At 42.1% G+C, this 57671-nt stretch carries 47 protein-coding genes and 1 tRNA gene (1 of these 48 running past the window's edge); 16 read left to right on the top strand and 32 right to left on the bottom strand.

Features of this window, described 5'->3' with window-relative positions; translation table 11 throughout:
• Both LPH68_RS06725 and LPH68_RS06720 read right to left on the bottom strand, forming a co-directional pair.
• A protein-coding gene (locus tag LPH68_RS06725; protein ID WP_074708216.1) for an efflux RND transporter periplasmic adaptor subunit crosses the window boundary here: on the bottom strand, positions 1-407 show its 5' end (the start). The gene continues 814 nt to the left of window position 1, outside the view; only the first 407 of its 1221 coding nucleotides appear in the window; its start codon is at positions 405-407; its stop codon lies off the left edge, out of view.
• 46 nt (positions 408-453) lie between these two features.
• Positions 454-1851 (bottom strand): TolC family protein, encoded by a 1398-nt coding sequence (locus LPH68_RS06720; RefSeq protein WP_009039447.1) that lies wholly within the window; start codon positions 1849-1851, stop codon positions 454-456.
• A 218-nt stretch (positions 1852-2069) separates the two neighbouring features.
• Here LPH68_RS06720 and LPH68_RS06715 point away from each other — a divergent pair, with 218 nt between their 5' ends.
• Genes LPH68_RS06715 through cydB form a run of 3 tightly spaced genes read left to right on the top strand, consistent with a single transcriptional unit; the run spans position 2070 to position 5050 of the window.
• Positions 2070-2306: a DUF4492 domain-containing protein gene (locus LPH68_RS06715; RefSeq protein WP_004313359.1), complete on the top strand. Its 237-nt coding sequence runs from the start codon at positions 2070-2072 to the stop codon at positions 2304-2306.
• Positions 2307-2326: 20 nt separating this feature from the next.
• On the top strand, positions 2327-3874 hold the full coding sequence (locus LPH68_RS06710) for a cytochrome ubiquinol oxidase subunit I (protein ID WP_004313358.1): 1548 nt from the start codon (positions 2327-2329) through the stop codon (positions 3872-3874).
• A gap of 33 nt (positions 3875-3907) precedes the next feature.
• Entirely contained in the window at positions 3908-5050 is a 1143-nt protein-coding gene (cydB, locus tag LPH68_RS06705; RefSeq protein WP_008022090.1) for a cytochrome d ubiquinol oxidase subunit II, read from the top strand.
• A gap of 248 nt (positions 5051-5298) precedes the next feature.
• Here the strand turns inward: cydB and LPH68_RS06700 are convergent, their stop codons facing one another.
• From LPH68_RS06700 to wecB, 4 genes are all read right to left on the bottom strand, one after another.
• Positions 5299-6255 carry a D-2-hydroxyacid dehydrogenase gene (locus tag LPH68_RS06700; protein ID WP_008022092.1) on the bottom strand — a complete coding sequence of 319 codons (957 nt, stop codon included), beginning with the start codon at positions 6253-6255 and terminating at the stop codon, positions 5299-5301.
• Positions 6256-6384: 129 nt separating this feature from the next.
• Entirely contained in the window at positions 6385-7656 is a 1272-nt protein-coding gene (locus tag LPH68_RS06695) for a replication-associated recombination protein A (RefSeq protein WP_008022094.1), read from the bottom strand.
• A 6-nt stretch (positions 7657-7662) separates the two neighbouring features.
• Positions 7663-10239 carry a DUF5686 and carboxypeptidase-like regulatory domain-containing protein gene (locus LPH68_RS06690; protein ID WP_049702954.1) on the bottom strand — a complete coding sequence of 859 codons (2577 nt, stop codon included), beginning with the start codon at positions 10237-10239 and terminating at the stop codon, positions 7663-7665.
• A gap of 366 nt (positions 10240-10605) precedes the next feature.
• Positions 10606-11691 (bottom strand): non-hydrolyzing UDP-N-acetylglucosamine 2-epimerase, encoded by a 1086-nt coding sequence (gene wecB / locus LPH68_RS06685; protein WP_004311581.1) that lies wholly within the window; start codon positions 11689-11691, stop codon positions 10606-10608.
• 92 nt (positions 11692-11783) lie between these two features.
• On the opposite strand from wecB, the gene LPH68_RS06680 reads away from it, so the two are divergent.
• Entirely contained in the window at positions 11784-12407 is a 624-nt protein-coding gene (locus LPH68_RS06680; protein ID WP_004311582.1) for a trimeric intracellular cation channel family protein, read from the top strand.
• A 198-nt stretch (positions 12408-12605) separates the two neighbouring features.
• On the opposite strand, the gene LPH68_RS06675 is transcribed toward LPH68_RS06680, so the two are convergent.
• From LPH68_RS06675 to LPH68_RS06665, 3 genes are all read right to left on the bottom strand, one after another.
• On the bottom strand, positions 12606-13103 hold the full coding sequence (locus LPH68_RS06675; RefSeq protein WP_008022096.1) for a DUF4251 domain-containing protein: 498 nt from the start codon (positions 13101-13103) through the stop codon (positions 12606-12608).
• 182 nt (positions 13104-13285) lie between these two features.
• Positions 13286-14248 (bottom strand): M48 family metallopeptidase, encoded by a 963-nt coding sequence (locus LPH68_RS06670; protein ID WP_087323884.1) that lies wholly within the window; start codon positions 14246-14248, stop codon positions 13286-13288.
• Positions 14249-14293: 45 nt separating this feature from the next.
• The gene (locus LPH68_RS06665) at positions 14294-14854 is read right to left on the bottom strand and encodes a LemA family protein (RefSeq protein ID WP_004313396.1); all 561 of its coding nucleotides are present in this window, start codon (positions 14852-14854) and stop codon (positions 14294-14296) included.
• 239 nt (positions 14855-15093) lie between these two features.
• Between LPH68_RS06665 and LPH68_RS06660 the strand changes: the two genes are divergently transcribed.
• Positions 15094-15597, top strand: a complete 504-nt coding sequence (locus LPH68_RS06660) for an RNA polymerase sigma factor (protein WP_004300346.1) — start codon at positions 15094-15096, stop codon at positions 15595-15597.
• Positions 15598-15867: 270 nt separating this feature from the next.
• Here the strand turns inward: LPH68_RS06660 and mtgA are convergent, their stop codons facing one another.
• The 3 genes from mtgA to LPH68_RS06645 form a co-directional block, all read right to left on the bottom strand.
• Positions 15868-16611, bottom strand: coding sequence for a monofunctional biosynthetic peptidoglycan transglycosylase (gene mtgA / locus LPH68_RS06655; protein WP_120080457.1), 744 nt, complete (start codon positions 16609-16611; stop codon positions 15868-15870).
• Positions 16589-17305 carry an OmpA family protein gene (locus LPH68_RS06650; RefSeq protein WP_008017353.1) on the bottom strand — a complete coding sequence of 239 codons (717 nt, stop codon included), beginning with the start codon at positions 17303-17305 and terminating at the stop codon, positions 16589-16591. The genes mtgA and LPH68_RS06650 overlap by 23 nt, the downstream gene beginning before the upstream one ends.
• 162 nt (positions 17306-17467) lie before the next feature.
• The gene (locus tag LPH68_RS06645; RefSeq protein ID WP_004311589.1) at positions 17468-18820 is read right to left on the bottom strand and encodes an MATE family efflux transporter; all 1353 of its coding nucleotides are present in this window, start codon (positions 18818-18820) and stop codon (positions 17468-17470) included.
• Positions 18821-18911: 91 nt separating this feature from the next.
• On the opposite strand from LPH68_RS06645, the gene LPH68_RS06640 reads away from it, so the two are divergent.
• Both LPH68_RS06640 and LPH68_RS06635 read left to right on the top strand, forming a co-directional pair.
• Positions 18912-20297 carry a GDSL-type esterase/lipase family protein gene (locus tag LPH68_RS06640; protein WP_004311590.1) on the top strand — a complete coding sequence of 462 codons (1386 nt, stop codon included), beginning with the start codon at positions 18912-18914 and terminating at the stop codon, positions 20295-20297.
• 193 nt (positions 20298-20490) lie between these two features.
• Positions 20491-22362 carry a PAS domain-containing sensor histidine kinase gene (locus LPH68_RS06635; RefSeq protein WP_149943817.1) on the top strand — a complete coding sequence of 624 codons (1872 nt, stop codon included), beginning with the start codon at positions 20491-20493 and terminating at the stop codon, positions 22360-22362.
• 72 nt (positions 22363-22434) lie between these two features.
• On the opposite strand, the gene LPH68_RS06630 is transcribed toward LPH68_RS06635, so the two are convergent.
• Positions 22435-22507, bottom strand: a tRNA-Lys gene (locus LPH68_RS06630).
• A 121-nt stretch (positions 22508-22628) separates the two neighbouring features.
• Between LPH68_RS06630 and ettA the strand changes: the two genes are divergently transcribed.
• Positions 22629-24320 carry an energy-dependent translational throttle protein EttA gene (gene ettA / locus LPH68_RS06625; RefSeq protein WP_004311592.1) on the top strand — a complete coding sequence of 564 codons (1692 nt, stop codon included), beginning with the start codon at positions 22629-22631 and terminating at the stop codon, positions 24318-24320.
• Between the two features lie 216 nt (positions 24321-24536).
• Positions 24537-27782 (top strand): TonB-dependent receptor domain-containing protein, encoded by a 3246-nt coding sequence (locus LPH68_RS06620; RefSeq protein ID WP_004311593.1) that lies wholly within the window; start codon positions 24537-24539, stop codon positions 27780-27782.
• 47 nt (positions 27783-27829) lie between these two features.
• Here LPH68_RS06620 and LPH68_RS06615 read toward each other — a convergent pair whose 3' ends face one another.
• The 12 genes from LPH68_RS06615 to LPH68_RS06560 form a co-directional block, all read right to left on the bottom strand.
• Positions 27830-28927: an endonuclease/exonuclease/phosphatase family protein gene (locus tag LPH68_RS06615; RefSeq protein ID WP_009039452.1), complete on the bottom strand. Its 1098-nt coding sequence runs from the start codon at positions 28925-28927 to the stop codon at positions 27830-27832.
• A 45-nt stretch (positions 28928-28972) separates the two neighbouring features.
• Positions 28973-31630 carry an ATP-binding protein gene (locus LPH68_RS06610; protein ID WP_118219706.1) on the bottom strand — a complete coding sequence of 886 codons (2658 nt, stop codon included), beginning with the start codon at positions 31628-31630 and terminating at the stop codon, positions 28973-28975.
• 70 nt (positions 31631-31700) lie between these two features.
• On the bottom strand, positions 31701-32915 hold the full coding sequence (locus LPH68_RS06605) for a glycosyltransferase family 2 protein (RefSeq protein WP_118219704.1): 1215 nt from the start codon (positions 32913-32915) through the stop codon (positions 31701-31703).
• A gap of 8 nt (positions 32916-32923) precedes the next feature.
• The gene (locus LPH68_RS06600; RefSeq protein ID WP_230296885.1) at positions 32924-34564 is read right to left on the bottom strand and encodes an LTA synthase family protein; all 1641 of its coding nucleotides are present in this window, start codon (positions 34562-34564) and stop codon (positions 32924-32926) included.
• 166 nt (positions 34565-34730) lie between these two features.
• On the bottom strand, positions 34731-35822 hold the full coding sequence (locus tag LPH68_RS06595) for a hypothetical protein (protein ID WP_004315926.1): 1092 nt from the start codon (positions 35820-35822) through the stop codon (positions 34731-34733).
• Between the two features lie 4 nt (positions 35823-35826).
• On the bottom strand, positions 35827-36678 hold the full coding sequence (locus LPH68_RS06590) for a glycosyltransferase family 2 protein (protein ID WP_004315925.1): 852 nt from the start codon (positions 36676-36678) through the stop codon (positions 35827-35829).
• A complete protein-coding gene (locus LPH68_RS06585) occupies positions 36675-37841 on the bottom strand; it encodes a glycosyltransferase family 4 protein (protein ID WP_008770970.1) in 1167 nt (388 codons plus the stop codon). The genes LPH68_RS06590 and LPH68_RS06585 overlap by 4 nt, the downstream gene beginning before the upstream one ends.
• A gap of 4 nt (positions 37842-37845) precedes the next feature.
• A complete protein-coding gene (locus tag LPH68_RS06580) occupies positions 37846-38991 on the bottom strand; it encodes a hypothetical protein (protein ID WP_004315923.1) in 1146 nt (381 codons plus the stop codon).
• A 43-nt stretch (positions 38992-39034) separates the two neighbouring features.
• Complete coding sequence (locus LPH68_RS06575; RefSeq protein ID WP_004315922.1) at positions 39035-40486, bottom strand: lipopolysaccharide biosynthesis protein; 1452 nt, start codon at positions 40484-40486, stop codon at positions 39035-39037.
• The gene (locus tag LPH68_RS06570) at positions 40479-41447 is read right to left on the bottom strand and encodes a glycosyltransferase (protein ID WP_004315921.1); all 969 of its coding nucleotides are present in this window, start codon (positions 41445-41447) and stop codon (positions 40479-40481) included. Before LPH68_RS06570 ends, LPH68_RS06575 begins: the two co-directional genes overlap by 8 nt.
• Before the next feature lie 41 nt (positions 41448-41488).
• Positions 41489-42604, bottom strand: a complete 1116-nt coding sequence (locus LPH68_RS06565) for a hypothetical protein (protein WP_008643869.1) — start codon at positions 42602-42604, stop codon at positions 41489-41491.
• A gap of 74 nt (positions 42605-42678) precedes the next feature.
• Positions 42679-43017: a hypothetical protein gene (locus LPH68_RS06560; RefSeq protein ID WP_008017359.1), complete on the bottom strand. Its 339-nt coding sequence runs from the start codon at positions 43015-43017 to the stop codon at positions 42679-42681.
• Positions 43018-43165: 148 nt separating this feature from the next.
• On the opposite strand from LPH68_RS06560, the gene LPH68_RS06555 reads away from it, so the two are divergent.
• Genes LPH68_RS06555 through LPH68_RS06545 form a run of 3 tightly spaced genes read left to right on the top strand, consistent with a single transcriptional unit; the run spans position 43166 to position 46090 of the window.
• Complete coding sequence (locus tag LPH68_RS06555) at positions 43166-44137, top strand: DUF4373 domain-containing protein (protein ID WP_192918801.1); 972 nt, start codon at positions 43166-43168, stop codon at positions 44135-44137.
• Positions 44125-44280, top strand: a complete 156-nt coding sequence (locus LPH68_RS06550) for a hypothetical protein (RefSeq protein ID WP_192918800.1) — start codon at positions 44125-44127, stop codon at positions 44278-44280. Before LPH68_RS06555 ends, LPH68_RS06550 begins: the two co-directional genes overlap by 13 nt.
• Positions 44281-44296: 16 nt before the next feature.
• Entirely contained in the window at positions 44297-46090 is a 1794-nt protein-coding gene (locus tag LPH68_RS06545; protein WP_004318594.1) for a bifunctional DNA primase/helicase, read from the top strand.
• 96 nt (positions 46091-46186) lie between these two features.
• Here LPH68_RS06545 and LPH68_RS06540 read toward each other — a convergent pair whose 3' ends face one another.
• Positions 46187-46444 carry a DUF4248 domain-containing protein gene (locus tag LPH68_RS06540; protein ID WP_004315917.1) on the bottom strand — a complete coding sequence of 86 codons (258 nt, stop codon included), beginning with the start codon at positions 46442-46444 and terminating at the stop codon, positions 46187-46189.
• Between the two features lie 180 nt (positions 46445-46624).
• Here LPH68_RS06540 and LPH68_RS06535 point away from each other — a divergent pair, with 180 nt between their 5' ends.
• From LPH68_RS06535 to LPH68_RS06520, 4 genes are all read left to right on the top strand, one after another.
• Positions 46625-48184 (top strand): ATP-binding protein, encoded by a 1560-nt coding sequence (locus LPH68_RS06535; protein ID WP_230296884.1) that lies wholly within the window; start codon positions 46625-46627, stop codon positions 48182-48184.
• A 185-nt stretch (positions 48185-48369) separates the two neighbouring features.
• Positions 48370-48912 (top strand): HU family DNA-binding protein, encoded by a 543-nt coding sequence (locus LPH68_RS06530; RefSeq protein ID WP_004300374.1) that lies wholly within the window; start codon positions 48370-48372, stop codon positions 48910-48912.
• Positions 48913-48968: 56 nt separating this feature from the next.
• Entirely contained in the window at positions 48969-49274 is a 306-nt protein-coding gene (locus tag LPH68_RS06525; RefSeq protein WP_004300375.1) for a hypothetical protein, read from the top strand.
• 4 nt (positions 49275-49278) lie between these two features.
• Entirely contained in the window at positions 49279-49728 is a 450-nt protein-coding gene (locus LPH68_RS06520) for an N-acetylmuramoyl-L-alanine amidase (RefSeq protein WP_008643849.1), read from the top strand.
• A gap of 94 nt (positions 49729-49822) precedes the next feature.
• On the opposite strand, the gene LPH68_RS06515 is transcribed toward LPH68_RS06520, so the two are convergent.
• From LPH68_RS06515 to LPH68_RS06490, 6 genes are all read right to left on the bottom strand, one after another.
• Complete coding sequence (locus tag LPH68_RS06515; protein WP_004315914.1) at positions 49823-50965, bottom strand: glycosyltransferase family 1 protein; 1143 nt, start codon at positions 50963-50965, stop codon at positions 49823-49825.
• A 109-nt stretch (positions 50966-51074) separates the two neighbouring features.
• Entirely contained in the window at positions 51075-52268 is a 1194-nt protein-coding gene (locus LPH68_RS06510; protein ID WP_004315913.1) for a glycosyltransferase family 2 protein, read from the bottom strand.
• Positions 52269-52295: 27 nt separating this feature from the next.
• On the bottom strand, positions 52296-53222 hold the full coding sequence (locus LPH68_RS06505) for a glycosyltransferase family 2 protein (protein WP_004315912.1): 927 nt from the start codon (positions 53220-53222) through the stop codon (positions 52296-52298).
• 9 nt (positions 53223-53231) lie between these two features.
• The gene (locus LPH68_RS06500) at positions 53232-54530 is read right to left on the bottom strand and encodes an O-antigen ligase (protein WP_004315911.1); all 1299 of its coding nucleotides are present in this window, start codon (positions 54528-54530) and stop codon (positions 53232-53234) included.
• Complete coding sequence (locus LPH68_RS06495; RefSeq protein ID WP_004315910.1) at positions 54520-56745, bottom strand: membrane protein; 2226 nt, start codon at positions 56743-56745, stop codon at positions 54520-54522. The genes LPH68_RS06500 and LPH68_RS06495 overlap by 11 nt, the downstream gene beginning before the upstream one ends.
• Positions 56746-56756: 11 nt before the next feature.
• On the bottom strand, positions 56757-57503 hold the full coding sequence (locus LPH68_RS06490) for a TolC family protein (protein WP_008017377.1): 747 nt from the start codon (positions 57501-57503) through the stop codon (positions 56757-56759).
• Between the last annotated feature and the right edge of the window lie 168 nt (positions 57504-57671).

The raw sequence follows: 57671 nt of genomic DNA, 5'->3' as shown, positions 1-57671 counted from the left end.
GTATCACTAATCAATGACTTTTCGTGCAAGCCTTTGCTGCGTTCATAATTTTTCTTCTGATATTCATATTCGGCTTTCGCACCATCGTAAGTTGCCTGCTGTGAGGCCAGTTCACTTTGCAATGTGATGCGGTCCATTTCAGCAATCAGCTGTCCTTTGGTTACTACCGAGTTGTAATCTACGTGAATCTTGTCGATGATACCGGACACCTGCGTACCGACTTCTACTTCCGTCACCGGTTCGATGGTCCCTGTAGCAGTCACCGAATTTGAAATATCGCCTTTACTGACAGTAGCGGTGGCGTACGTCACTTTGTGTTTGGCCGGTGAACCGGCAAAGAGCCATATTCCTGCTCCTACAACCACAACGACTACTACGGCGATTAGAATAATCTTTTTCGTTTTCATTCGTTTATTATGCTTTTACTTATTTATAATGCTGATTTTATACTCTTTATAAAGCTAATTGATCTCCCTGATAGAACTTCAGCAACTGCGTATTCAGTATAGCCATATATTTAGCCTGAAGCTGTTCCTGCTGTGCTTGCAGCAAATTATTCTTTTCAGTAAGGAGTTCTACGGTATTCTTCATTCCCAGATTAAACTGTTCGCTAATCAACTCATAGCTGATTTGTGTACTTTTCAGCTTTTCGTTTGCGGCAGCATAACGCTGTTGCGCGCTGTTGGCATCCAGCCAAAGGCTTTCAATGGTTTTGTACAGTGCCTTTTGTTCGTCAAGCAAGGATAACATGCTCGTTTCGTACTGCAATTTAGCTTTTTGTACGGCACTTTTCGTTTGACGGTTATTGAAGATAGGCACACTGACAGACAGTCCGATAGAGTTGTTCCATCCGTTCTTCACTTGTTCTCCGAAGGTGAAGTCGCTGCCGCTGGTATGGTTGGTTCCGATTCCTGCGCTAAGGCTGATGGTAGGGAAATAGCTCGATTTAGCGATATTGATACCCAGTTCAGAAGCCTCTACATTCAGTTTGCTCGCTTCAATCTCCGGACGAAGGCTCAATGCGCTGATGTACACATCTCTTTTGGTAGGCAGCGGAGCCAGTACATTTTCGTCGGACAGGGCAGGGAGGTAGATGTTCATTTCATTCTCCCCATCCAGTTCGAGCAGTTGTTTCAGTTGCAATTTGTAATCTTCAAGAGTGGCTTGCGCTGTGACAAGTTGGTATCGGTCGGTGCTCACCTGTGCTTCCAGTTGCGCGAGGTCGCTTTTGGCAATACTTCCGGCATTCAGAAGTTCCTGTCCTCGGTCGCGCTGCGCAATGGAAACTTGCAGGGTGTTTTCGTTTACTTTCACAGATTCGGCTGCATAAAGAATCTGGATATATACTTGGGCGATAGACTCCTGAATATTATTTTCGGAAGTCGCCACATCCAGCTCGGCCATCTGATTATTCAACTTTTCCTGTTGGATGGTTTTCAACCGTTTATTACCATTATATAGAGTCCACGAAGCATTCAGTCCATAATTACCGTTGTAGCTCGTTTTGCTGTTGCTACTGATAATCTCGCTACCGCTCACCCGGCTACTTGTCTCCTGATACGGACGATTCACCACCTGATGGCCGGTAGAAAACGAAAGGCTGGGAAACAAGGCAGCTTTAGCTGTCTTCACATCAATCTGCGTGCTGACCGCAGTGATCCGGTTCTTACGAATTGTAATGTTCTGTTCCTTTGCATAGTCGATGCATGACTGCAAGTCCCATTGATCCGGGATTTTCGTTTCTTTCAGCGTATCGACTTGCAGCGGAGAAACCTGGGCAGATATGCCGGACAGCATACCTGCTCCAAGAAATGTCATCACTGTCAATCTTCTTACATTTATCATATTCATACTTCTATTGATTTACTGTTAGCGAAGGTACGTACATATTATATATGCCGCAAAAACGATAGACGGATGACGTTATTTCGCCGTTAAATGATTTTTTTCTGTCGATAGGTAGGTTTTTGAAGAAAAACACGACAAATCTTGCAACTTTTTTGACTACTTGTTTGTTTTAATTATAAAAAATGTATATTTGTACTCATTACAAATTATAACGTCAACATATGAAGAATACACTGCTTACGATCTGGAACTTCTATTTGGAGGGTTTCCGTAGTATGACCTTAGGACGTACCCTATGGGTTATTATTTTGCTGAAATTATTCGTCATGTTCTTCATCCTCAAAATGTTCTTTTTCCCTGATTTCCTCGGCGACCACCCAACGGATGCCGACAAAGGTACATACGTGGGAAATGAACTGATAGAACGTGCCATCCCCGATAAATCTACTGATTTTTAACTCTTAAACTACATAGGATTATGATTGAAAGTATTGACACCTCGCTGATCGATTGGTCGAGAGCCCAATTTGCGATGACAGCCATGTACCACTGGATTTTTGTTCCCCTCACACTCGGACTGGCAGTGGTGATGGGAATCATGGAGACGCTGTATTATAAAACAGGCAACGAATTTTGGAAAAAGACTGCCCAGTTTTGGATGAAACTTTTCGGTATTAACTTTGCCATCGGTGTGGCAACGGGTTTGATTCTGGAGTTTGAATTCGGTACGAACTGGAGCAATTATTCGTGGTTTGTAGGGGATATCTTCGGTGCTCCGTTGGCTATTGAAGGTATTCTGGCATTCTTTATGGAAGCTACGTTTATCGCGGTTATGTTCTTCGGATGGGGAAAAGTAAGTAAACGTTTCCACTTGGCTTCCACCTGGCTGACGGGATTGGGAGCTACGATTTCTGCCTGGTGGATTCTCGTTGCCAACGCATGGATGCAGCATCCGGTAGGCATGGAATTCAATCCTGACACTGTCCGTAATGAGATGGTCGATTTTTGGGCGGTGGCTACCTCGCCTGTAGCAGTCAATAAGTTCTTTCACACGGTATTGTCCGGCTGGGTGTTGGGTGCTATTTTTGTAGTCGGTATCAGTTGTTGGTACTTGTTGAAGAAACGTAATCGTGAGTTTGCACTGGCCAGCATCAAGATTGGTGCAATCTTCGGATTGGTAGCATCGTTGCTTTCTGTTTGGACGGGTGACGGTTCCGGTTATCAGATTGCCCAGACACAACCGATGAAACTGGCTGCTGTGGAAGGTCTGTATGAAGGCGGAACGAATGTCGGTCTGGTCGGAATAGGAGTATTGAACCCTGAAAAGAAGACTTACAACGATGGAAAAGATCCTTTCCTCTTCCGTTTTGAAATCCCAAGTATGCTTTCTTTCCTTGCCGAGCGTAATGTGGACGGTTACGTTCCGGGCATTACGAATATCATCGAAGGTGGGTATCAGTTGAAAGACGGATCGAAGGCTCTCTCTGCTGCCGAGAAGATAGAACGTGGTAAAACGGCTATCGGCGCATTAGCTGCCTATCGTGCTGCAAAGAGTGCCGGACACGAGGAAGATGCGAAGATTGCATATAATGTATTGCAGGAAAATATTCCCTATTTTGGCTACGGATATATCAAAGACGTGAACCAACTGGTTCCGAATGTTCCTCTCAACTTCTACGCATTCCGTATAATGGTAATCTTGGGCGGATATTTCATCCTGTTCTTTATAGTCGTTCTTTTCTTTATCTATAAAAAGGATTTGAGTAAGATGCGCTGGATGCACTGGATTGCTCTGCTGACAATTCCTTTGGGTTACATCGCCGGACAAGCCGGATGGGTGGTTGCCGAATGTGGTCGTCAGCCGTGGGCTATCCGCGATATGTTGCCTACGATGGCTGCTATCTCCAAACTGGATGTAAGCTCCGTGCAAACTACGTTCTTTATCTTCCTGCTCCTGTTTACAGTGATGCTGATTGCAGGTGTCGGAATTATGGTGAAAGCTATCAAGAAAGGACCGGACGCATAATACTTAATACTTATTACTTAATACTTGAAACTTATGTATATATTTTTGCAGCAATATTGGTGGCTTGTCGTTTCCTTGCTGGGAGCCATACTCGTGTTCTTATTGTTTGTGCAGGGAGGTAATTCATTATTGTTCTGTCTGGGTAAAACCGAAGAGCATCGTAAGATGATGGTGAATTCTACCGGGCGTAAGTGGGAGTTTACGTTTACTACGTTGGTGACGTTTGGAGGAGCTTTCTTTGCTTCTTTCCCGTTGTTCTACAGTACCAGTTTCGGTGGTGCTTATTGGCTTTGGATGATTATACTTTTCAGTTTTGTATTGCAGGCTGTCAGTTATGAGTTTCAGAGTAAGGCAGGAAATCTGTTAGGTAAAAAGACATATCAGACTTTCTTGGTGATTAATGGGGTAGTGGGTCCTGTGTTACTTGGCGGGGCGGTGGCTACTTTCTTCACCGGTTCTGATTTCTATATTAATAAGGCCAATATGACAGACACTATTATGCCGGTAATCAGTCATTGGGGAAATGGCTGGCACGGGTTGGATGCGTTGACGAATATCTGGAATGTAATTCTCGGATTGGCTGTCTTCTTCCTTGCTCGTGTATTGGGAGCACTCTATTTCATTAATAATATTGATGACAAAGAACTGACCGACAAATGTCGTCGTGCAGTACGCAATAACACAGTCTTGTTCCTTGTATTCTTTTTGTCGTTTGTCATTCGTACACTGGTGTCCGAAGGCTTTGCCGTTAACCCGGAAACACAGGAGATTTATATGCAGCCATACAAGTATCTCACAAACTTTATCGAAATGCCGGTAGTGCTGGTTTTATTCCTGATTGGGGTGGTACTGGTTCTTTTCGGTATCGGAAAGACATTGCTTAAAAAGACTTTTGATAAAGGTATCTGGTTTGTAGGAATCGGTACGGTACTGACTGTTTTGTCTTTGCTACTGGTAGCAGGGTACAACAACACTGCCTATTATCCGTCATATACCGACCTGCAAAGCTCATTGACATTAGCCAATAGCTGCTCCAGTGAATTTACACTGAAGACAATGGCTTATGTTTCTATTCTTGTTCCGTTCGTGATTGCTTATATTTTCTACGCTTGGCGTAGTATCGACCGACATAAGATTACCGAGAAAGAAATGGATGAAGGAGGACACTCATACTAATATATTATTTGTATATTAGTCTTGTGTCTGTGTACTAATAACTTTGTCCATACACTCATACATTGTCCATATAGAATTTCGAAATAGAGATTCTAGTCGGAATAAATAAACTCCCCTTATTTAACATCACTCTAAGTCATGGTAGAGAGATAAAATAAGGGGAGCTTTTTATATATTTTATACTTAACGTGTGTGCCTAAACACTTCGGGCATTATGACACCCTCGTTATGAATTACACTAATGCTAATTATTTATTGACTACATTCTCCGGTTTGCCAGAAATGTAAGCCTGAAGATTGCTGATTGCAATATTCATCAGACGTTCGCGAGCCTCTATGGTTGCCCAGGCAATGTGCGGAGTGATGTAGCAGTTCTTTGCTGTCAGCAATGGATTATCGGCACAAGGCGGTTCGGTAGAAAGCACGTCTACGCCGGCTGCATAAATCTTACCGCTGTTCAAAGCATCTGCAAGATCTTGTTCGTTGATAAGCGGTCCGCGACCGGTATTGATTAAGATGGCTGTCGGCTTCATCATGGCAAGACGGCGTGCATTCACCATTTCGCGTGTATCCGGTGTAAGCGGGCAGTGCAAACTGATAATATCGCATTCGCTGAACAATTGATCCAAATCCATCTTCTTGATTTCCGGTGGCAATTGGAAGTGAGATTTAGAAGTCAATGCGTACACTTGCATACCGAAACCGATAGCAACACGCGCTGTGGTATATCCGGTGTTTCCCAGTCCTACCAGACCGATTTTCTTCTCGCGCAGTTCCATCAACGGAGTGTCCCAAAAACAGAAATCCTTGTTGTTTGTCCAACGGCCTTTGTGCACTTCTTCGGAGTGGTGTTGCACTTGTTGAGTGATGTTCAGGATATGCGAAAATACCATTTGAGCAACGGAAGCGGTGCTGTATGAAGGAATATTAGTAACGATGATTCCCCGTTCTTTGGCAGCAGCTGTGTCTACCACGTTGTATCCGGTGGCCAATACACCGATATATTTCAGTTCGGGCAGTGCAGCCATGTGGTCTGCATTGATGATTACCTTGTTAGTCAGAATTGCTTCTGCACCGGCTGCACGTTCTAATACCTCTTCCGGAGCTGTACGATCATAAATTGTACATTCTCCAAGAACTTTCATACCTTCCCAGGATAAATCTCCGGGATTGGCGGCATAGCCGTCTAAAACTACAATCTTCATTTCAATTTCAATATTAATAATAAGTTATACGTGTTTTCTTAACAACATATTGATATTATAGGCACGGATTATACGGATTTCACGTTTTCTAAAAAATAAAGCATCTGCGTAATCCGTGTCTGAAAAATATCATTTTTTGAATTTGTCTCCCCACAACTGTATCATCCGTTCGGCATGCTTCTGCTCTGCCGGATTGTTTTGCGGTTGCCATATCCGTTTGTCTTTCAGTTCGTCCGGGAGGAATTGCTGTTTGACAAAGTTACCTTCATAGCTGTGTGCATATTTATATTCCTGTCCGTAGCCCAGTTGCTTCATCAGTTTGGTCGGAGCATTGCGCAGATGCAAGGGGACAGGCAGATTGCCGGTTGAACGGACTAACTCCAGTGCGTCATTGATTGCGCTGTATGCCGAATTACTCTTCGGACTGGTAGCCAGATAAATCGTTGTTTCAGCTAAAGGAATCCGTCCTTCGGGCCAGCCGATTTTCATCAATGTTTCAAAGCAGGCGTTAGCGAGAAGCAGTGCGTTCGGGTTTGCCAAACCAATGTCCTCGGCAGCCGAAATCACCAGTCGGCGGGCAATGAAAGCAGGATCTTCGCCTCCTTCCACCATACGGGCCAGCCAGTAGATCGCTCCATCGGGATCACTGCCACGAATAGACTTGATGAAAGCGGAGATAATGTCATAATGCATCTCTCCATCCTTGTCGTATGCCAGCGGATTTTGTTGCAACCGTTCGGTCACCATTTCATCGGTGATGACAACAGTCTCTTCCGTTTCCGATTGCACAACGAGTTCCAATATATTAAGCAGCTTGCGGGCGTCTCCACCGGAGAAGCGCAATATGGCCGTTGTTTCTTTCAATTCAATTTTGCGTTCTTTCAATACGGCATCCGTGGTGATGGCACGTTGCAGAAGTTCCAATAAATCTTCTTTCTCCAAAGATTTGAGCACATAAAGCTGGCAGCGGGACAGGAGAGGGCGGATGACCTCAAACGACGGATTCTCCGTTGTTGCGCCAATCAGCGTGACTGTTCCGTTCTCTACCGCTCCCAACAGAGAATCCTGCTGCGACTTGCTGAACCGATGGATTTCATCGATAAACAGAATCGGGCTGGACTGTGAAAAGAAGCGGTTGCTCTTGGCACGTTCTATTACTTCGCGCACATCCTTCACACCGGAAGTCACGGCACTTAACGTATAGAAAGGTGTTTCCAGTTTGTTGGCAATGATTTGCGCAAGGGTTGTTTTGCCCACTCCGGGAGGTCCCCAGAGAATAAATGAAGAGATGCGTCCTGCGTCAATCATTTTCCGCAAGATAGCCCCCGGTCCAACTAAATGTTTCTGACCGATATAATCATCCAAAGTCTTTGGCCGTAACCGTTCTGCTAGTGGTTGCATAATTTTTTAGAATACCATTAATACCATGAAGCGGATACCGTTTTTGTTGATACCCGGATTATCACGATAAGTGAAACGATGTACATACTCAACGTGCAGCAACTTGAAAATGTTGTAGATACCTACACTTGCTTCGACATACGGCACTTTCGGGTCCATCACGAAACTGGTGAATTTACCGTCGCGTGTCGGGAAACGGAACAAATCGGGATTGTTGCTCTTGAACGGATTGTTCTTGTCCGTCAATGTTCCCCACAAAGCACGTACACGGAACATTTCCCTCCATTTCAGGTTCTTGATAAGAGGAATACGGTTGAAGAGTTTTCCATTCATGTCGTAGGATAATGACATGGAAGCGTAACGGTCGTTCAGGAATTCCATGTTATTAATCAAGTTGAACGTTTCGCGCTGGGTGATGTAGGACAAGTTGGCTTCCGGCAGGATTAACAACGGGAAAGGAACCGTGTTCCATTCTGCACCTGCTTTCACGCTGCAATCAATCTTTCCCCAGGAAGCCGGGAGCCAGAAACGTTTCCACACACTTGCTTCCGTACGGTTAAAGTTGTAATCCCCACCCAATACTCCTTTGAAACCCATAGCATGAGTGAGCGTAAAAATAGGAGCGTCCAGCGACACAGGCACGCGGCGTTGCTTGGAGTTGACAAATGATTCGCCCGGCGCATAGCGCAGCGTCAGACTTGCTTCGGAAGTTGTGACATCGTGCACACGGGTTTGTGCGGCATCATTGCGCAGGTATTCCAGTTTGCCGGTAGGCTCGTCGTTACGGTGGCGCAACATGGCTTTCACTCCGAATCCGGTCAGCGTTTCGAGTTCATAATTAATGGTGGCGTCGCGCATATACGACATTTGGTCTACTGTCGTTGTCTTGACTGACAAGAAGATATTATCTTTATCCGTAAACAGGAATTTGTCCATCGGAGACATTACGTCATAACTGTACGTTGCCGAAAGATAATGTTTCGGGAATTCCCAAACCACATAATCGCGTTTGTTGAACGAATAAGTCACCGTTCCGCTATATTTCCAGCGTTCGTCTTTCAGACCGTACGCTCCGTATCCGCTCAAGAACCAGTGCTTGTCGAAATGAGCCGTAGTCATACCGCTCAACCGGAAACGGGTACCGTCAATGTAATTGCTCGAAATCATGGTGTTGATAGGGCCGATGTCCACTTTGCTCGGATGCTCTTTGCTTCCTGTCTCTACAAAGTTCTCAATCAGTGCTTTCGCTCCGAAGATGATGTATTTGAATCCCGGAATCTGTTCGAGACGGTTGACGAATACGTCCATCGAACTTTCTTTCTTTGTCAATGGTACTTGACGGACACTCGCCCAGTACTCATCGCTTTTCGAGAGCATATCCGCTTCTTTTATTACGCTGCCTTTCAACCGGAACAGTCGTTGTTCAATAGGATCGAATTTATAATTACTATATTTCGTGGTTCGTTCCACCTGCAATCCACCTGCTGTTTTGTTGGAATTCCAGGAAAGGTCTACGGTCATGTCATCATCCGCCAACACCCAGTTGCCGTTGGGCAGTTGCTCATACTGTTGCGTGATGTCCATGCGGTTGACAAAGTTGACTCCGGTCTTTTTAGGCAGGTTCATTGTACATTTCTGAACGGCGTATGTAGAATCATTCAATACATACAGATGTCCGGTGAATCCGAAGTCTTGCGAGTTTTGCGGAACAAAAGTGAGGTGGACACATTCGCGTTTGTTTACCATCAATGTGTCCATCAGATAATATTTATAAAATGAGATGGCATTGTTACCGATCGGACTGACGAAACGCTGCTGAAGCAACCGGATATCATCATCGTAGATATTGATGTCGGCAAATACGTCTTTCAGTACGGTGCCAAGCATATCTCCCGTAGAGAAAAATTCTTCTATACCATTGGAGTTCTTTCCTTTGATAATCGTTTTCTTGTTTTCGGGATTTTTGCGGTAGATGGTTTGCGAGGACGTTTCTTGTACGGAAATAGGGAGAATCAACTTATTGGTTGTTTCCGACACTTCCACTTGGTCTCTTAAGAATGAATATTTTTTGTAGATACCTTTTTCGAGCTTTTCCGGTGTGAGGTCGTTGATAGACATTTTCATCTTCTCGTACTTGTCGTACTGATAGTACTCGTTCACTTCGAGGACTTGTGCCTTTTTGTGTTCGATTACCTTCTTCATGAATTCCACTGCCGGATTGTTTTTGCGGGAATATTTCTCCTTTTGAGGTTTCACGACAACCTCGTTCAGGAGCACATTATCCGGAGCTAACTTAACGTTCACTGTCTGATTGTTGGAACCAACCCGAACCGTTTTACTGATATAACCTACAGCGGAGAATACCAGTGTTCCTCCGTTTCTGCGGGCTTCAAGACTGTATTCTCCGTTAATATTGGTGATGGTACCCATATCTCTCTTTTCCTGGTAGTAAACAGAGATATACATCAATGGCTCGTGGGTAACCGAATCAGTGACTACCCCTTTAATTTGCTGCGCAAAAGCATTGGAAGCTACCAATACGAGTAAGAACAGTATAAGTATTTTGTTATATCGTTGTATCATAACGTTTGTAGTAGGGCTGCAAAGTTAACAAATAACTCTAAGGATAACAGAATATATAACTTTTTTTACCCATCGTTTTTTGTTGTTTACAAGCATATATCGTACGATAATTCAAAGAACATCCCGCTGTTAATCCTTTTGATAAGACCGTTTCCGCATTTCGTTCTCCCGGTTTCGGTATTTGAAACCTTTGCTCCCGTTGTAGGACACTTTTTGTTTCGACCCTTGAAACTTTTTGTTTCCCGGCATGAAACTGTTGGTTTCTCGGTGTGAAACACTTTGTTTCCCGGTGTGAAACTATTAGTTTCAAGGCGTGAAACTAACAGTCCCATGCCGGGAAACGGAATGGAACATGCCGGGTAAATGTTATTTGCTCGTAAGTATCTGTACAATACGCTCTGCGGTACGTCCGTCCCAACGTTCGGGAAGTTCGCCACGTTTCCATTCACCGTGCATCAGTGTATCCATGGTTTTGGCAAGCAGGGCAGGATCTTCTCCGACAAGTTCGTTGGTTCCCATGCGCCACGTTTCCGGATGTTCGGCATACGTGTTGAGCGTGATACAAGGAATACCCAGGAAGGTCGCTTCTTCGGCTACGTTTCCTGAATCTGTTATGATTCCTTTCGCCTTGTTTATCAGATAACCGAAGAACAGGTAGTTTTGCGGCGGCATGATATGGAGATTCGGAGCTTCGATGTCCAACTCTTTAATGGCATTACGTACGTAGGTATGTAGCGGTGCAACGATAGGCATACCGGCGGACTTGTCGATGATTGTTTTCATCAACTGACGCAGATTCTCCTTATTGCCGAGTAATACACGACGGTTGAGAGTAAATAGGAGATAATTTCCTTCTTGCAGTCCCAGGACGGAGAACCATATCGGTTTGAGCAAGCGGTTCCGGTTATAGCGGATGGCATCAATCAGAATGTTGCCTACATAATATACGTTTTCGCTTTCCGTTCCCGTCTGGTTCAGGTTGCGGTTGGCAACCATGCCGGCTGTGAACAGATAGTCGGATAGTCCGTCTGTAATCATACGGTTGACTTCTTTCGGCATTTTCATATCGAAAGAACGGGTTCCGGCTACGAGATGTGCTACCTTGATACCTTGTTTCTTGGCAACGATGGCACAACTCATGGTTGCGGTCAAGTCGTCTACCACAAGGACTACGTGTGCCGGATTCTCCGTCAGTTCTTGTTCAAAGGCTACCATGATTCCGGCTGTCAAACTCGTTGGATTACTGCTTTCCACTCCCAGATATACATCAGGAGCTTTCATGTCGAGATCCGAAAAGAGAGAAGCATCCAGACTCGTATCGTCTTTCCTCCCGGTATAAACCAGTCGGTAAGAGATACTTTTACCCAGCGCCCGTGCGGCTTCAATAGCGCGTGTAATGGGGGCTATCTTCATAAAATTGGGGCGTGCCCCCGCAACAATTGTTATTTTCATATTGTTTCTACCTAATTCGGTTTAATTCGTGAAGCAAAAGTACATTTTCTTACGGAATTTATTCGTTACTTTGCATACAAAATAACAAATATATGCCCACATTCGTTCAAATTCTTGATTTTATAGGCACATTTGCCTTTGCTATTAGTGGTATCCGGCTAGCTTCGGCGAAACGTTTCGACTGGTTCGGCGCTTATGTGGTAGGACTTGCTACGGCTATCGGCGGCGGTACCATCCGTGATGTACTGCTCGACGTGACACCGGGATGGATGACTGACCCTATCTATCTGATTTGTACAGGACTGGCTTTGTTATGGGTCATCTGTTTCGGACGCTGGCTCATCCGGCTCAATAATACTTTCTTCATTTTTGATACCATCGGTCTGGCACTGTTTACCGTGGTAGGTGTAGGCAAGAGCATTGCTCTGGGGTATCCTTTTTGGGTGGCGATTATCATGGGTAGCATTACGGGAGCAGCCGGTGGGGTGATTCGTGACGTATTTATCAATGAAATACCTCTTATCTTCCGAAAGGAGATTTACGCAATGGCTTGCGTGGTAGGCGGTATTGCATATTGGATTTGCGATCTTGCAGGTATGGAGTCCTACGCTTGTCAGTTGATTGGCGGATCAGCCGTATTTCTGACTCGCATCTTAGCTGTGAAATATCACATTTGCCTGCCTATATTAAAAGGTGGGGAAGAGCCGGAAGAATAAAAAAGATATTGCCCGAGTGAATGTGTTCATATTGTTTCTATCGGATAGCTAAGAATTAATAGTTTATATTATAAAATTAGGCACGGATTACACGGTTGCTGTATGGTAATCATCATTCTAACAACCGTGTAATCCGTGCAATCCACGCCTAATAATACAAAATTATTCAGTCCGTTCTTCTTACTTGTTTTTTGTTTCTTACTTTTCTTCCTTTATATACAGCTCCCCCTGAAAACTAATGGACTGACGGTTTTGCATATTGACATCAATGCTTGCCGAACCATTGGGGAATACTTTGACTCTGTATTCATACCTGTCTTCGGGATTGCGTGCGATAAACTCGATGACGGCATTTCCTTTCTTATCCATTTCCATACTGTATTCTTTGAGCACAGCTTTAAAATTTAGCCCGTCGCCTCCGCCATAGGGGATGCTGTAAGCCCGTCCATAATAAGGCAGATAAGAAATGACTGAATCGTTTCTGATTTCCAGTGAGTAGGAAGATGTCAAAGGGATGGAGCGTCCGCGCATCGGCATGGCGGTGTTGACATCTATCTTGTAGTTTTCAGATTCAATCAGCTTCTTTACGGCTTCTTTCTTCTGTTCTTTCTTTTCCTTTTTACTTTGAGCCGAAAGGGTAGGGATGCCCACTAGCAAGGCTAGTAACAGCATAAAGATTTGTTTCTTCGTTCTCATATCAGTTGTATTTAGGTTGATGTATATATGTATAACAACCAAATATAAGAAAAAGACAGGGATAGTTCTGTTTCCTTTAATGAAAATTAAACAGAAATCCCTGTTATTTATAAGTTTAGACCAATTAAGGGCATAATCAACTTTTGAATAAAAACGCTTGGGAAGAAAATTAGAACAGGCTTTTAGAACTGTTCCAGTATTTCAATTCGTTTTTCAATGGGAGGATGAGTGGCAAACAATCCGTTGATTCCGCTGAATATACTTTTCGATTTCTTTTTAGGATTCTGTATAAATAATTGCGCCACGTCTTTCCTTTCTACTGCCTCGATGGCAGGATCTGCCGATATTTTGCGGAGAGCACTGGCCAGTGCCAACGGATTCTTCGTCATTTCTGCCGATCCCGCGTCTGCCATGTATTCGCGTTTGCGTGAAATGGCAAAACGCATCAGGCTTGAGAAAAGATAACCGATGACAGCTATCACTAAAGCGAGTAGAATGAAAAGAAAAATGCCGCCACTACCTTTGCTGTTGCTGCGTACACGTATGTGCGTGATGGTATATAATGTGATTTCTGTCAGCATGGAGAAGATACCAACAAAGACGATGGATATTATCAGCAAGCGCACGTCACGGTTGCGGATATGACTTAGCTCATGCGCAATCACTGCTTCCAGTTCTTCATCATTCAGTTTTTTGATGATACCTTCCGAGAGGGTAACAGTGTATGTACGTTCATTGATGCCGCTTGCAAATGCATTCAGAGAACTGTCATAGATGATATTGATTTTCGGCATCTTCATGCCTTGCGACATACATAGGTTTTCCACCAGGTTGTAAACGCGCTTATTCTCTATACGATCCAGCGGTTTGGAACCGGTGGCAGAATTGATAATGCTTGTGTTGGCCCAATAGGCAATCAGAAACCAGATGATTACGATTCCCATGGTGTATGGCAATGAAGAGAGGAAGAAATGATTGACCATTGGCATTATTTCTATTTCCATACTCTTTCCGTATCCAAAAAGAACCAACAGATAGCAGGATAAATAGAGGAGTGCTGCCACGAGACAGGGAAACAGGAACAGTAGAAACGCAGAGCGCAGATTATTCCGGCTCTGCTGTGTTTGGATTCCGATGTATTGCATGCGTGTTCAACTTTTGTAATTGAGTGGATGGTGTGAATAAAGAGTTTAGAAACTTATTTTAGGTGCCTGATCCAGATTCGCACGTTCATTCTTCCCCAGGTCGAACATGATTTCTCTTTGGAATCCGGTCATTCCTGCCACTATATTCGATGGGAATGTCTGTACGGCGTTATTATATTCTTTAGTTGCCGAGTTGAAGTAACGGCGGACAGCAGCCAGTTTATTCTCTACATCAGCAATTTCTTCCTGTAATTGCAGGAAATTCTGATTAGCTTTCAAATCGGGATAAGCCTCGAGAGTGATTTTCAATCCTGCAAGAGCAGAGCTTAACTGGTTTTCGGCAGCTATCTTATCATCAATCGTTTTTGCGCCCACTGCACCGTTACGTGCCTGAATCACCCGGTCGAGCGTTTCCTTTTCATGTGCGGCATATCCTTTCACGGTGTCTACCAGTTGGGGAATGAGATCATGGCGTTGTTTCAACTGTACATCGATGTCGGCGAACGCATTTTCACGATTGTTTCTCAATTTCACTAATGAGTTGTACATGGAAGCAAAGATGATGCCCAGTAATACAATAATCCCTACAATAATAAGTATGGTCATAGCTTTTTGTTTTATTTAATAATATAAAATCAAAAGTAATCTATTTGGTTCTTTTAACCAAGCAGTAGGGGATAAATTTCGCAAATACCACCTAAAAACTATCAGAAAGCACCTAAAATCTGTCATTTGATAGAATGTCCCCCTAAAAAATAACGGATTCTACCCTGCTTGATAAGCAAAATACCTTTAAACTTGCAAACATCGAGAAAAACGAATATTAACCATAAAACCATTAAAGTATGAAAAGTTTAAGTTTCAGAAAAGATTTAATTGGAGTACAGGAAGAGTTGCTTCGTTTTGCTTATAAATTGACGGCCAACCGTGAAGAAGCAAATGACTTATTGCAGGAAACATCTTTAAAAGCATTAGATAATGAAGAAAAATATGTTCCGGACACAAATTTCAAAGGATGGATGTACACTATCATGCGTAACATCTTTATAAATAACTACCGTAAAATAGTACGCGATCAAACTTTTGTTGACACAACCGATAATTATTATCACTTAAATCTGCCACAAGATTCAGGATTTGAAAGTACGGAAGGTGCTTACGACCTGAAAGAAATGCACCGCATCGTCAACGCACTCCCCCGGGAGTATAAGATTCCTTTCTCTATGCACGTATCTGGTTTTAAATACCGCGAAATCGCAGAGAAATTAGGATTACCATTAGGCACAGTGAAGAGCCGCATATTCTTCACACGTCAACGTTTACAACAGGAATTGAAAGATTTTGTATAAATGAGGATAACGCATACAAACAAGCTTATTAGCAGAAGGAGCAAAGAGATAGATTCTCATTGCTCCTTCCTTTTTTATAACCTAATTTTATTTACGATTAAACGATTTACGATGTACGATTGAAATTTGAATTGTGAATGAGGAGATACTTATGCAAAGATAAGTACTTATAATTCCAAAAGTTATTTCAATCGTACATCGTAAATTGTCTAATCGTAAATCACCTATTCGTCTAATCGTAAATTAAACTAGGTTATAAATTCTTTCTTGTTATTTGCTTTTCTTTTTTTTGCTTTTTTTCTTTTCAACGGCCTTCTCTTCCGGTGGGAATTTAGGAACCAGATTCATCAGCCGTAATATCTGACTTTGTCGTTTTAGTATGTATGACGAAGGTTTCGCCGAGTTAAATCGTATTGGGTTGGGGAGGGTGGCGGCGATGAGTGCACATTGTCCCCGGGTCAGCTTGTCGGCTGTTGTTCCGAACTTATTTTTTGCGGTTGCTTGTGCGCCGTAGATGCCATTTCCCATTTCTATAGAGTTGAGATAGACTTCCATGATTCGCTCTTTCGACCAGAAGAGTTCGATGAGAAACGTAAAGTAGACTTCGAGCCCTTTGCGTACCCACGACGATTGCGGCCATAAGAATACATTCTTGGCTGTCTGCTGACTGATGGTGCTTGCTCCCCGTTTCCGTTTGCGTGTTTCGTTTTCTTTCATCGCTTTCTTGATTTCTACGAGGTCGAACCCGTTGTGTTCGGCAAAACGGTTGTCTTCGGAGGCTATGACCGCCATCGGCAGGTTGGGAGATATCTTATCAAAAGAAACCCACGTGTGCTTCCACGTGGGTTTATCTCCTGAAAAAACTTGCTGAACGCTTCGGATAACCATCAATGGAGTTACATAAACCGGCATGAAACGATAAATAATCACTGCCAGTAGTGTTGATGTAAAGAAGAAAATCAGCAGGTTGCGCGTATAGCGCAGTAATTTTTTAATGAGTAGCTGCTTGTGCATCTCTAATCATTTGTTCACTTGCGTACATGTATACTTCTACACGACGGTTTTGTTCGCGACCGGCAGCAGTGTCATTGCTTGCAACGGGATCGCTTTCACCCATTCCTTGTACACTCTTGATTTGATTGGTGGAAACACCGCAACTCAACAAGTAACTGGACACGCTTTGCGCACGTTCTTGTGATAAGTTCAGGTTCTTTTGCTGGCTTTGTGCAGCAGTACTGTTTTTCCAGCCCTGGTTGTCGGTATATCCGTAGATAGACACGTCCATATCCCGGTTCTGGTTGAGCACATTGTTGGCAAACTTGCTTAAAGCAGATTTAGCAGCAGCACTTAGATTTGCATTACCGGTAGTGAAAAGAATACCCGAGTCGAATGTTACTTTCACGGCTTGCAATCCGTTGTTGTCTGTTATCTGTTCTACTTGTGCGCCTTCAATTTGTTTTGCTTCTGCTGCTGCTTTGTCCATCTTTTTACCGATAAGAGCACCTGTACCTGCACCTACTGCCGTACCAATAGCAGCACCGATAGCAGCACCTTTACCTTTACCGATAACACCTCCCAGGATCGCACCTAGTGCAGCGCCCGAACCACCACCGATAGCAGCACCTTTACCAGTGTTGTTCATACTTCCACAGCTACCAAATATCATGGCAATACTCATGAAGAGAACCATAAATTTCATCTTGTTCATAATGTTGATGTTTTTTAATTGGTTTATAAAAAATGTTTTTATACGAATCACTTCGCATTATTAATAACAATGCAAAGATACATATTATTTGGCAAGCGTGTACTTTTTAAGTTAAAATAACTCGGAAGAGCCCCTTTGTTTGTTAATAAAGGGAAATGATAATTATCCTTTTATCGTTGAAGGAATACTCAAACACTTCTTTTTAATAATAATGAACCAACTCAAAAGAATTAACCCTTTGGCAACCGTGGTGATGCAGACTGCCCACCAGATTCCTTCCACTCCCATGCCCATCCGTACAAACAGGATGGCAAGCGGAATACGCATATAGTTGCAACTGATGCTGATAATGGCAGGAGGGATGGTGCGTCCGATGCCGTAGAATACTCCCTGCATGGTGATTTCGAGCATCATAAAAAGCTGCGAATATCCGTCGATACGGAGGAACACACCTCCGGCTTCGTAGGCCGCTTGTTCGGGGACGAATATGGCAAAAACTTCATTCCCGAAGAAAACGAATAGTAATGTGCAGAATGTTCCGAAGATTCCCGTCATCCATAAAGTCGTATACCAGGCTCTAAGTACCCGTTCCACTCGTCCGGCGGCGTAGTTTTGGGCGATGAAGGCACTTAGTGCGGTGGAGAATCCCTGTGAGGTATTCCAGGTAATTGCTTCAATTTGTCCTCCGGTGGTGAAAGTCATCAGGCCGATGTGTCCTCCCTGTTCCGAGGCGGTGCGGCAAAGGAACATGTTGACGAAGGCAAATAGCGTATTCAAAGTAGCCACGGGCAATCCCAGTTTAAAGATTCTCCGTGTATATTTTTTCTTTAGCCGCGTGAAGAAAGGGAAACCGCCAAGCAGGGCATCCCGGCAACGCAACTGATAGACGAAAATCAGGAAAACGCTTGCTTCCGCAATCCAGGTAGCGTATGCCGCACCATTGGTTCCCAGCCCGAAACCGAAAATGAAGAGTGGGTCCAGAATGATGTTCAGTATCAATCCTGTGCCGCTGATAAAGAACGGGACTTTACTGCGCCCTGCTGCATTATAAATTCCGGTGAAGGCAGCGGAAAGGAAAATAAAAGGCAATCCGGTAGAAATAATCCGCAGGTATTGGATGGCATTGGCCGTAATATGATCTTCGAGTTCATAGATGCGTATGATAGGTTCTGCAAATATAAAAAGGAGTGTGCCCCAACAGATGGAAATAATCAAAGCAATCGTGATGTTATGAGATGCGAAACTGCGGGCATCTTCCTGGCTTTGCGCACCGATGGATTGTCCGACACTCACTTCAGATCCCACCTTATTTAATAAGGAGATAGAACCGGACATCCAGGTCAGGATTCCGACAGAACCGATGGCGGCTACGGCTTCACTTCCCAGTCGTCCTACCCACGCCATATCTGTGAGGCTATATGCCATTTGGATAAACGACGTTGCCATGATCGGCATTGCCAGATTAAACAGTTGACGATTGATAGGGCCTTGTGTCAGATTCTTTATTCCTTGCATATAATTTTTCTAATCAAAATGGGGTGCAAAGATACGCAAAATTACTATCTTCGCGCATCTAATTATTCATTAATCAAAGTACATAGATACTATGAAACAGAAATTTTCTACTATTTTTATCTTGCTGCTTCTCTTTTTTGCTGGTTCACGAGTGGTAGCGCAAAATGTTCCGAAACCTTTTGATATTGAACAACCTTCACTTCGCGTATTCCTTCCTGCGCCGGAACTGGCAACGGGGCGTGCTGTGGTTGCGTGTCCGGGAGGTGGATATTCACATTTGGCATTCGAACACGAAGGCTGTGATTGGGCTCCCTACTTTAATAAACAAGGTATTGCATTGATTGTGCTAAAATACCGGATGCCGAACGGTGATCGTACATTACCCATTTCGGATGCTGAAGCAGCAATGAAATTGGTGCGTGACAGTGCCGATGTCTGGAATTTGAACCCGAATGACATTGGTATCATGGGCTCTTCTGCCGGTGGACATCTGGCTTCTACCATTGCCACTCATGCCAAGCCCGAACTTCGTCCGAACTTTCAGATTCTTTTTTATCCTGTGATTACGATGGATAAATCTTATACCCATAGAGGCTCTCACGACAACCTTTTGGGAAAAGATGCTTCTGCTGAATTGGAACTTGAATATTCTAATGAAAAGCAAGTGACGAAAGATACACCGCGTGCTTTTATCGTATATAGTGATGATGATAAAGTCGTTCCGCCTGCTAACGGAGTTAATTATTATTTGGCGCTGAACAAGAACAATGTTCCTTCAGTGCTTCATATTTATCCTTCCGGTGGACATGGATGGGGAATTCGCGAGGGTTTCCTCTATAAGAATGAAATGTTGGACGAACTGACGTCTTGGCTCCGTAGTTTCAAAGTACCTCATAAAGATGCTATCCGTGTAGCTTGCATTGGAAATAGTATTACGTATGGAGCACGTATCAAGAATCGTGATCGTGACAGTTATCCGGCTGTGTTGAGCCGTATGTTGGGAGAGGCTTATTGGGTAAAGAATTTCGGAGTCAGTGCCCGCACTCTGCTGAACAAGGGCGATCATCCTTATATGAATGAAAAGGCTTATCAGGATGCGCTGGCTTTCAATCCTAATATCGTTGTTATCAAGTTGGGTACGAATGACAGTAAATCATTCAACTGGAAGTATAAGGCCGACTTCACGAAAGATCTGCAAACGATGGTCGATGCTTTCAAAGCGTTGCCAGCTCAACCGAAGATTTATCTTTGTTATCCTTCTAAAGCCTATCAGACCGGTGATAATATCAACGATGATATCATCTCTAAACAAATCATTCCGATGATAAAGAAGGTTGCCAAGAAAAATAACTTGTCTGTCATCGATCTTCACGCAGCAATGGACGGAATGCCCCAGTTGTTTCCGGATAAGATCCATCCGAATGAAGAAGGGGCTAAAGTGATGGCAAAAGCTGTTTATCAGTCCTTGAAAAAGTAAAATAAGGAACTTGACGATTGTAAAATTTCCGGTTGAAATAATCTCTTTTAGAGAAAGTTTTAACCGGAAATTTTTTAGTTTAATCACAAATAATCTTCTTATAATATGCTAAAAAAAGTGTCTTTCTGAAAGTTAGATTTGTTACCAATCTATATTTTTGCGCCCGAAAAATAATAAAATGATAAATAGCGTTATGAATAGACTACAAGATTTTACCTTTTTCTCGCAGTTGATGGCTAACGCTAATATGGGATGGTGGAAAGCCAATTTATCAACTGCGAATTATGAATGTTCTGACTTTATAGTAGAGTTATTAGGTCTGGATCAGACCGGAGTTATTAGTTTTGAAGATTTCAATAAACGTATTCAGAAAGAGGAGCAACATTCTGCAACTTTTCATTCCTTTGGTGTGTATCAATGGCCAGAGGTGGTGTATTTGCTTGATACGGTGAAAGGATCTGTTTGGGTACGTAGCAAGGTATGCTTTCAAGAAACGGATGAAGACGGAAACGAAATCATCTATGGTATATCCGAAGTGCAAGATGGTCCTGATATGGCATCTGCTTACCAAGCTTTGCAATACAGTGAGCGTCTCTTATCTAACATTTTCAAGTATTTGCCTATTGGTATCGAATTATACGATATGGATGGGGTATTGGTGGATCTGAACGATAAGGAATTAGAAATGTTTCATATAGAGAAGAAAGAAGATGTATTGGGTATCAATATTTTTGAGAATCCTATTTTTCCGAAAGAAATGAAAGAACGGCTGAAGAAAAATGAAGATGCCGACTTTACTTTCCGTTATGACTTCTCGAAGGTTGGTTCGTATTATCAGAATACCCAAAAACAGGGTACAATTGATTTAGTGACTAAAGTGACTACATTATATGATAGTGAGCATCAACCGATAAACTATCTATTGATTAATGCGGATAAGACAGAAACAACGGTAGCCTATAATAAGATTCAGGAGTTTGAGGAGTTCTTTGAACTGGTCGGTGATTATGCCAAGGTCGGTTATGCCCACTTCAATATTTTGAGTGGACACGGCTATGCTCAAAAAAGTTGGTACAGAAATGTGGGTGAAGCGTATGAAACTCCGTTGTCCGACATCTTTGGCACATACCGGCATTTCCACCCCGATGACCGTGCCTTGTTGATTCGTTTTCTGGACGACGCACGAAATGGACTTACCACCCAACTTAGCAAAGAGATGCGTGTCCTTAGGGAGGATGGCACATACATATGGACGCATGTCAATCTGTTAGTAAAGAAATATGCCCCGCAAGACCGGATTATCGAGATTATCAGCATCAATTATGATATCACAGAACTGAAAAGGACAGAAGAAATGCTTGTCAAGGCACGTGATAAAGCTGAAGCGTCCGATCGGTTAAAGTCCGCTTTCCTGGCTAATATGAGTCACGAAATCCGTACTCCTTTAAATGCTATTGTCGGCTTTTCAAGCCTGTTGACTAGTACGGAAAATGCAGCGGAAAAGGAACTATATAATTCTCTGATTGGACATAACAACAAACTATTATTAAATCTGATTAATGATGTAATTGATCTTTCTAAAATAGAATCCGGTTATCTGGAATTGCGTCCGGACTGGGTTAATCTTACCGAGCTTCTTGACGAGAGTGTAGCGGAGTATGCTCATCAAGTACCATCCGGCGTTGAACTTCTGACTAACTATCCGGCACATGATTCTCTGGTAGAACTGGATAGACTGCGTATCAAACAGATCTTGAGTAATTTCCTTTCGAATGCCTTAAAGAACACTACCACCGGACATGTGGAAGTCTTCTATGAGGTAGACCACCAATCTGTCAGAATCGGTGTTAAAGATACCGGTCGGGGCATCCCGCAGAATATGCTTGAAAAGATATTCGAAAGGTTTGAGAAATTGGATTCCTTTGCTCAAGGGGCCGGTTTGGGCTTACCTATCTGCAAATTGATCGTCGAGAAGATGAACGGGCGGATATTAGTCGATTCCCAACTGGGGATAGGTACTACTTTTATAATCGAATTACCGTGTCGCTCTATGCTTGTAGAATAAGTATATGTGAAGAATATTAAAAGAAAATCCCTTGATAACGACTGATTATCAAGGGATTAATTTTATGTTTTGTGATCCGCCTGGGGCTCGAACCCAGGACCCCAACATTAAAAGTGTTGTGCTCTACCTGCTGAGCTAGCGAATCAGTCCTTCAGTGCTTTCTTTCGAATGCGGGTGCAAAGGTAGAACATTTTTTTATAACTCCAAAAGAATTCAAACATTTTTCTTATCTTTGTGCCATTATCAACAATATATAATCATACATTATGGCTGCTGACGATAAAAAAATTATCTTCTCAATGGTAGGAGTGAGCAAAGCTTTCACTCCTAATAAGAATGTGCTGAAAGACATTTACCTGTCGTTTTTCTATGGAGCGAAAATCGGTATTATCGGTTTGAACGGTTCTGGTAAATCAACGTTATTGAAGATCATCGCCGGTTTGGAGAAATCCTTTCAGGGAGAAGTCGTGTTTTCTCCGGGATATTCCGTGGGGTATTTGGCACAGGAACCTTATTTAGACAACACAAAGACAGTAAAAGAAGTAGTGATGGAAGGTGTGCAACCCATTGTTGACGCACTGACAGAATACGAAGAAATCAATCAGAAATTCGGTTTGCCGGAGTATTATGAGGATCAGGATAAGATGGATGCTCTTTTTGCTCGCCAGGGTGAATTGCAAGATATCATTGATGCAACTGATGCATGGAATCTGGATAGCAAGTTGGAGCGTGCAATGGATGCTCTCCGTTGTCCGCCTGAAGATCAGCCGGTAGAAAATCTCTCCGGAGGTGAACGTCGCCGGGTAGCTCTTTGCCGTTTGTTGCTGCAGAAACCGGATGTGCTTTTGCTGGACGAACCTACCAACCACTTGGATGCAGAGTCTATTGACTGGTTGGAACAACATCTACAACAATATGAAGGTACGGTTATTGCTGTGACGCACGACCGTTACTTCCTCGATCACGTTGCCGGATGGATTCTTGAACTGGATCGTGGTGAAGGTATCCCTTGGAAAGGTAACTACTCTTCCTGGTTGGAACAGAAGACCAAACGTATGGAAATGGAAGAAAAGACCGCCAGTAAACGTCGTAAAACACTGGAACGTGAGTTGGAATGGGTACGCATGGCTCCGAAAGCCCGTCAGGCGAAAGGTAAGGCACGTCTTAACTCTTATGACAAATTGCTGAATGAGGACGTGAAGGAGAAAGAAGAGAAACTTGAAATCTTTATTCCGAATGGTCCCCGTCTGGGTAATAAGGTCATTGAAGCCAAACATGTGGCTAAAGCATACGGTGATAAATTGCTGTTTGACGATTTGAACTTTATGCTTCCTCCTAATGGTATTGTCGGTGTGATTGGCCCTAATGGTGCGGGAAAGACGACATTGTTCCGCCTGATTATGGGATTGGAAACAGTGGATAAAGGAGAATTTGAAGTAGGAGAGACTGTAAAGGTGGCGTATGTAGACCAGCAGCACAGAGATATTGATCCGAATAAGAGTGTATATCAGGTAATTTCCGGTGGTAATGAGTTGATCCGTATGGGGGGACGTGATGTGAATGCGCGTGCATACCTTTCCCGTTTCAATTTCTCTGGAGGCGATCAGGAAAAACTCTGCGGCGTACTGTCCGGTGGTGAAAGAAACCGTTTACACTTGGCGATGGCTTTGAAAGAAGAAGGTAATGTACTGTTGCTCGATGAGCCTACCAATGATATCGACGTAAACACACTACGTGCTTTGGAAGAAGGTTTGGAAGATTTCGCCGGCTGTGCAGTAGTTATCTCGCACGACCGTTGGTTCCTCGACCGTATCTGTACACATATCCTTGCTTTTGAAGGAGACTCCAATGTATTCTACTTCGAAGGTTCTTATTCAGAATATGAAGAAAATAAAATGAAACGTTTGGGAAATGAAGAACCAAAACGTGTTCGTTATAGAAAGTTAATGACTGACTAGTATAAAGTAATAGATTGAAGCATTTATAATGCTTTCTGTTTCAAAATAAAAGGCTCTGCAAATATTGTGGAGCCTTTATCGTTTTATAACAAGGGAAAACGTTTATCTCTCTTAAAAAATTGTAGTATAATCGTAATGTAGTTCTAAATATTATTAATTATATTTGTGCACAGTTTTTAAAAGCAAACAATTTATATTAACTAATCAACTACATTTATGTTAAAGAGAATGCGATCTTTTTTAGTAGCGGCGATGCTCATGGTCATTGCTACCGTTAGTGCGCAGGTTACCACTTCTAGTATGAGTGGTAAGGTTACAGCACAAGATGAACCTATCATTGGAGCGACTGTGGTTGCAATCCACGAGCCGTCAGGTACACGTTATGGTACAGTGACTAATATCAGTGGTCAATTTAATTTGCAAGGTATGCGTACCGGTGGTCCTTACAAAGTTGAAGTTTCTTATGTTGGTTATCAGACTGCTATTTATAAAGGTGTAAATTTATCGTTAGGAGAAGTATACACTTTAAATGTAGTTTTAAAGGAAAGTTCTGAATTATTGGATGAAGTTATAGTAACAGCACAGAAAACAGTAGAGAAGATGGGGACTGTAACGAATGTGAGTGAGCGTCAGTTAACGACATTGCCTACTATTAATCGTAGTATTACTGACTTTACTAAACTTTCTCCTTATGCGGGTGGCAGTAATTCTTTTGCCGGACGTGATGGACGTTATAATACAATAACTGTGGATGGTGCAGCTTTGAACAATAATTTTGGTTTGAGTACTAATAATTTGCCGGGTGGAGATGCGCAGCCTATTTCACTTGATGCAATTGATGAAATTAGCGTTAATGTTTCTCCTTATAGTGTTACGTATTCCAATTTTACGGGAGCTTCTATTAATGCTGTAACCAAGAGTGGTACAAACGAATTAAAGGGAACAGTTTATACATATCAGAAACCAAAGAATTTTATAGGAAAATCTATTAACGATGTTGACGTTCCTAATGTGGAAAGTTATAAATCCAGTTTGTATGGCTTTACATTAGGAGCTCCGATAATAAAAAATAAACTATTCTTTTTTGTAAATGGAGAATTAGAAAATAGTACTAGCCCTGGTATTTTGTGGACTCCTAGTCAAGAAGAAGGTGGAAGTGGGGATAATCAAAATCATATTTCTAGAACTTGGATAAAGGATTTGAAGACAATAAGTGATTTTGTAAAGGATAAATATGGATATGATCCGGGAAGTTATGATAAATTTGATGATTTCGAGAGTAAAAATTGGAAGCTTATGGCTCGTTTGGATTGGAATATTAATAAAAGTCATAAACTGTCATTACGTTTTAACACAGTGAAATCAGAAAATGATGCTAGTATTAGTTCAACTTCTTCGGTAATCACTAAAGCTAATTCAAACCGTTATGGGGTTGATGCATTTGCATTTGGAAATTCCAACTATGGTTTTAGAAATATTGTAACGTCTCTTTCCGGTGAGTTGAATAGCAATTTTTCTTCTTCAGTACAAAACAAATTATTAGTGACTTATACCCATATCCGAGATTCTCGTACAACTAAGGGAGATGCGTTTCCAATGGTTGATATTTACAAGGACGGTAAGCAGTATATGACATTGGGTACAGAATTGTTTACTCCTTTTAATGATGTCGAGAATAATGTATTTAGTGTTACTGACAATGTAACTATTAATAAAGGAAACCATTTGATAACTGCCGGTGCAACATTTGAAAGACAGTATTTCATGAATTCATATTTACGTGCTCCTTATGGATATTATCGTTATGCTTCAATGGACGATTTTATGACGGGAGAAAAACCGATGCTGTATGGCATTACTTATGGATATAATGGAAAAGACGCTCCGGGAGCTGAACTGACATTTGGTATGTTGGGAGCTTATGCACAAGATGAATATTCTATTACACCTAATTTAAAATTGACATATGGATTACGCTTTGATTTACCGTTATATTTTGATGATTTGTTAGGGAATGCGGCTATCAAAGAACAGTCATTTAATGGAACGAATGTTGACGTATCCGAATGGCCGAAAAGTAAATTGTTAATATCTCCTCGTTTAGGATTTAATTGGGATATAAAAGGTGACCGTTCTATTGTTTTGACTGGAGGTACAGGCTTGTTTACAGGGTTATTACCATTTGTATGGTTCACTAACCAACCGACAAATGCAGGTCAGATGCAAAATATGGTCGAATTTGAGACTTCGGAATTACCGGCAAACTTTGCTTTTAATCCAAATTATAAAGAAACTCTTACCCAAAATCCGGATATGTTTCCATCAACTCCGGGAAATGAGGTCCCCGGTGCTATAGCTTATGTGGATCCGAATTTTAAAATGCCTCAAGTTTGGCGTAGTAATGTAAATGCAGAGTTTCAGTTACCTTATGGATTTATGCTTTCTGTTGGTGCTATGTATACACGTGATATATATAATGTTGTTCAGAAGAATATGAACGAAAAGGCCCCTTCTGGAACCTATAATGAACAACCGGGACGTGTATATTGGACTAAGAATAATTACTATGACAATCCTAAGACGAAAACCGTTATACAGTTGACTAATGGGGATGAAAAAGGTTATCAATATTCTTTTAATGCAGTATTAACGAAGAAATTTGATTTTGGCTTTACAGGTTCATTTGGGTACACTTATACAATGGCTAAAGATATGACGGCAAATCCAGGTTCATCGGCGGCTTCAGTATGGCAGAATAATGTTGCAGTTAATTCATTGAATGATCCGGGTGTCTCTTATTCTTTATTTTCTACCCCGCATCGTTTGATAGCTAATGCTTCTTATGAAGTTGCTTATGCGAATATGAAAACGACTGTTTCTTTGTTCTATACAGGTTACCAACAAGGACGTTTTTCTTATACCTATTCTAATGATATGAACGGTGACGGAAACTATTCCGATTTGATGTATGTGCCTGCTTCTAAAGAAGAAATGACATTTGTGGATATTAAAGATAAACAAAATAATGTGACTTATTCGGCGGTAGACCAACAAGAAGATTTTTGGAACTATGTAAATAATGACTCTTATTTGAATGATCACAAGGGGCAGTATGTAGAACGTGCTTCTTCTTTAGAACCGTGGATTCACCGTTTTGACATGAAGATAGCACAGGATTTTTATGCTAAGATTGGTAGCCGTAAGTACGGTATTCAAGTAAGTCTTGATATGTTGAATATTGGTAACTTATTAAATTCGAAGTGGGGGGCTTATCGCTCTTGCGGTTTGCAGAGTTATGATAATGTAAGGTTGTTAAAAACAGCAAGTAAGGTAGGAGAACCTCTTACTTATCAGATGAATGCATCTTCTCGCGAGGTGTTCCAGAAAAATTCTAAATGGGATTATACTGCTTCTACAGGTAGTGCATGGCAGATGCAGTTAGGCGTTAAGTTTACATTCTAGAATATTTATATAAAAAGATGCTTCGTTCAATAAACGGAGCATCTTTTTTATTTCATCCTCATCACCACCGGATTATGATCGCTATAATTAAGATCCGGCGAGAAGTAATCCGTGCTATTCAGTTCCGGTGAATGGAGAATATAGTCGATTCTCAACAGATGCTTGAAGTACTTGAAAGTATACATATACCCATGCCCGCTCCTCTGAAAACCATCCTGCAACTTATCACCTTTTATAGTATGATAAACATACGAAGACGGCAGAGAGTTAAAGTCACCGCAGACTAGAGTAGGATAGGGGGAGGCGGCTATCAGTTGCTTGAGAAGATCAGCTTGTACGGCCCGTTTCTGGAAATTCTCATGTAAGCCGTCGATAAGTCCCAGGGCAGCATGTTCCACTCTTTGGGAATCATCCGTACGAAGTCCCTTTTCCAGTTTGCGTTTATTCTGGCTTACTTCTGTTGTTTGGAGATGATTGTTGAACAGGCGGATGGTGCGACCATTGATTTCAATATCACATGCAAGACTGCAATTTTTCGAATCAGGATAGATGATAAGATGCTCCTCCTTGATAGGATAACGGCTGAAAACAGCCAGTTGCAACAGATTCTTCCCTTCGGGCGAAGAAGGAATATAGTGATACGGCCAATTAGAAAGAGCTGCGGATATACTATCGATGCCAAACTCATCGTTAATGCCAAATTCTTGAAAACAGAGAATATCTGCTTGCAGATTTCTCATGTAAGAAGCAATCTCCTTGCATGAGTAGCCGGTATGCTCGTGGTTAAAGGCATCGACGTTGTAAGTAGCAACCGTCAACACTCCCGGAGTATATACATTCATTTTAACCATCGGTGACGAAGCCGGACTGAAAAAAGGCGATTGTAATACACAGCTCATATATCCCCAATTGCTGAATATAGCAATCAGAGGGATGAAAACCCAGCACCGCCAACGAATCGTCCAGTAGATAGCAGAAGCAAGATTAGCCAATAAAAGTATCGGCAGTATCAAACCGATGAAAGGCATAAATTTGAAACTATCCGGTGCGGCATTGCCTACGAAAGCACCCGCAATGGTAACTCCTGCCAAAATACTGGTCAGCACGATGGATATGTAATAAAACAGTCTGTAAAAGGCTTTCATTTAATCTAAATTATTTGCTGGTTGTATCATGAGGGATTAAGCTCTCTACGAAGGAAGCAACCATTTATGAATCATTGCTTTCAATTTATCATCCGCTATTGGTTTAGCTATAAAATCATTGCACCCCGCTTCTTCAGCCGCTTTCCTGTCCTGTTCGTATGCAAAGGCACTTTGAGCAATAATAGGAACAGTGGCAGACAGTTCACGGATGATTTTTGTAGCTTCCAGTCCGTCCAGATTCGGCATCTTGATATCCATCAAGATAAGATCCGGTTTCACCTCATCGAACATCGTGACAGCTTCCATTCCGTCATGCGCACGTATAAGCTGATGGTCTTTACCTAGAATAGCCTCCAATAAGTCGAAGTTACTGTCCGTATCTTCGGCAACCAAAATACAGGCGTGCCGTGTATTTGCAGAACTGTCAACACTCGAATCTGCAGTTTTCCCGGCAGATGCTATTCCAGCAATGTTCCCTTCACCATTCTCTTTCTTTGAAGAATCCACATTTGCAGGATTTGCAATCGTGTATGGTAAAGTAAATGTAAACGTCGTTCCCTTACCAAATTCGGAGCTGACGGAAATCTTGCCCCCGAGACGTTCAACGATAGACTTACAGATAGATAATCCCAACCCAGTGCCCTGTGCATGATTGTTCAGCTTTGCGAAACGCTCGAACACACGCCCCACTTTCTCCGGTTCAATTCCTGTTCCGGTATCCGTTACGTGGAATACAATCTGATTGTCCGCCAGTTTGTAACCATAACTGATGCTTCCTTCCTTCGTAAACTTGACAGCATTTCCAATCAGATTTGAAATCACCTGGAATACCCGGTTCTTGTCCGTTTCAATCATCAGACTTTCGTCCGAGGATTCATAGACAAGGCTTACTCCCTGCGGAGTACGGAATATATGAGCATCGTGCACTTCCCGGCAGAGATTATGGAGACTAGCCGGTCCGAAGGAAAACTCGATGGTTCCCGATTCAATCTTCGAGAGGTCGAGAATCTCGTTGATAAGTTGCAGGAGACGTTCGTTGTTCGCGTTTACGATGTTATAATACGTCTTCCGTTCTTCCGCATCGTCGCTTTCGGCAATGAGATGCGAGAAACCTACGATAGCATTCAGCGGCGTACGTATTTCATGACTCATATTGGCGAGGAAGGCCGACTTCAGGCTATCAGACATTTCCGCTTTCTCTTTCGACGATTGAAGTTCCCGTTTTATCATTTCCAGCTCCGTGATGTCCCATTCGATGCTGACGATGATAGGCGAAGACAATTCGTCACCGTCCACCCGGATTTTCCGTTTGTCGAGGATAATCATGTTTCCGTTTCTGTCCTTTCCTTCAGCAGTCCAGTGCAGACCTTTTCCGGTGGTGGCCACCTGGATATCTTCTTGTCTCTTCTTTTCGGCTACGATAGGCGGGTAGAAATCGAAGTCATTCTTGCCGACAGGGTCGTTCTTATAAAGATCGCGGTTGTAGGCCTCCCGATTCCGGTAAATGTATCGGAAGTCGTTGTTGATTTCCTTCACTACAATCCCGGCAGGGAGATTGTTGATGGTTGTATCCATGATTTGGTTGAGCCGTTTGATTTGGGCTTCGTACCGAATCCTCTCGGAAATATCATGGGCAAACGACCAGTAACTTTCTTCTCCGGAATCATTGGTCACGTTGTACATCGTGCCTTCATAAGCCAATATACCTTTATTGATTTTAGATGGGTGATGAGCCACAAAGTTACTGCTGCCACCGTGTATGACATCTTTGCAACGTTCGTTCCAAGCCTCTTGTGTAGGCATATCTGCGGCGACATTGTAAATCTTTAATTGACTGATGTCTTCGTTTTCTGAAATACCATGATTGTACAGGAAACGACGGTTGGCAAAGATAATCGTGCCATCGGGCTTGGCGGCAAAGATACTTTCTTTGGCGTTGTTGATGGCATGAGTCAGTGTATTGATGTCATTTCTACGATGCTGTATGTCCGTGATGTTCTGGATATAGCCTTCGATATTGAAACTACCGTCGGAGCGTTGTTCACGCAGATAAGTCTGGATACGCATATAGAAGATTTCTCCGTTCAGGCGGACACGGTAGCTGATGCTTTCCATGTTGAGTTCTTTTTCGTTCACCCGACACCATTCCATAAAACTCTGACGGTCTTCTTCTACAATCAGTTCCACATATTTCTCAATGGCAAGGTTTTGCACATTTTCCTCGCACAAAACACCGGTATATCCAAGATAATGAAAAATATTCTGTTTCGTATTGTACGTCCATTGTCCTATCTGGGCTACCTTTTGGATAGCCCGCAGGGTGAGATTTGCCTGTTCCAACTGTCTTTTTACGTTGCTTCTTTGCGTGATGTCGCGATATTGGCAAAGCACCATACCGTCATAAGGGAACATGAGGCATTTGAAGTAAAAAGTTTCGCCTTTCAGCACCAACTTGAAGTTCTTGCTGATGCTTCTTTGTTCTTCGAGTACAATCTGGAAGATGGGCATCACCCTCTCTCTCGTATATTCTGGTAAAAGCTCAAATATATTTTTTCCTAAAAGTATATCCTCTTGCAGAAACCATAGATCACAATGAGGCTCAATGTCTACGCAGACTCCGTGCCTGTCAACCAATAGCATTGTATCTGCCGTCAGTTTCAATATTCTTTGTGCGTTATTCGCATCATGTAATATTTTGTTCATGTCTGTTTTTTATTAGATGATAGAGACTAATGTCTTATAGTAAGGATAACAAAAGATAATAGCATTTGTTTTACTTTTCAGCGCGTTTCGCCTTTTCCCAGGCTCCGCTTCCTTTTTTCTTTTTCAGATAACGGATGCCTTTCAGCACATTGACATTCATAAATAGGAAATAGTAGGGGATAAAAAGCAACTTGTTTTTTATCTGTTTGGTGGATAGATAATATCCCCAATATCCCAATCCGTAAAAAAGAACCTGCATGGCAAGCAGCACTCCGTAGAATATCGCGGAACCGCCTAACAGCAGAATCGCAATATTCAGCGGGAAGAGAGCAAACAACAGGAACGGAGTAATAGACCATCGCAATACCCGGTGAGACGTATATTGAAAGCTAAGTGTCCCGTAGCGGAAAGGATTCAGCAACGGACGAAGTCGCCAGATGGACTGCAATCCTCCCGCAGCGATGCGCACTTTCCGCTTTTCTTCTTCGCGCATATCTGCCGAACCGCTTTCGATGGCGTAAGCATTGGTGCAATAAGCAATGGTATAACCTTTCATGGTGATCCGGAGCGAAAGAATAAAATCATCGAGCAACGTATCCGGTTCCATTGCTTCGAATAGTTCACGACGCACGGCAAATAGTTCGCCTGCTGCTCCTACAGCAGAGTAGAGGCGGGCGTCAAGTGCTTTCAGTGTTGATTCGTATTTCCAGTAAATACCTTCCCCACCGGCAGCGGCTCCGTCTTTGGTCTGTACGGCGATCCGTTTTTCGCCGGCCACGCAGCCCACTTTCGGGTCTTGGAAAGCAAGTACAATTTCCTGTATTGCTTCCCGGTTTACCATAGTGTTAGCATCCGTAAAGACGACGAGCGGAGTGTCCACCAGCGTCATTCCACGTGTCATTGCGGCTGTCTTACCCTGTCGTAGGGGTTGGAAGTGTACGGTCGCTTTTCCCTGCCAACGGGTTTTCAGTCGTTCGTTCGTACCGTCGTTGCTTCCGTCTGTCACCCATACGATATGCAGTTTGTCCGCAGGGTAGTCCAGTTCAAGACTGTTCTCCATCTTTTCGTCTATAACATCTTCTTCATTGAATGCTGTAATGAAGAGAGTCACTTCCGGCAAACCAGCGTCCGATGCCGGCAACGAACGCTTCACAGGCTTCACGAAAAGTTCTTTCAACTTGACGAGAACGTAAAGCACAATTCCGTAGCCCAGATATGTGTAGAACACAATGAACAAGGCAAACCAGAAAATTATTTCAAGACAAAGAGTGATGATTTCGTTCATAGCTGTATTTATTTAGATATTTTCTTTCCTTTAAAATAATCACTATCTAATATAATATCAGAAATTTTTTCTCTATATATTATTCGTTTTTTTTCTCTTTCGGTGTTCAAAATGGAATCAGGGCAAAGTAAGCTATTTCCTACTCCTCTCCATTCAGAATGAATACCCCCCAAATCAAGAAGGGTTGGAAATAAATCAGCTTGCGTGATAACATAATCGCTTGTTTTGTCGATCTTTTGTGGAGAGTTTACAATATACAATGGGATTTGAAAAGAAACATTATCTTCTTCTTTGGATTTAAGCCAGTCATTTGAAATGGAATGGTCACTGGCTATTATAATTAGAGAATTGTGGTAAAGATGATTTTCTTTTAAGAAATTCAAATACTTACCTAAGTATTTATCCATATAATGCACATTAGATAGATAATTTTTTAATTCTTCTGAATATGTGTCAGGGAATGGAATGAGGTAGTCTTCAACTGCTTTGGTATATGGAGAATGCGTTGATGATGTGAGGATAAGTGAGAAAAAAGGTTGTTTGCTATTTTTGTCTATGCTTGCTGCATATTCAAAAAGAAGCTTATCATTTAACCAATTTTCTTTATAATTACTCAATGTATATTCCTTTCGTGAATGGAGTTTATCAAACCCATATTGGATACATACTCCATCTTGTCTCCATGTTTTAGATGAAGTAGGAATAACCATTCTACATTCGATTCCAGGTTTTTGTTTCTTTAAAAGTTTGGGCAAGGACACGAAAGTATTATTAAAATAATCGTAAATGGTAACACCTTTTGTTTTGGGTATAAGTCCGTTGAGGTATGTGAATTGTCCGTCGCTCGATTCGCCTAATTGTATCAGAGAAGTCATGTTATTATTGTAGTATGCTCCTTTTTCTACTAATTTGTTGAGGGTAGGAGTAATTTCTATTCCATTTATTTTTAGATCTGTAGGGAACGAAAGAAGGGATTCTACTATAATGAGAATAATATTTTCTTTTGGTGGATATTCAATACTATATTTTGATTCGTAAAAGAATGGTTCCAGTTTTGCCACTTCCTCTGGGTTACAGTCTTGTTTGTTGTTTGATGCACATTGTATAATGGTCCCATAAATTATTCCGAATTTGAATATACTTTCTGTTGGACTATTTTTAAAAGGGTGAACATACTTGTAGTTTAATGATGACCAATGTATTGTTGCTGTAGCTATTAATCCTCCTAATAAAATAAATGCAATTCCTAATATGTAAAGGGAAAAGATTCTTCGTGTCTTTCTTCTTATTTCAGAATAAGCTCTATGAAATTGTTTATAAGATAAGATACTTGCAAGAGTTGTTATTAGTATTGTAATGTCAGAGAACCTAATAGTTGCAAATACGTTAGCTGATAGTCCGTCAAGATTGTTGAATTCTCCATATAATATTGGAGGCATATATGTGTAGAAGAATCTACTATAAGATACATTTACAATTACCAGTATTGTAATGATAGTATATGGAATGAAAAATAAATAAGTCTTTTTTCCAATTAGATAAAGTGGAATAAAGAATAATAGGCATATATCGATAAAAGCATGAATGATATTCTCCAGATATGAGAATGGAGTAAGAGAATATTTATCAATAAGAATTGAGTAGTGCATGTATTGTAAATTAATATAGCATAGTAATATTAACGACAAGGGGAATGTAAATTGTTTGATTAATAATTTTATATTCATATTTCTATCTCACTATTTTGTCTGCAAATACTTTTAAATACGCTTAAGGTGCCGCCAATCATAATTATATTGTTTGTTTTCAACTATGCTATTGAAATAATTCCTTTAGCGACTGTTTTTTATTCCTCAAATATACAATTGGAAATTTGCAGAAAGATATAAAATTTCCCTCTGCAGAAGTAGCATGTAATGTACTTATTGAATTTCCTTCCATTAGTCCTATAGCAGTTTTTTTCTCAAAAGCACTAAAATATAGCTTATATTTTTCATTGTCCTTAATAAGTGAACTTCGATATAAACCATAGGAATAAAAAGAACCCAGCATTGGAGCTTTGGATAATATATATTTTTTGTTGTTAAATGATAAGCCGTCGGAACTGGAGTATAATACTAGGTTATTAGTATCATAATCATATATAACTAGATAATATATTTTGTCTATATATGCTAAATCAATATGCCAAGGGGTAACAGAATTGTCAGGTAGATGACATGTTTCTTTTTTGCTCCACTTTTTCCCATCTGTAGAAAAACTTCTACAGATTTCTCTTGGCTTTTCTATACTGTTCACATACCACATTACATATCCATTAGTACCTTTATGTATCGCAGGGCTTATAACCATATTACCTGTTTCATTTTTTATGATAGAGGTATCTTGTAGATTTATCATCACCTCTCGGGGAGACCAGTCTTTTCCATTGAGAGTATATTTGCGTAATATATAAGTAGCATTATTTTTTTGATGGCTGATGCGGTACCAGCACTCTAAAGTATCTTTATAAAAGACTAAATGTGGGTCTGAAAAATAATCTTTATTTATAATATTGTTTTCGTCTAAATCATCTATTGGATTTTGAGAGTCCTCAAAATCGTTCCAATGTATTCCGTCTTTAGATACATGCACACATGGATTTTCCCATCGTTCTCTATATGGAGGCAATCCTTTCCAATCACCATCCTCACCTAAGGGATATGGAGTTTCCGCCATCCAGTATTTATATCCATTCCATCCTTCCGGAATGTATATTACTGATGGGTGATAGGGTTGGTTACTACCTTCCGGAGTCTTGATAATTAATGGAGCCTGATTATACTTTTGAAATTGATTATACTGGTATATATAGTCAACTAATATTACACAAATAACAACTAGAATAATTTTTCTTATTATTTTCATTTGCTTATTTGATTAAATTATTGTCTTTATCTTTATATTTTTTCTTTCTGGTGAATAATCCTCCAATACCTTTTAATCCTTTGATAAAACGCACTTTGAAGCTTTTAAACAGTCCTCCATCTGCTCCTACTGTTCCATATCCGGTTATAACCCGTGCTTTTGAAGAATGGATAAAGACGAGTTTTCCGTAAGGTTTCATCGCTAAAGCCAGTGAGCCGTCTTCACCACGAATGATATCTGTGCGGAATCCTAACTGCTTGCCTAATTCTGTTTTGAATGCGAATGTCATGCCGCGTACACAAAGTTCCGGACGCTGTATGGCTTGAATGCGCAGGTAAAAGTCTCTTAATGATTCATACCACCATAATCCCCATTTAGAGTGTTGCTCATCAGGAATAAAGCTCCAAAGGCTGAACGTGCAGACTACGTTTGGTTGCATTAGTTTTTTTACATGTGTCTTGATGTAATTGTTCGGGTACATGGTATCGGTGTCAATACAGATATGGTATGTTCCTTTTGCTTGGTTTAATCCGCATTGGCGGGCATGTCCCGGTCCTTTCTTAAGCTCATTGAAATAAGTGACTCCCAACTGTTGGAGCACACTTTCAGTTCGATCGGAAGAATTGTTGTTGACAGCCAGAATTTCAATCGGAAAGTCACAGATGTTGTCACAAAGCGACCATAAGCAACTTAGCAAACGCTTTTCTTCATTATAGCAGATGAGAATGACAGATGCTAAGGGTTGTTTGTTTTCCGATAATTTCTGCAATTTAGTTTTTACGAAATCTACTGCTTCCTTTGGTGCTGAATCGAAAGGTTGTTCGTAAACTTGCAGATATTTAGTATACCATTTCATAAATCTTTATTTTTTTCAATGATACTTTCAAACAATGTTTTCCATTGTTCTGCGATTGGTTCGATCCTGAAACGTTCTATATCCATTCGAGCTTGCCGTCCCATTTCTCGTCGTACATTTTCGTTTTCTATCAGATAGCAGATTTTCTCTGCTAATCCCTCTATATTACCGTTTTCTACTAATAGTCCGTTTATTCCGTCGCTGATGATATCACGCGGTCCGCAGGGGCATGTAAATGAGACGGGAGGTACTCCACATGCCATTGCTTCTATAATAACCATGCCAAATCCCTCATAACGCGAAGAAAGGACGAAGATAGAACTTTTACAGTACTTATCGACAATATCCGGTGTGCTATGCTCCAGAATACAACTGGGGCTAATTCCTAGTTCGTAGATTTGGTTCTGAAGTTGTTCCCGCATACCATCACCATAGATACGGAGAATCCAGTCCGGGTGTTTTTTATTGACAATGCTCCAAGCAGATATTAAACGGTCAAATCCTTTTTGAGGGACATATCTGCCTACGGCAATGACCTGTTTGGGGGTGTTATCCGATTGTTGTTCCGGCAAAAACGGGAGTGGATTGTAGATTACGGTTACATTATTGAGCTCTGTCCATTCGGCAGCATCTTCATGGCTAAGGACGACAAAACTTTTGAGTTGTCGCACCTGCCTGATGAGTTGCCACATCCAGTATTGCTTGACGGCACGCTGAATGATACCAGGAAGACAGTTGTCGCTGAATTCCCGGTAATTGGACTTGTTGAAGTGGATTTCTCCAAGCTTAATGCTTTTGTCTTTCATCTTATTGATGAAGTTTATATCACGTCGTAAGAGAGAGATGGTAATGTCCGGTTCAATCTCATTGAGGCATGTCTCCAGCCTTTTTTTAAACAATTTCTGTTTGCTCCAATATCGGTGAATTCGTTTCGGTAAGGAAAGGCCATACAATTCGTCATAGTTGATGTCGAGCTGATGGGTGGTGATGGATGGATACAATTTATAGTAAGGTTCTTTTCCTTTTCCATCGGTCAATATGATGTGTATGTCATACCCTAAATGTTCTGCAAAATAGTTTGCTTTTAGTGTAAGTACACGTTCCATTCCACTAGGATAATAGAGCGAGGGGATGCAATAGGCTATTTTTACTTTTTTATTCATCGGATTACTTTTCAAGTATTGTATGCTGTGGTCTGATGTCCAATTCATCGATGACTTTTTTCATTTGCGCTGTCCAGGACAATGGACGGATAGATTCTCTAATATTCTGCGGAGTCATAGTCAGAGACTTTTGAAAGCTGATTAACTGTTGAATATTAATAGGTGATTCATCTGGTGGTGCTTTCCAAATGTAAGGCATCTTATCAAAATCTTCGTCGATTTCTGAATAAGTAAATGCCAATCCTCGTGCAGCATATTCGCGATTTTTTAAAGTTTTGATATGTGTGATACCACTGCGGTGTCGGCCTAAACTACCGATAGCAAAATCTGCCTGCTCAAACATGGCGTCAAGTTGCTGATCATGCTGTGGTCCATGGAGGATAACATAAGATTCTAGTTTATTATCACGAATGACGGGAAGGATTTCTTGCTTTTCACGTTCGCCGGATAATGGTCCCACGATATGAAAATAAACTTTGTAGTCAGGATTCGTACAATAATATTCAGCTAATCCACGGATAAGTCGATCGAATCCATGCCAATAGTGTACTTCAGCTACTCCTATTAAATGTAGCTCATGTGTCGTGTCATTCATTTGTTTCTTCATAGGAATGGCATCAAAATCAATTCCGTTAGATATGCGGATTGTTCGTTCGCCAAAGATATTTTTAGCGTTTGAAAAGGTGACTATTCCATTAAGGAAAGAGGCCAGGCGATGACGAAAACAACGATCTGTGAGCCTTTTGAATTTCATAGGCCATGTGATGTACTCTTGATCGTAAGGAAAAGTCGGTATCTCCATGACCACTTTTGCTCCTTTTTTCTTCATACGTTTCACCATATTTATGGTGAAAGGGTTTGCATTATGATATGAACGGATGTAGACAAAATGTATATTTTCGCGAAGTACGTAGTTTGCTATGCAGTTTAGGCCCAACCGTTTCCGAATTTTCGCAAACACTCCTTGTCCCAATTCAGCAATCACTGCATTGTCTGCCATCCAGCGGCGTTCACCGGAAGGGCTTATGTCATAATAACATAAACGAACATCTAACCCACATTCTTTGAGGGCTTTTACCTGATAGTGTATTTTTTTGCTAATTCCGTTGGCTTTGTCGAAGCCGTGGAATATAAGGAATAAGGCTTTCATTGGTTGCTCAAATCTCTATATATTGTTTATTCTGTTCTTTTTATTATCTCTTACACAGGATGCTTCGCACTTTGCCGATAATGTCATACTCATGCGTCATTTGTATATAAATGCCAAAGATAATAAAACTAACGATACTTTTGGCTATAATTGTCACAAAAATATTCATCCCTTCCAGTGCATACTGCATGGGAATGAGGGCTAATGCTATCAAAATGCTAATGATGAACGGAGAAATAAGCTGACGAATGAATGGCCACGCACTTCGACGGAAGGTTATCCGGTACATTTGCCAGTAACATTGTATAAAGTTGATGGAGAACGTCACCACAATGCAACTAGCCACTGCTGTCAGCGTTCCGAAATAGAAGATTCCGAGCAGTATGCCTGTCACGTTGAGCACAGACGAGAACACTCCGCATACAAATAAGCTCCGTGTATCGCCTGCCGCCTGAAAGATGGAACCGGACGAGGAGAGTATGATCTGAATTCCTACGGACAGGGAGAGTAGCCGAAAAACGGGTACGGAGGGCAGCCATTGGACTCCAAAAATAATCAACGTTACTTCCTCTGCTGTAAAGAAGAGCAGCACGCTAAGAGGCAATCCGATGAAAGCGAGGAATCGGAGAATACGTTCATAAGAGGTGGCTAGTTTTGCTTTGTCATTTTGGAAATCACTGAAGATGGGGTGCATTACAGGAGTGATGACCTGGGTGATGTTTTGCAAGGGAAGCATCATCAGGCGATAGGATTTTTCGTAATATCCGAGGTCGGACATACTCATGTATTTGCCAATCAGTAATTTGTCCAGATTGCGGCTGAAGTAGTTGATGACGTTGAATAGAAACTGGTAGGCGGAATAGGAGAATATCTTCCGGAGCGCCGTCAGCCCCAGCGTGAAACGCAGTCGTTGCGGATAGCGCTGGTAGGAGATGACGAATATGAGTATGCTGGATATTATTGGGTTGATAATCAGTGCATATAATCCTGCTCCGCAGAGGGCGGCAGTCACGGCTGCCGCACCTGCGGAAATCTGGATAACGAAACTACGGATAGCGATGAATTTGAATTCCTTGTTCCGATAGAATAGTGCTCCCGGCACGATGGTGGCGGAGGCAAAGAATAGATTAACGGACAGCAGTTGACACAGTGTCCGCAGGATTTCGCTTTCGTAATAGTCGGCAATCATCCATGAAGCTGCAAAAAACAAGATGCTGATTCCGATGCCGGTCCATACGGTAAACGAGAAAATAGTTGATAGTTCATCTTTTGTCAGTGATTTGTGCTGTATGATAGCGGGAGATATTCCCATATCGGTGAGGAGGCTGAAAAAAGCGATGATTACGGTGGCAACGGCTACGATTCCGAAGTCGTCCGGAGATAGGAGGCGGGCCAGTATTCCTGCTATTACAAGAGAAATGACAATGCCGCTGTATTTGGCCAGTGCGGTATAGAACACTCCTGAAAAGAGTTGATTTTTAATGTTGCTAGCCATTGTCGACCGTTTTTTTATGGTTTATAAATAGGAATTTGAAAAGTAATGCCCCTATCGTTTTTGTCGATACATACTTTTTATATTTTTGCAGGCACAACCGTGCGAGTTTGATCCGCTCCGGTAATTTTAGTGAATGTGCTTGCCACATGGCAGCGTCAAGCATTTGAGATAAATATAAATCAATAATTTCTTTATTTTTATCTTCGGTAGTCTGTCTTCTAAAGCTAAGAATCTCTTCTGTGACGACAAGATATCCTTTTATGTTCCGCATTGCGAATTTACTCGTCATTGTAGAATCTTTTCTCATACGACGATGAAAAAAAGTTCGTTTAATGCAAGCTGCTTTCGTGCTTTGTAGATAAAGCAAGGTAGTAAACAGTTGGTCTTCGTGTACGATTTCGGGATAAAATGATAGATTATGTTTTTCTATCACGTTTCTATGAATAAAGTGCAGGCAAACGGAAGGAGTATATTCTTTATTCTGTAATTGAATTTCAAGTGCTTCCTGGCCGGTATAGATTTTGTCTTCTAATTTCTCTGTATGTTTGTAATTCAGTGTTGGAGCATTTTCAACGTTGTTTTCAAAGAAAACTAAAGCATCAAAAAATACAAAATCAAGTTTTTCTTCTTTGCATTTATGATAACACAATTCCAAAGCATCTTCTTCCAGCAGATCGTCGCTATCCATAAAATAGATATATTCTCCGTGTGCGTGTGAGATCCCTCTGTTACGCGCAATTGATTGTCCCTGATTCGCTTGTGTATATATTTGTATACGTTTGTCAGTGTCACCCAGTTTTTCTACTATACTTAAACTTTTGTCTGTTGATCCGTCATCTACAACTATTATTTCCAGTTCTTTCAAGCTTTGATACATCACGCTTTCTACTGCTTGACGAACATATTTTTCAGTGTTATAGACAGGAATGACGACACTGACTTTTATTTCATTATATTTCATGCATTTCGTATTCTGATAAATTATTGATACTGGCAGCAGCATTACAATCTGCTGTTCAAATCTCTATATACTTCGGCATATTGTTTGCCCACTTTATCTATACTCATGTTTTCTAGTGCATAGGTATAGTTCATTTCTCCTTTTCCCCAAGTAGATAACTGCCAGGCCATTTTCAGTGCCCGTATGATATCGGCTTTATGATTCGGATTGAAAGTCGGATTGCCTGTGTTTTTTAATAGTTCGCCTATATTGCCGGTATTTGGTCCTACGACTATCTTGTGGAAAAGAAAAGCAAGAGGAATATTTACGGAGTTTAGTGCATTTCTTTCTTGGATGAATATCACGTCAGAGGCAGACATATAATAAGGGAGGTCGCACTCGTCTATCGGTTCGTCGTTGGCTCCCGCTTGTAGTCTGAACATACGGTTTAACAACGGCATGAGGACATAGTAGCCAATTCGGGAAGCCCATCGTTTGAGGATATTTCCGCCATAGTTATTGCGCCTTGAAAAGGGGCATAAGCGAGGGGCTATCAGTAGTTTCCGTTCTTTGTCCCAGTCGCGGAACGCTCCGAGCAGCATACGTCTTTCTTCCCGGTTGCGGAATTTCCCGAAGGCGGTGACGACGAATGCTTCTTGTGGCAGGTTCAGATATTGGCGCGCGCGCTCTATGCTGATATCTTCTTTGTAGGTGTATTGGTAGATGTGGTACGGGATGATGACGTTCCTGCTGTCGGGATATTTTTGTATGAATTCTGTCTGGCTGTAATGTCCCATGTGCACTACGGTGTCACTCTCCGATTCGATTATGTCGTAGACCCGGCTGATGATATCATTTGCATAGTGGGGGTGAATGTTGTGCCGTGTGTATATGAAATGAGTTCCTCGCGAGCGGAAAAAATCAATGCGTTCTTTCAGGCGGCGGATGACGTCGGGGTCTTTGCATGTCCATCCCACCAGTTCTTCCGGCCATTGGAAATGGATGATGTCATAAGTCGTATCCGATTCCCAGAATTCTTTTTGGGAGTATCTTACATTGATTCCAGCCATTCTGATAGCATCGCATAAGATAGGAACAAATAGATTGTCGGTTTCTCCGTTTTCTCTGAAAACGATCAGTGCTTTTATTGATGGGCTGTCTGTTTCGCTATCACTCATTTTTTAAGTTTTAAAGACCTTTATTACATTGCAAATGTAATAAAACTTATGATAAGTTTCTCCTTTTCTGTGTTTTAATTGCAGTTTAAGTTGCTATTTGAGGAAATCTGAAACAGGTCTAATGTTTTTATAAGCCGTTTTTCTTCTTGGGTATAAGGAATGTGGTGACTTTCAATATATTGCTTGAGGAAGAGACAAGCATGTATGAAAATGTCTGCTTTCATATAGCTGGTGAAATTTATGTAACGGTAGTAGGAGGCTTCACTGATGTCGATATGCACGCAGAGGTCTACTGTGGCTAGCCGTGACGTTTTCAAGAGCTTTTTTATCAGCATTACTCTGTTCTGGTAATGCTCGTTCACTATTTTATTTTCTTCTATTTCTTCCAACGTTTGGTTGCGTTTTGTGTCCATATTGTTTGGGATTATTAATAATTTTTGGCAAAGGTCGGATAAAAAATATATAATCCCTCTCTCATTTTTGCGATAGCTGGAATAAAATACATTTTGCACCTTTGCGCCCCGGAAGTATTAAATGTGGAATAATAAATGATAAATGAAAATGAAGAAAGATCAGTATTTCAATTTGGAGGTAAATTTGTTGAATGACGACAATATTGCCTGTATGATGTCAGAGATGAATGCCGCGGAAGCACTCGGAATTTACGTGATGTTGCTGTTGCATCTGCGCACTAAAGATGCTTATGAGGCGTCGTGCAAACCGGTTTTACTGAAGGCCATGGCCCGGCGGTATGATGTGGATGAAGTTGCGGTGGAGCGGGTACTTCGCGAATTCGATCTCTTCGAACTGGATGAGGAACGACAGATGTTTCGTTCTTCTTACTTGGATAGGGTGATGAAAAGCTTGGAAGAGAAGCGGAAAATGGACATCGAAAACGGTAAGAAAGGAGGGCGTCCGAAAAAGGTGGCAAAAAGTGCTGAAACGCCCGTCAGTAAAGGGAGAAAACCCACTGAAAACCAGAAGAGGAGAGAAGAGGAGAGTAAAGAAGAGGAGAGTAAAGGAAGTGTTTCTGTTGTAAACAATAATAGGAGTAATGTAGAAACACCGTCGTCTCTTGTGAGCCGTTTGGCGGATGAAGGCAATCATGGTCCGTTACAACCCGTGTTGCCTTGGGAAAAGTTGGTGGACCAACTTTCTACTTTCCAGTCATATATGGAATTGGCCGGGCAGCATTCCGGTTTGGGAAAGCTTTTTGTAGACCATCAAAAACTTATTCTGGAAATTTTCAAAAAACATATCCGCCTTTATGATAAAGGAGCCGGACTGCTTTTCCCGGAGGACGTGAAACGGTATTTTTCAAATTATATCGCGGCCGGTTCCGTTACTTGCCGCACGTTGAGGGAAACCTTGCTGAAAGAGCTTGAGAATACGGTCGACAAGGATGTGAACCGCTTTGAAAGCGTCGTCGACGGGCGGCGAACGTATCTGGGACATCTTATTCCGGCTGATGCGCCGCCACGTCCCGATGCATCGGCGGTGTGGGATGATGTGAAGAAAAGATGGGCGCATTAATCTGGCAGATGACTGGCTTCGTCCGGCAGGTTGTTGATGTTCGTCTAGTAGGTAACGGAAGTTCGTCCGGCAGGTGGCAGACACTCGTCCGGCAGGTAAGTCCTCTGCGTGTGAATGATTATTTTAAACTATTTTTTAATTAGAAAAAAGGAAAAAAATATGAGAAATTTTGCCAACTATGATGTCGACATCCACGGTAAATCGAGTGGAGTCCTCAAGACGATTTGTAAAAAATGTCTTCCTACCCGCAAGAATAAGCGCGACCGTTCGCTACGTGTCAACGTCGACACGGGCCACTGTCACTGTTATCATTGTGGCGCTGATTTTTATGTTCCCGATGATGTGGAAGAGCGCAAGAATGCCGAACGTGTGGCAGCCCGCAAGCGTCGTGCAGCAGCCATTCCGCAGCATTTTCAGCGTCCAGTGTTTGATGCCTCGAAAACCACGCTTTCCGAAGACACGGAGCGTTGGCTGGTGGAGACGCGTTGCATCCCGCAGTCCGTCATAGCCGCCCTACGCATCACCGAACAGGAAGAATTTATGCCGCAATCCGGCAAAAAGGAACGTTGCATCTGCTTCAACTATTTTGAAGGGGAACAACTGATAAACACCAAATTTCGCGCTCTCCCGAAACTTTTCAAAATGGTGCAGGGTGCCGAACTGATTCCCTACAACATCGACTCCATCCTGGGGCAAACCTCCTGCATCATCCACGAGGGGGAACTGGATGCTGCTTCTTCCATCGCCGCCGGATTCAAAAGCGCCATCTCCGTGCCGGCCGGAGCCAATTCGAACCTCTCCTGGCTCGACCGTTTTATGGAGACGCACTTCGAGGACCTGGAAGAAATCATCATTGCCGTTGATGCTGATTCTGCCGGAATCCGGTTGCGCAATGAACTCATCAACCGGCTGGGAGCTGAACGCTGCCGGGTGGTGACTTACGGTCCGGAGTGTAAAGATGCCAACGAGCATCTCTGCAAATATGGTATCGCCAGTCTCCGTATCGCCATCGAACAGGCAGCAGAAGTTCCGCTCGAAGGGATCTTCACCGCTGCCGACTTGCATGACGATCTGCGGGCTCTTTTCGACAACGGCTTCGGTCCCGGAGCGGAAACGGGATGGGAGGAGATGGATAAGATCTGCACGTATGAACGTGGGCGAAGTGTCTACGTCACCGGAGTTCCCGGTGCAGGAAAATCCGAGTGGGTGGACGAATTGGTGTTGCGTCTCTGCCTGCGGCATCAATGGAAAATCGGGTTCTTTAGCCCGGAAAATACCCCTATCGTCTATCATCTCCGCAAACTGATTGAGAAACTCACCGGACACCGTTTTCAAAACGGCTGTGGCATGACGGAGGGACTCCTTGCGAACTCGGAAGATTTTCTGACTGAAAATGTCTCTCATATCTCTCTGAAAGGTAATGTTTCTCCGGATCGTGTACTGGCCAAGGCTCATGAACTCGTTGTCCGCCGTGGCTGCCGCATCATTGTCTTCGACCCGCTCAACCGTTTCGACCACAACCCGCAACCGGGACAGACGGAAACGCAATATATTTCTAACCTGTTGAATAAATTTACAGAATTTGCCGTGCAACATAATTGCCTGCTCGTGGTCGTAGTCCATCCTCGTAAAATGAACCGTAATCCTGTCACGGGCATTACCCCTCGTGTGGAAATGTACGACATCAACGGCTCTGCCGATTTCTATAACAAAGCGGATTACGGTATCATTGTGGAACGTGACAAGGAGGTTGGTGTCACACGCGTATACGTGGACAAGGTGAAATTCAAGCATCTTGGTGTCGGTGGAATGGCATCCTTTGTCTACGATCCCGTAAGCGGACGATACCTGCCCTGTGAAGAATCTCACGACCCTTCTCTCTCCGCTGACCAGCGTGTCCGAAATACAATGTTCGACAACTCCTGCTGGCTACCTGAAAAAGAGCTGTTTTAAAGTATTAGGTATTAAGTATCAAGTATTAAGTATTATGATGTTATCCATTGTTGCGATGCGTTTACCATACTTGATACCTAATACTTAATACTTCAATTAGGGTTCTTGGAGTACTTCGACGATGAGCCTTACTTGTGCGGGAGTGTAGTATCTGGCGCGTGGATTCATGCCGGTGGCCAGGAGCCGTTCTTTTAGTCCGGGTGCAGCTTCAATCCATTCGTTGAATCGGTCTACTGCGCTTTGTTGCAGGATATTGGGGAGGTACAACAAGGCAAGTTCGCCTTTCCCATAGGTGCGGTATTGGAATGTTTTTTCTTCTTCTTGTTCGGGGAGAATCTTGTTTTTTGTTTTCATTTATAGTTGTGCTTTTAGGTTGCTGTATTTGAAGTAAAGTTACTCATTTTTAGTGGAATAGGCAAGTTTTGAGAACGGATGTTCGGGTGTATTCATAAAAGAATTGATACTAATAGAATACCGATTCTTGAAATTTATCGTATCTTTGTTTACGTTTCACGTTAAAAGCATAGAAAAAGGATGGAAGGAATATTCAGGCGTTATCCGATAGGGATACAGAGTTTCGAGAGACTACGCAATGATAATTGTGTGTATATTGATAAGACAGAGTTGATTTATCGTTTGGTAAATACACATACGACTTATTTTCTTAGCCGTCCCCGACGCTTTGGAAAGAGTCTGTTAGTTTCCACTCTTGAAGCCTATTTCTCTGGTAAAAAAGACCTGTTCAAGGGGCTGATGATGGAACAGTTGGAGAAAGACTGGACGGTTTATCCCGTGTTGCATATTGATTTCAGTATCAGTAAGTATATGAATGCGGGGATGCTGCGCTCCGCTATCAACAATCGCTTGGTGGAATGGGAACGAATTTACGGATGTGACACGAGCGAAGACACTTTCAGTCTCCGTCTGAAAGGTATTATCAAACGTGCTTACGAGCAGAGCGGGCGTCAGGTTGTGTTACTTGTAGACGAATATGATTCTCCTATGTTGGATAGCAACAACAATAAGGAGTTGCAAGCTGAAATACGTGGCATCATGCGCGACTTTTTCAGTCCGTTGAAAGCGCAGGGAGAATATCTTCGTTTTCTTTTTCTGACCGGTATCAGTAAATTTAGTCAGATGAGCATCTTTAGTGAATTGAACAATCTTCAGAACATAAGTATGCAAGATGCTTATAGTGCCATTTGCGGTATAACGGAAAATGAATTGCGTACACAGTTGGAAGAAGATATAAGAAGGATGGCCGAGGCGAACGGTGAAACGTATGATGAAGCGTGTATACATTTGAAACAACAGTATGATGGGTATCATTTCAGTGAAAATAGTGAAGACATTTACAATCCGTTTAGTTTGTTTAATGCATTTGCTCAAAAGAAATATGCCAATTTCTGGTTCTCTACCGGCACTCCCACTTTCCTGATAGACATCTTGCAGCAAAGCGATTTCGATATTCGTCAACTGGATGGCGTTTCGGCTACTGCCGAGCAGTTTGATGCACCTACCAATGTCATTACAGACCCGCTTCCGGTACTTTACCAAAGCGGTTATCTCACTATTAAAGAATATGATCGGGATTTTCAGATCTATACGTTGGCTTATCCTAACAAAGAAGTTCGGAAAGGCTTTATCGAATCATTAATGCCGGCTTATGTGCATTTGCCTGCTCGCGAGAATACATTTTATGTAGTATCGTTTATCAAAGACTTACGGGTCGGCAATCTGGATCAATGTATGGAGCGGATCAAATCATTTTTCGCCTCTATCCCCAATGATATGAATAATAAGGAGGAGAAACACTATCAGACCATCTTCTACCTCCTGTTCCGGTTGATGGGGCAATATGTGGATGCAGAAGTAAAGAGCGCTGTTGGCAGGGCTGATGTTGTGATAAAGATGCAGGAGGCTATCTATGTATTTGAATTCAAAGTAGACGGTACTCCTGAAGAAGCGTTGGCACAGATCAATAGTAAGCAGTATGCGATTCCTTATCAGGCAGATCATCGGAAAGTTATCAAAGTGGGAGTTAATTTCGACAGTAGTACGCGAACTATTGGAGAATGGATCATTGAAAACTAGGGAATAATCTTACATATTCCTACATATTTCCACATATTTCGGTATAATTCGGTGTAATCCGTTTTAATCCGGCATAATCCGGTGTAGTCCGGTGCAATCCGGTAAGTCGTCAATGTGTTGTCGTATCTTTGTTTCATCAACAGAAAGGGAGAATGTACTTCTTTTCGTAGAAACAATTTTTAAATATGGCAACAGTTACAGTTGTGCGCTACAAGCGCAGAAAACGGCTCGGTGATGATAAATCACCGATGATGTATCTTCTCAAGCCTAAGGCTGGAGAGTCGAAAATCTATTCAATTGATTCACTGGCACAGGAAATCGAGTCTATCGGGTCGCTTTCGGTGGAAGACGTGTCGCATGTGATGAAATCCTTTGTCCGTGCGATGAAAAAAGTGCTTGTGGCAGGGAATAAGGTGAAAGTGGATGGACTGGGTATTTTTTATACCACGCTGACCTGTCCGGGTGTGGAACAGGAAAAGGATTGTACGGTGAAAAATATCACTCGCATCAATCTCCGTTTCAAAGTCGACAACTCATTGCGTCTTGCCAATGACAGCACGGCAACTACTCGTGGCGGGGATAATAACATGATGTTCGAATTGTATACGGAGAAGAAGTCCGCTGCCGGAGGAAACGGCGGTGACGGCTCCGATGATGATGGTAAAGGCGATGGGGGAGAACCCGGTGGTGGTAGCGGTGGAGGAGAAGCTCCGGATCCGGCAGCATAAACCGCTTTGATTGACTCTGTTCTCAATTTATTAATTTATCATCTCAATCTATTAAAATGTTAGATAAAATTATCGAAATCATCATGACGATTCTGCCTTTTCTGGGCAGTAGCCGCAAGAAGCGCCAGATGATGGCGCAAGAAGTGAAAGAGTTCAGTGAACTAGTGAAAGACCAGTATACTTTTCTGATGCAGCAGTTGGAGAAAGTGTTGAAGGATTATTTCGACCTTAGTTCGAAAGTGAAAGAGATGCACGCGGAGATTTTCTCGTTGAGAGGACAGCTGACGCAAGCTGCGGCTCTGCAGTGTAGTAGCAAGGAATGTGTGCAACGAGTACAGATGGTCACTGAAACGGAGGGATGAATTTATGCGAACCATCAACTTGATTGTGATCCACTGTTCCGCCACAAGGGCGGACAGGGATTTTACGGAAGATGATTTGGAAGTGTGCCACCGTCGGCGTGGTTTCAACGGGACGGGGTATCATTTTTATATCCGTAAAAATGGAGATATAAAGACCACCCGTGAGATTGAACGAATCGGTGCGCACGCAAAAGGACACAACCAGAACAGTATTGGCATTTGTTATGAGGGCGGACTTGACTGCCACGGTCATCCCGCCGATACACGTACCGAATGGCAGATTCATTCGATGCGGGTGCTGATCCTTGCACTCCTGCGCGACTATCCCGGTTGCCGGGTGTGCGGACATCGGGATCTAAGTCCGGACCTGAACGGAAACGGAGAGATCGAACCCGAAGAGTGGATTAAAGCGTGTCCGTGCTTCGAAGTGAAAGAATTCTGCTCAAAAATGTAATGTACTCTATAGAAAGACTTGTGACCGAGTACATAAATACTTGTCACAAGTCTTTTCTCGTTTTATCATTTCTTAGGTTATTTTCCGGTGAGTTTTACTTAGACACGGGGCAGATGTTTGATAAAGAAAGTTCCTTATATATACTCAATAACGATTCTGCTGTGTTTCTCCACGAAAACATCTGGCTGCGCTTAAGCCCGTATTCCACTTGTTGCTGGTAGAATGTCCCGTCATTTTCTAGTTTCAAGATTTTTGCTGTGATATCTTCGGGACTGAATGGATCAACCAATAAAGCCCCATCACCTGCAATTTCGGGCATTGCTGAAGTATTTCCTGCAATGATTGGTGTTCCGCAAGCCATCGCTTCCAGCATCGGGATACCGAAACTTTCGCGAAGTGAGGGATATAGAAATGCGAATGCACCACTGTAGAGCGCTGCAAGGTCGGTATTCTCAATGTAGCCGGGGAAGCTGAGATAACTTTTGATATCCATCATCTTTTCTTCTTCCAATATCCGGTCAATGGCATCTTCTTTAAGGTCGGCAATCAGTAATGGTAACTTCTTTGCCGATTTTTTCAAATATCCGCTGTACGCTTTCAGTACTCTCGGAGTATTCTTTTTCGGATCCGTGTTTCCTAGAAAAAACAGATATTCGTCTGCATCGATATATTTCCGGGTAATTTCCGGAGCTTTGGGCTGCAAATGGAAATGACTGTTGAACCCGTTATATACAGCTACTAATTGCTTTTCCGGCAGATGTAACGCTTCAAGAATCCGTTTCCGTTCGAACTGCGAAACGGTAATAATTTTCTCGCACTTGGGGAGTATGCGCGGAACGACTAACCGGCGATAATGCCATCCCATCTCTTGATACCACGACAGGCTGGACGACTGGCGCTTTTCCAGATAGATTATATCGTGCAATGTTAGAACCAGAGGCACAGGGCAGTGTAGAGGAGCCGTGTTGCTGGTGCAATGCAGCAAATCGGGCTTGATGCTTTTTACTGCACGCGGGAGTGCTACCTGTTCCCACAATGGATAAGTAGGGCATTTCAGCTCGATGATATGTACGTTATCGGAACTTTCCAGACACTTGTCTTCACCGGGACTGACAAAAATGAAATATTCATTTTCATGATCCATTTTTTGTAGTTCCCGAATTGTTTCAAGAGCAACAAAATCCATTCCATGCTTGTTGGGGCGGAAAATGCGCTGTGCTTCAATGGCTATTTTCATATTCTTTCTTTTTTAGTGGTGGTGATGTTTTCTCTTTTATATAAGTTTTTTGTTTCTAGGGAGTCTCATTTTTTTATAAATATTCTCTTGCTTTTCAAGAAAATTTTCTTTAAAAATGGCCTTCTCCATGTTCTGTATGGATAAATTTTTTATAAGCTCCTTTCAACTTGAACAAATTGCCGATGGTAGTGAGTGCCAGTATTGGGATTTTTATAATTGCTTTACCCAATCGTTTGTTTAGCAGATTTCCAGGTATGGGCAATATCATTGCTACTATCTGGGCTATGGATAATATCCACCATTTTATGGCTATCATCCATTCGTTTCCGGAATCGCCTTTCAGACTTAGCCAGATACCGATGGCTGTGAAAATAAATGTCAGTCCGAAAACACCTGCTATTTGGATCAGTCTTGGGGGTAGCATCCATTGAATTATCTTGTCGCAGTAGTCAATGTTACCTTGGCGGATTGCTTTCTGTAATCCGGACAATGAACTGCGGAGAATGCCGAATTGTGCAGCTATCCAGCGTTTTCGCTGATTGCTGATGGCTTCTTCTTTCTGCGTTTTTTCGTCATAAATTGGTATTTCCGGTAGGTAGGTGGTGTGAATGCGCTGTTGCAGAAGAAGTACTTCTAATTCCTTGTCTTCGCCTGCCGTTTCAAGAAGTCGGACGTTTTTCCGGAACCAGTCGGCTTCAAAAGCCATTCCTGAACCGGATAATGCGGCTGAAAGTCCTAGTGCATTGTGTCCGCTGCGGAAGATGCCATTATTAATTTCTTCGCTGATGCCATCCAGAACAGAAATGTCAGTATTCAGATTTTGGCCGGTTCGGTGGGCTTGTATGCACCGCACACCGCTGTCGAATGCACGGTTTACCGCTGTCAGGAAGTGCGGGGAAGTCAGATTATCGGCGTCCATGATAACTACTACATCGTAGGGTATTCCGTCAATGGCATCCATTGCCATTGTCAGTGCTTTGGCTTTGGAGCTGTCTTTATAGTCGGCTATCAACAATCGGATAGGCAAGGAACGCAAGAGCTCGTTGGTGGCAGACTGCATCTGGTCGGAGATAACGATGATATCAAACATTTCTTTCGGATATTCCTGTCTCAGGAAACTGCGTACGGAAGAGACGATTACCCGGTCTTCTTTATAAGCCGGGAAGAGTATGACGAAACGTCGTAGGGTGCGGGCTTCCGGAAATTCAGGGACCCGGTAGAACTTGGAAGCAATGGCGTATAGCAACAGATAACATACGCAAAGCGCGAAAAGTACAAAAAGAATCCAGTCGACGATATTCATAGTATTTGGAATTTATGACACAACGTTTTATTTATCGGGTGAGACAACGCTCTTTTTGTCGGATGACGGGCGAAGAAGTCCGGAGTTTACTCCATAGAATATGGCTGCCGCCAAGTCGAAACGCCCTTTGAGTATGAAAGCCAAACTATTCTTTGTAGCAGCTACGGTGCTCTGATAAATAATGGAGGCGATGCGGTTGAACCCTTTCAGATTGCGCCGGGCATAGAACAGGCGGTTGCGTGTCAGATAATAAGTACGCAATTTACTAAGTTGCCCAGTGCTCTGGCTTTCTTTATGAAAAATGGTACAGCAGGGATCGTACCACAGTTCATATCCGGCACGGGTCATGCTTGTGCTCCAGTCTAGTTCTTCATAGTAGAGAAAAAATATCTCGGGCATCATTCCTATTTTTTCAATGACTTCCCGTTTAAACATCATTGCTGCCCCATGCAGATAGGGGGTGGTGTGGGGAGTGTCGAATGTTCCATCGTCTGGACAATCGAAGCCCAGCATATGGTTACGTAGGGTGATTTGCGACAAGGGAGTGAATCCGGCAAATTGTATATGCTGGGGTGGAAATGCAAAGCGTATCTTGGGGGATACACCTCCAATCTCCGGTCGACTTTCAAGGCGTTCTACGAGATAGGCGATATGGTCTGATTCAATATATGTATCATTATTAATAAGGAATATGTATTTACCTTTTGCTACCTGGATGCCGATATTATTTCCACCGGAAAAACCACTGTTCTCATTGCTGCGGATAGCGACAACGGTGGGATACAGTTGATGTATTTTAGCTGCTTCGTTTTCATGTGAAGCATTGTCTACGACGATGATTTCATAACTTACAGAATGTATTTTATTCTGTAGTGATTCTATTAGTTCGCATGTGTCTTTGAATCCGTTGTAGCAGATTGTGATAAATGATATGTCTGGAATATTGTTTGTCATATTTGTTCGTCAGTTTTTTTGAGTGGCTACTAGTTCTTTTTCTTTCTCTTCTTCACTGATGCGCTTGTCTATATGAGGAGCGGCAAAACAGAGTGCGAATCCTATATATACAGTCAATGGATTGGGATACTGCATTACGTCGTTGACATAGGCCGCTATGAAATAACCGGCATCCATACAAAGCCAGGCTGCCACTAATCCGCGCAAGCTCTTATTGCGTACTTTAAACATCAGTAGCCATGAGCACCAAGCGAATAGAATGCCATGTATACCCAGATAAAGAATGAGTCCGACAATTCCTGTTTCTACCCATACGCCGACTAACCATGAATCCGGAGGATAGGGCATTTGCTCTTTCGGTTCGAAATTTCCGGTTGAAAGCCCAACACCATATCCGATAGGCTTCTTTGCCATCAATTCTTTCATTCGCATCCTGTTTTCGACACGTACGAGGTATGAAGCATCTTCGGTAGGATGGAAAGAGGAACGCATTTTGTGAATGTATTGGTTTCCGCTCCCGATGTTGGTATAATAGAAAAATGCGAAAATGCTGATAGATATGAATATACCTCCCAGTAATGCTTTCCAATTCTTTGCTATGACGGTTATCATCAGCATGCCACCCATAAGAACGCCCATGGCAGAGCGTGTTCCGGAGATTCCCATTCCATAAATGCCGCAAAAAGCAATAAAAAGGAAGTAGATGCGTTTCCATCTGGAGTCAACAAAGAATGAGGCAATGGCAAAGGTCACAGTAGACATGGCAGCATGAACACCATAATTGGCTGCATCAGAGAAACAAGAGAAATAGCGAATGCCTGACCAGATAATGTGAGTACGTGCACCTCCCACTACGTGTAAGAAATAAAGATCTTTAGAACTGAATCCATGATTCTTCTGCCAATAACCTTTTAGGGTGAATATCAAAACAAATATTGACCATATAATTAATAATAGTTCAATATCTTTTTTGGTACGTATTACGATCGGAACGACGAATGCACAGATCAAGGGGGTGAGAGCGTATGGAGTGAGGTTAATATTCCAGGCTGCCATAACATTGTTTGGATTCAGTATTTCCAGTATATAAAACAATAACCAGACAATGAAGAAATAGGTCATTATATTTTGTCCGGGTTTCCAGTTAGTGCGCTCGTCATTGCCGAGTTGTATCAGACAGATCGTAGTAAACAATAAGATAAGCACCATTGAGAATAATCCTATCTTGATGTTTACGAACATACTTGCTGCGATTAGCGCGAACTGTGCGGCAAGCAGGAGGTGGAAAGCGGTTACTTTATTCGTCATCGTCCTCGTCTGCTGCTTCTTTGGCTTTTCTTCTGAGATTGAATATGATTTTTTCTGTTAATGATAACTGACTGAGACGATAGCCGATTCTACGCAGTAATGTATGGGGTGGAAGTTGTCCGGTAAAGTCTTCTACTGCGTCACGGTTCGCATTTGTGAGGCATATACGGAATGGGACATCCGTCTTACTCAGTTGCTGCGTAAGTTGTTCGCAAAGCTGTTTATCAATAGTTTTCCAGCCACGGTCTGCCGAAGCTACTAGAATATTGGCGTTGGCATCATGTAACAGAGCACTCGGAATATTGCTGGTCGATAATGGCGGATAAGCAACTATCAGCACATCTTCTCCTTGCAAAGTGTAAAAGTCTGTAATACTCTTGGCTAGCAGAAATTGGGTCGAGTCTGTATTAAAATCTACTCCATAGGTGATAAACCTGGCATTTAACATCCGGCTTTGCATATATCCACAGATTAAATTTCCCAATTCTTCTTCTCCGGAATTGTCACTGGTGCTGAAAAGGTTGATGATGAATACGCCGGGAGACTTGCGCTTAGTCAGGAAGCGAAGTAGCGAATTGCTCAATTCTTTTACGGAAAGCTGAACATAAGTCTTGGTCAGACCTCCATAGCGAGAGGGGCTTGTATTGGGAATAGCGCCTATTACCTTAAACCCGGTGACTCGCCTGGTACGGCTGGCATCTCGTAAAGTTCTGTCAAGCATTTCGACTAGTAACAACAAAGCGACTATGATGAGAAAACTGACTGCACAGGCAGCTATAACAATCTGTTTCCGATTGGTTGAGTTGGACGAAATCGGATAAGTCGGCTCGTTGAGTACTTTCAAAGTGGCAGAAGTCATTTCTAGATTTTTCTTTCTCAGTAAGGCTTCATTATAACTTTGAAGTACAGTGAGGTAGTTGCGTTCGGTGAAATTTATCATGCGCTCTTTTTGCTTGATGGTAGTACCTACCGGTGCGAAAAAAACATATCGGTCATTCAATTCACTGCGTGCATTCTGTACAATCTGTAATTCAGCTTTGGCTTTCTCGTATAGTAGCGTTTGTTCCAGCCATTGGTCGATGATATTGGTTCTCGAAGCGCCCTCTTTGGTATATTTATGGCCGATATAGGAGGATGTTAAGTCATTTAATTCTTGTTTGATTTCAGAGAGCCGTTTCTTTTCATTTATCAAGGTCTGATCGTCTGTTTTTGAGGAAACAGTCATCGCTTCAGCCTCCGATATTCTGCCGGTAATGCTGGAAGCTTCTCTCAGTTTGTCTACAAATTCCATGTTCTTGAGCACCTGTTTTGCATTACTGTCCATATGCTTTTCTAGTTCTTCAAGCATGGATTTGCTACTATTAAAAGCAAAAAGTGCGTCTTGCTCTCTCAGCTCGTATTCTTTACTGATGGCGGCTATTTCTTTGGTCTCGTCAATGTAGTTGATAATGCGTTTTTCTACATTATACTTTGTTAGGTCTTCTTCTTCTAAGTTTAGTTTCTTTCCGATGCGCTTCAACTCTTCTTCAAAGTATTTGATTACTTTGTCCGTCTCTCCATAACGAATGCGACGGTATTCTTCTACAAATTCGTCCATTAAGATACTCACTGTATTGTAGACGATGCCTGGATCACCGGATGAATAGCTGATATCCAACAAATCACTGGTCAATCGACGCTGTACTTTGATGTTTTTCAGGGCATTATAGCTATAAAAAGGGTGATTGTAGTAAAATAATCCATAGATATAGTTATCTCTATGTGGACGCATATATTTTTCCAGATTAGCTACTGTCTTATCTTCACTCGACTTGTCGATTAGTTTTAGAATTTCAGCTCCATTCGGACTATTTTTCAAGTGATTGTAGGTATAGTTATAGCTGGAAGCGGTAATACCGTTATTTTCTTTATCCGGGTTACCCTGAATAAGAATTCGCGCAAATAATCGTAGACATACTCTCTTCAACGTACTTTCGGCCTGCATGATGCTGATCAAATTGTCCATTGAGTTTTGTACTGTTGCCCAGTCTGTGCGTTTGTCACTTTCTAGATTATAACCTGAAGCTACCCCTGTGTATAATGTGGCTTTTACATCATATCCTCCTTGCATATGTCGTGTGTAGTAAATAACCAGCAATGTGAAGAAAGTGGTTCCTAGCAATATCAGCCAGCGATGACGAAATAGGGCTCGTATGATAGAAATGATATAGTTCATATCTTAATCTTTTATTTTCGTATGATGGGAGTGCGTGAAATAACTTCGAGTATCATTAAACTCTTTGTTAATTCGAACTTGCTATTCTCATATGCCTCACGGGCTTGAGATTGCCTTTCCTTATCTGTAGATAAATCGGTAGACTCAATAGTACCATTGGCAAAGTTCTTTTCAGAAATTTCGTATTGCACATTAGCTAGCACCAAACTTTCACTCCTCATTTGAAGAACTTTCATCTGCGAAATTGCCATTGTGTACATTTCAATAATACTTTTTTTGATTTCGTCATACTTCATTTCTCGTTCTAGTTCCGCACTCCGCAGTGTGAGTCTTTGCCGACTGACACGTCCTTTGAGGTCGAATAAATCGTTCAATGGAATACTTAGACCTGCACCTACTGTGTAACCATTTTGCGCTTGAGTGGAGTAGGTAAGATATGGGGCGACTGCCACGTCCGTATAGGTGGACTCATTACCGAACATTCCGTATTGATAGCTCCCCCGTAAACTGAAGAAACCTAGAAATGACCATTTCTCTTTTTGGAGTAATTTGCGCTCAATTCTCGCCTTTACGTCCGCCATCTCATAAATGGGGCTGTTCTTGGCATTTTCGAATAAAACTGATAGTGGGGGGAGAACTATTTTACTATAATCTTCTTCACTTAGTTGAGAATAGTCAGACACTTCTTGTGCAACTACACGGGTGGTAGAGATGAACAGAAGTAATAACCCCGAAAAAAAATATATAAATTGCTTCATAAAAAAATCCTATTATTTGCTCTTGCTGTGTTATAGCTTGCGCAAATATAAGGATTAATTTCATTTATGTGCAGTCTTTTATTATCTATTTTAACGTGAGTTCGAAATAAAATCAAAAAATAGCAAGTTGTCCGTCATTGACAAAATTTAGGTCAATGGCGGGCTTCT

This window comes from Bacteroides sp. 1_1_30, from assembly GCF_020982715.1.
GTDB lineage: Bacteria > Bacteroidota > Bacteroidia > Bacteroidales > Bacteroidaceae > Bacteroides > Bacteroides xylanisolvens.
The sequence above is the reverse complement of the archived record's forward strand: the minus strand, read 5'-3'. Positions and strand labels throughout refer to the sequence as shown.

Excerpts from the sequence above, each read along its gene's own strand:
- LPH68_RS06720 (WP_009039447.1), bottom strand. The coding sequence starts at position 1,851 with ATGAATATGATAAATGTAAGAAGATTGACAGTGATGACATTTCTTGGA.
- LPH68_RS06715 (WP_004313359.1), top strand. The coding sequence starts at position 2,070 with ATGAAGAATACACTGCTTACGATCTGGAACTTCTATTTGGAGGGTTTC.
- LPH68_RS06710 (WP_004313358.1), top strand. The coding sequence starts at position 2,327 with ATGATTGAAAGTATTGACACCTCGCTGATCGATTGGTCGAGAGCCCAA.
- cydB (WP_008022090.1), top strand. The coding sequence starts at position 3,908 with ATGTATATATTTTTGCAGCAATATTGGTGGCTTGTCGTTTCCTTGCTG.
- LPH68_RS06700 (WP_008022092.1), bottom strand. The coding sequence starts at position 6,255 with ATGAAGATTGTAGTTTTAGACGGCTATGCCGCCAATCCCGGAGATTTA.
- LPH68_RS06695 (WP_008022094.1), bottom strand. The coding sequence starts at position 7,656 with ATGCAACCACTAGCAGAACGGTTACGGCCAAAGACTTTGGATGATTAT.
- LPH68_RS06690 (WP_049702954.1), bottom strand. The coding sequence starts at position 10,239 with ATGATACAACGATATAACAAAATACTTATACTGTTCTTACTCGTATTG.
- wecB (WP_004311581.1), bottom strand. The coding sequence starts at position 11,691 with ATGAAAATAACAATTGTTGCGGGGGCACGCCCCAATTTTATGAAGATA.
- LPH68_RS06680 (WP_004311582.1), top strand. The coding sequence starts at position 11,784 with ATGCCCACATTCGTTCAAATTCTTGATTTTATAGGCACATTTGCCTTT.
- LPH68_RS06675 (WP_008022096.1), bottom strand. The coding sequence starts at position 13,103 with ATGAGAACGAAGAAACAAATCTTTATGCTGTTACTAGCCTTGCTAGTG.
- LPH68_RS06670 (WP_087323884.1), bottom strand. The coding sequence starts at position 14,248 with ATGCAATACATCGGAATCCAAACACAGCAGAGCCGGAATAATCTGCGC.
- LPH68_RS06665 (WP_004313396.1), bottom strand. The coding sequence starts at position 14,854 with ATGACCATACTTATTATTGTAGGGATTATTGTATTACTGGGCATCATC.
- LPH68_RS06660 (WP_004300346.1), top strand. The coding sequence starts at position 15,094 with ATGAAAAGTTTAAGTTTCAGAAAAGATTTAATTGGAGTACAGGAAGAG.
- mtgA (WP_120080457.1), bottom strand. The coding sequence starts at position 16,611 with ATGCACAAGCAGCTACTCATTAAAAAATTACTGCGCTATACGCGCAAC.
- LPH68_RS06650 (WP_008017353.1), bottom strand. The coding sequence starts at position 17,305 with ATGAACAAGATGAAATTTATGGTTCTCTTCATGAGTATTGCCATGATA.
- LPH68_RS06645 (WP_004311589.1), bottom strand. The coding sequence starts at position 18,820 with ATGCAAGGAATAAAGAATCTGACACAAGGCCCTATCAATCGTCAACTG.
- LPH68_RS06640 (WP_004311590.1), top strand. The coding sequence starts at position 18,912 with ATGAAACAGAAATTTTCTACTATTTTTATCTTGCTGCTTCTCTTTTTT.
- LPH68_RS06635 (WP_149943817.1), top strand. The coding sequence starts at position 20,491 with ATGAATAGACTACAAGATTTTACCTTTTTCTCGCAGTTGATGGCTAAC.
- ettA (WP_004311592.1), top strand. The coding sequence starts at position 22,629 with ATGGCTGCTGACGATAAAAAAATTATCTTCTCAATGGTAGGAGTGAGC.
- LPH68_RS06620 (WP_004311593.1), top strand. The coding sequence starts at position 24,537 with ATGTTAAAGAGAATGCGATCTTTTTTAGTAGCGGCGATGCTCATGGTC.
- LPH68_RS06615 (WP_009039452.1), bottom strand. The coding sequence starts at position 28,927 with ATGAAAGCCTTTTACAGACTGTTTTATTACATATCCATCGTGCTGACC.
- LPH68_RS06610 (WP_118219706.1), bottom strand. The coding sequence starts at position 31,630 with ATGAACAAAATATTACATGATGCGAATAACGCACAAAGAATATTGAAA.
- LPH68_RS06605 (WP_118219704.1), bottom strand. The coding sequence starts at position 32,915 with ATGAACGAAATCATCACTCTTTGTCTTGAAATAATTTTCTGGTTTGCC.
- LPH68_RS06600 (WP_230296885.1), bottom strand. The coding sequence starts at position 34,564 with ATGCACTACTCAATTCTTATTGATAAATATTCTCTTACTCCATTCTCA.
- LPH68_RS06595 (WP_004315926.1), bottom strand. The coding sequence starts at position 35,822 with ATGAAAATAATAAGAAAAATTATTCTAGTTGTTATTTGTGTAATATTA.
- LPH68_RS06590 (WP_004315925.1), bottom strand. The coding sequence starts at position 36,678 with ATGAAATGGTATACTAAATATCTGCAAGTTTACGAACAACCTTTCGAT.
- LPH68_RS06585 (WP_008770970.1), bottom strand. The coding sequence starts at position 37,841 with ATGAATAAAAAAGTAAAAATAGCCTATTGCATCCCCTCGCTCTATTAT.
- LPH68_RS06580 (WP_004315923.1), bottom strand. The coding sequence starts at position 38,991 with ATGAAAGCCTTATTCCTTATATTCCACGGCTTCGACAAAGCCAACGGA.
- LPH68_RS06575 (WP_004315922.1), bottom strand. The coding sequence starts at position 40,486 with ATGGCTAGCAACATTAAAAATCAACTCTTTTCAGGAGTGTTCTATACC.
- LPH68_RS06570 (WP_004315921.1), bottom strand. The coding sequence starts at position 41,447 with ATGAAATATAATGAAATAAAAGTCAGTGTCGTCATTCCTGTCTATAAC.
- LPH68_RS06565 (WP_008643869.1), bottom strand. The coding sequence starts at position 42,604 with ATGAGTGATAGCGAAACAGACAGCCCATCAATAAAAGCACTGATCGTT.
- LPH68_RS06560 (WP_008017359.1), bottom strand. The coding sequence starts at position 43,017 with ATGGACACAAAACGCAACCAAACGTTGGAAGAAATAGAAGAAAATAAA.
- LPH68_RS06555 (WP_192918801.1), top strand. The coding sequence starts at position 43,166 with ATGAAGAAAGATCAGTATTTCAATTTGGAGGTAAATTTGTTGAATGAC.
- LPH68_RS06550 (WP_192918800.1), top strand. The coding sequence starts at position 44,125 with ATGGGCGCATTAATCTGGCAGATGACTGGCTTCGTCCGGCAGGTTGTT.
- LPH68_RS06545 (WP_004318594.1), top strand. The coding sequence starts at position 44,297 with ATGAGAAATTTTGCCAACTATGATGTCGACATCCACGGTAAATCGAGT.
- LPH68_RS06540 (WP_004315917.1), bottom strand. The coding sequence starts at position 46,444 with ATGAAAACAAAAAACAAGATTCTCCCCGAACAAGAAGAAGAAAAAACA.
- LPH68_RS06535 (WP_230296884.1), top strand. The coding sequence starts at position 46,625 with ATGGAAGGAATATTCAGGCGTTATCCGATAGGGATACAGAGTTTCGAG.
- LPH68_RS06530 (WP_004300374.1), top strand. The coding sequence starts at position 48,370 with ATGGCAACAGTTACAGTTGTGCGCTACAAGCGCAGAAAACGGCTCGGT.
- LPH68_RS06525 (WP_004300375.1), top strand. The coding sequence starts at position 48,969 with ATGTTAGATAAAATTATCGAAATCATCATGACGATTCTGCCTTTTCTG.
- LPH68_RS06520 (WP_008643849.1), top strand. The coding sequence starts at position 49,279 with ATGCGAACCATCAACTTGATTGTGATCCACTGTTCCGCCACAAGGGCG.
- LPH68_RS06515 (WP_004315914.1), bottom strand. The coding sequence starts at position 50,965 with ATGAAAATAGCCATTGAAGCACAGCGCATTTTCCGCCCCAACAAGCAT.
- LPH68_RS06510 (WP_004315913.1), bottom strand. The coding sequence starts at position 52,268 with ATGAATATCGTCGACTGGATTCTTTTTGTACTTTTCGCGCTTTGCGTA.
- LPH68_RS06505 (WP_004315912.1), bottom strand. The coding sequence starts at position 53,222 with ATGACAAACAATATTCCAGACATATCATTTATCACAATCTGCTACAAC.
- LPH68_RS06500 (WP_004315911.1), bottom strand. The coding sequence starts at position 54,530 with ATGACGAATAAAGTAACCGCTTTCCACCTCCTGCTTGCCGCACAGTTC.
- LPH68_RS06495 (WP_004315910.1), bottom strand. The coding sequence starts at position 56,745 with ATGAACTATATCATTTCTATCATACGAGCCCTATTTCGTCATCGCTGG.
- LPH68_RS06490 (WP_008017377.1), bottom strand. The coding sequence starts at position 57,503 with ATGAAGCAATTTATATATTTTTTTTCGGGGTTATTACTTCTGTTCATC.